Source organism: Saccharothrix sp. BKS2, assembly GCF_047689505.1.
GTDB lineage: Bacteria > Actinomycetota > Actinomycetes > Mycobacteriales > Pseudonocardiaceae > Actinosynnema > Actinosynnema lopnurensis.
The window spans coordinates 228,729-286,399 of the sequence record NZ_JAUQOL010000013.1; the positions used below are offsets into that span (position 1 = coordinate 228,729).

The 57,671-nt window shown below is 73.5% G+C and carries 42 protein-coding genes and 2 pseudogenes (2 of these 44 cut by a window edge); 22 read left to right on the forward strand and 22 right to left on the reverse strand.

The features are described from left to right. A protein-coding gene (locus Q5530_RS27400) for an EF-hand domain-containing protein (protein ID WP_415365677.1) crosses the window boundary here: on the reverse strand, positions 1-261 show its beginning. The gene continues 297 nt to the left of window position 1, outside the view; the window shows 261 of its 558 coding nt (coding positions 1-261); the start codon lies at positions 259-261; its stop codon lies off the left edge, out of view. A 166-nt stretch (positions 262-427) separates the two neighbouring features. On the opposite strand from Q5530_RS27400, the gene Q5530_RS27405 reads away from it, so the two are divergent. From Q5530_RS27405 to Q5530_RS27440, 8 genes are all read left to right on the forward strand, one after another. Further along, positions 428-1,072, forward strand: coding sequence for a class I SAM-dependent DNA methyltransferase (locus tag Q5530_RS27405; protein WP_415365679.1), 645 nt, complete (start codon positions 428-430; stop codon positions 1,070-1,072). Between the two features lie 219 nt (positions 1,073-1,291). Beyond that, positions 1,292-2,182 carry a S8 family serine peptidase gene (locus tag Q5530_RS27410; protein WP_415365680.1) on the forward strand — a complete coding sequence of 297 codons (891 nt, stop codon included), beginning with the start codon at positions 1,292-1,294 and terminating at the stop codon, positions 2,180-2,182. Positions 2,183-2,500: 318 nt separating this feature from the next. Then, positions 2,501-3,094, forward strand: coding sequence for a substrate-binding domain-containing protein (locus Q5530_RS27415; RefSeq protein WP_415365681.1), 594 nt, complete (start codon positions 2,501-2,503; stop codon positions 3,092-3,094). 112 nt (positions 3,095-3,206) lie between these two features. Continuing rightward, positions 3,207-4,235 carry a LacI family DNA-binding transcriptional regulator gene (locus tag Q5530_RS27420; protein WP_415365682.1) on the forward strand — a complete coding sequence of 343 codons (1,029 nt, stop codon included), beginning with the start codon at positions 3,207-3,209 and terminating at the stop codon, positions 4,233-4,235. 130 nt (positions 4,236-4,365) lie between these two features. Continuing rightward, a complete protein-coding gene (locus tag Q5530_RS27425; protein ID WP_415365683.1) occupies positions 4,366-5,619 on the forward strand; it encodes an extracellular solute-binding protein in 1,254 nt (417 codons plus the stop codon). Between the two features lie 71 nt (positions 5,620-5,690). Further along, positions 5,691-6,626 (forward strand): carbohydrate ABC transporter permease, encoded by a 936-nt coding sequence (locus Q5530_RS27430; protein ID WP_415365684.1) that lies wholly within the window; start codon positions 5,691-5,693, stop codon positions 6,624-6,626. A gap of 1 nt (position 6,627) precedes the next feature. Further along, entirely contained in the window at positions 6,628-7,539 is a 912-nt protein-coding gene (locus Q5530_RS27435) for a carbohydrate ABC transporter permease (protein ID WP_415365685.1), read from the forward strand. A gap of 65 nt (positions 7,540-7,604) precedes the next feature. Beyond that, positions 7,605-9,047, forward strand: coding sequence for a glycoside hydrolase family 32 protein (locus tag Q5530_RS27440; protein WP_415365686.1), 1,443 nt, complete (start codon positions 7,605-7,607; stop codon positions 9,045-9,047). A gap of 58 nt (positions 9,048-9,105) precedes the next feature. Here the strand turns inward: Q5530_RS27440 and Q5530_RS27445 are convergent, their stop codons facing one another. Next, a complete protein-coding gene (locus Q5530_RS27445; protein ID WP_415365688.1) occupies positions 9,106-10,140 on the reverse strand; it encodes a LacI family DNA-binding transcriptional regulator in 1,035 nt (344 codons plus the stop codon). A 138-nt stretch (positions 10,141-10,278) separates the two neighbouring features. Continuing rightward, positions 10,279-13,602 (reverse strand): GH32 C-terminal domain-containing protein, encoded by a 3,324-nt coding sequence (locus Q5530_RS27450; protein WP_415365689.1) that lies wholly within the window; start codon positions 13,600-13,602, stop codon positions 10,279-10,281. 508 nt (positions 13,603-14,110) lie between these two features. Between Q5530_RS27450 and Q5530_RS27455 the strand changes: the two genes are divergently transcribed. From Q5530_RS27455 to Q5530_RS27465, 3 genes and pseudogenes are all read left to right on the forward strand, one after another. Further along, positions 14,111-16,606: a GH32 C-terminal domain-containing protein gene (locus Q5530_RS27455; protein ID WP_415365690.1), complete on the forward strand. Its 2,496-nt coding sequence runs from the start codon at positions 14,111-14,113 to the stop codon at positions 16,604-16,606. 61 nt (positions 16,607-16,667) lie between these two features. Then, positions 16,668-17,606 carry a carbohydrate kinase family protein gene (locus Q5530_RS27460; protein WP_415365691.1) on the forward strand — a complete coding sequence of 313 codons (939 nt, stop codon included), beginning with the start codon at positions 16,668-16,670 and terminating at the stop codon, positions 17,604-17,606. 35 nt (positions 17,607-17,641) lie between these two features. Beyond that, a pseudogene (locus Q5530_RS27465) lies at positions 17,642-18,228 on the forward strand (helix-turn-helix domain-containing protein). 223 nt (positions 18,229-18,451) lie between these two features. Here the strand turns inward: Q5530_RS27465 and Q5530_RS27470 are convergent. The 3 genes from Q5530_RS27470 to Q5530_RS27480 form a co-directional block, all read right to left on the reverse strand. After that, entirely contained in the window at positions 18,452-19,600 is a 1,149-nt protein-coding gene (locus Q5530_RS27470; RefSeq protein WP_415365729.1) for an IS701 family transposase, read from the reverse strand. Positions 19,601-19,676: 76 nt separating this feature from the next. Next, positions 19,677-20,717 carry an IS630 family transposase gene (locus Q5530_RS27475; protein WP_415365692.1) on the reverse strand — a complete coding sequence of 347 codons (1,041 nt, stop codon included), beginning with the start codon at positions 20,715-20,717 and terminating at the stop codon, positions 19,677-19,679. A 65-nt stretch (positions 20,718-20,782) separates the two neighbouring features. Beyond that, positions 20,783-21,745, reverse strand: coding sequence for a threonine ammonia-lyase (locus Q5530_RS27480; protein WP_415365693.1), 963 nt, complete (start codon positions 21,743-21,745; stop codon positions 20,783-20,785). 60 nt (positions 21,746-21,805) lie between these two features. Between Q5530_RS27480 and Q5530_RS27485 the strand changes: the two genes are divergently transcribed. From Q5530_RS27485 to Q5530_RS27520, 8 genes and pseudogenes are all read left to right on the forward strand, one after another. Next, positions 21,806-22,006, forward strand: coding sequence for a hypothetical protein (locus tag Q5530_RS27485; RefSeq protein ID WP_415365695.1), 201 nt, complete (start codon positions 21,806-21,808; stop codon positions 22,004-22,006). 223 nt (positions 22,007-22,229) lie between these two features. Continuing rightward, positions 22,230-22,961, forward strand: a complete 732-nt coding sequence (locus tag Q5530_RS27490) for an SDR family NAD(P)-dependent oxidoreductase (RefSeq protein WP_415365697.1) — start codon at positions 22,230-22,232, stop codon at positions 22,959-22,961. 782 nt (positions 22,962-23,743) lie between these two features. Beyond that, a complete protein-coding gene (locus Q5530_RS27495; protein WP_415365699.1) occupies positions 23,744-25,579 on the forward strand; it encodes an AMP-binding protein in 1,836 nt (611 codons plus the stop codon). After that, positions 25,576-26,136 (forward strand): TIGR00730 family Rossman fold protein, encoded by a 561-nt coding sequence (locus Q5530_RS27500; protein ID WP_415365700.1) that lies wholly within the window; start codon positions 25,576-25,578, stop codon positions 26,134-26,136. Before Q5530_RS27495 ends, Q5530_RS27500 begins: the two co-directional genes overlap by 4 nt. Then, positions 26,133-27,395, forward strand: a complete 1,263-nt coding sequence (locus tag Q5530_RS27505) for a cytochrome P450 (protein ID WP_415365701.1) — start codon at positions 26,133-26,135, stop codon at positions 27,393-27,395. Before Q5530_RS27500 ends, Q5530_RS27505 begins: the two co-directional genes overlap by 4 nt. A 41-nt stretch (positions 27,396-27,436) precedes the next feature. Next, positions 27,437-32,773 (forward strand): annotated as a pseudogene (locus Q5530_RS27510) (type I polyketide synthase); the annotation flags it as partial. Further along, positions 32,770-35,220, forward strand: a complete 2,451-nt coding sequence (locus tag Q5530_RS27515; RefSeq protein WP_415365702.1) for a type I polyketide synthase — start codon at positions 32,770-32,772, stop codon at positions 35,218-35,220. The pseudogene Q5530_RS27510 and the gene Q5530_RS27515, both read left to right, overlap by 4 nt. A gap of 329 nt (positions 35,221-35,549) precedes the next feature. Then, a complete protein-coding gene (locus Q5530_RS27520) occupies positions 35,550-36,932 on the forward strand; it encodes a tryptophanase (protein ID WP_415365703.1) in 1,383 nt (460 codons plus the stop codon). Positions 36,933-36,981: 49 nt separating this feature from the next. On the opposite strand, the gene Q5530_RS27525 is transcribed toward Q5530_RS27520, so the two are convergent. From Q5530_RS27525 to Q5530_RS27555, 7 genes are all read right to left on the reverse strand, one after another. Beyond that, on the reverse strand, positions 36,982-39,180 hold the full coding sequence (locus Q5530_RS27525) for an SDR family NAD(P)-dependent oxidoreductase (protein WP_415365704.1): 2,199 nt from the start codon (positions 39,178-39,180) through the stop codon (positions 36,982-36,984). A gap of 23 nt (positions 39,181-39,203) precedes the next feature. Then, the gene (locus Q5530_RS27530) at positions 39,204-40,229 is read right to left on the reverse strand and encodes a zinc-binding dehydrogenase (protein ID WP_415365705.1); all 1,026 of its coding nucleotides are present in this window, start codon (positions 40,227-40,229) and stop codon (positions 39,204-39,206) included. A 40-nt stretch (positions 40,230-40,269) separates the two neighbouring features. Then, the gene (locus Q5530_RS27535) at positions 40,270-40,950 is read right to left on the reverse strand and encodes an O-methyltransferase (RefSeq protein WP_415365706.1); all 681 of its coding nucleotides are present in this window, start codon (positions 40,948-40,950) and stop codon (positions 40,270-40,272) included. Further along, positions 40,947-41,747: an L-tyrosine 3-hydroxylase gene (locus Q5530_RS27540; protein ID WP_415365707.1), complete on the reverse strand. Its 801-nt coding sequence runs from the start codon at positions 41,745-41,747 to the stop codon at positions 40,947-40,949. Before Q5530_RS27540 ends, Q5530_RS27535 begins: the two co-directional genes overlap by 4 nt. Continuing rightward, on the reverse strand, positions 41,744-43,288 hold the full coding sequence (locus Q5530_RS27545) for an HAL/PAL/TAL family ammonia-lyase (protein ID WP_415365708.1): 1,545 nt from the start codon (positions 43,286-43,288) through the stop codon (positions 41,744-41,746). Before Q5530_RS27545 ends, Q5530_RS27540 begins: the two co-directional genes overlap by 4 nt. A 271-nt stretch (positions 43,289-43,559) precedes the next feature. After that, positions 43,560-43,910 (reverse strand): hypothetical protein, encoded by a 351-nt coding sequence (locus tag Q5530_RS27550; protein ID WP_415365709.1) that lies wholly within the window; start codon positions 43,908-43,910, stop codon positions 43,560-43,562. 194 nt (positions 43,911-44,104) lie between these two features. Continuing rightward, the gene (locus Q5530_RS27555) at positions 44,105-44,575 is read right to left on the reverse strand and encodes a VOC family protein (protein WP_415365710.1); all 471 of its coding nucleotides are present in this window, start codon (positions 44,573-44,575) and stop codon (positions 44,105-44,107) included. Between the two features lie 422 nt (positions 44,576-44,997). On the opposite strand from Q5530_RS27555, the gene Q5530_RS27560 reads away from it, so the two are divergent. Beyond that, positions 44,998-45,486 carry a methyltransferase domain-containing protein gene (locus Q5530_RS27560; RefSeq protein WP_415365711.1) on the forward strand — a complete coding sequence of 163 codons (489 nt, stop codon included), beginning with the start codon at positions 44,998-45,000 and terminating at the stop codon, positions 45,484-45,486. On the opposite strand, the gene Q5530_RS27565 is transcribed toward Q5530_RS27560, so the two are convergent. From Q5530_RS27565 to Q5530_RS27590, 6 genes are all read right to left on the reverse strand, one after another. Then, entirely contained in the window at positions 45,476-48,949 is a 3,474-nt protein-coding gene (locus Q5530_RS27565) for a BTAD domain-containing putative transcriptional regulator (RefSeq protein ID WP_415365712.1), read from the reverse strand. The two genes, Q5530_RS27560 and Q5530_RS27565, sit on opposite strands and share 11 nt — an antisense overlap. A 117-nt stretch (positions 48,950-49,066) precedes the next feature. Continuing rightward, positions 49,067-49,912, reverse strand: a complete 846-nt coding sequence (locus tag Q5530_RS27570) for a sugar phosphate isomerase/epimerase family protein (protein WP_415365713.1) — start codon at positions 49,910-49,912, stop codon at positions 49,067-49,069. Further along, positions 49,905-50,996: an NAD-dependent epimerase/dehydratase family protein gene (locus tag Q5530_RS27575; protein WP_415365714.1), complete on the reverse strand. Its 1,092-nt coding sequence runs from the start codon at positions 50,994-50,996 to the stop codon at positions 49,905-49,907. The genes Q5530_RS27570 and Q5530_RS27575 overlap by 8 nt, the downstream gene beginning before the upstream one ends. Before the next feature lie 287 nt (positions 50,997-51,283). Further along, positions 51,284-51,412 (reverse strand): hypothetical protein, encoded by a 129-nt coding sequence (locus Q5530_RS27580; RefSeq protein WP_415365716.1) that lies wholly within the window; start codon positions 51,410-51,412, stop codon positions 51,284-51,286. A gap of 579 nt (positions 51,413-51,991) precedes the next feature. Continuing rightward, positions 51,992-52,171, reverse strand: coding sequence for a hypothetical protein (locus Q5530_RS27585; protein WP_415365717.1), 180 nt, complete (start codon positions 52,169-52,171; stop codon positions 51,992-51,994). 27 nt (positions 52,172-52,198) lie between these two features. After that, on the reverse strand, positions 52,199-52,807 hold the full coding sequence (locus Q5530_RS27590; protein ID WP_415365718.1) for a helix-turn-helix transcriptional regulator: 609 nt from the start codon (positions 52,805-52,807) through the stop codon (positions 52,199-52,201). Between the two features lie 166 nt (positions 52,808-52,973). Between Q5530_RS27590 and Q5530_RS27595 the strand changes: the two genes are divergently transcribed. Beyond that, a complete protein-coding gene (locus tag Q5530_RS27595; protein WP_415365719.1) occupies positions 52,974-53,939 on the forward strand; it encodes a sensor histidine kinase in 966 nt (321 codons plus the stop codon). Here Q5530_RS27595 and Q5530_RS27600 read toward each other — a convergent pair. From Q5530_RS27600 to Q5530_RS27610, 3 genes are read right to left on the reverse strand one after another with little or no spacing between them, the layout of a single operon-like run. After that, entirely contained in the window at positions 53,917-55,908 is a 1,992-nt protein-coding gene (locus Q5530_RS27600) for a hypothetical protein (protein ID WP_415365720.1), read from the reverse strand. The genes Q5530_RS27595 and Q5530_RS27600 overlap by 23 nt on opposite strands. Positions 55,909-55,913: 5 nt before the next feature. Further along, complete coding sequence (locus tag Q5530_RS27605) at positions 55,914-56,579, reverse strand: response regulator transcription factor (RefSeq protein ID WP_415365721.1); 666 nt, start codon at positions 56,577-56,579, stop codon at positions 55,914-55,916. Then, the gene (locus tag Q5530_RS27610; RefSeq protein ID WP_415365722.1) at positions 56,570-57,103 is read right to left on the reverse strand and encodes a histidine kinase; all 534 of its coding nucleotides are present in this window, start codon (positions 57,101-57,103) and stop codon (positions 56,570-56,572) included. Before Q5530_RS27610 ends, Q5530_RS27605 begins: the two co-directional genes overlap by 10 nt. A gap of 136 nt (positions 57,104-57,239) precedes the next feature. Between Q5530_RS27610 and Q5530_RS27615 the strand changes: the two genes are divergently transcribed. Further along, a protein-coding gene (locus Q5530_RS27615) for an Hsp70 family protein (RefSeq protein WP_415365723.1) crosses the window boundary here: on the forward strand, positions 57,240-57,671 show its 5' end (the start). 1,410 nt of this gene lie beyond the right edge of the window; 432 of the gene's 1,842 nt are visible here — the first part of the coding sequence; its start codon is at positions 57,240-57,242; its stop codon lies beyond the right edge, outside the window.

Sequence of the window (57,671 nt, forward strand, 5' to 3'; positions counted from 1 at the left end):
GCCGGTGGAGGTGAGGAACTGCTCGCGCGAGATGGTCGTGCCACCGCCGGGGACGTGCGGCAGGTGCAGGTCGTGCCAGATCCTCAGGTAGGCGTCGACGATGCGCTGCTCCTGCGGCGACCCGGGCGCGTGCCCGAGGGCCTCGGCCGCCCGCTTGCCCATCAGGACGTGGTCCTGCTCGCCGAGGAACCCGTCCCCGTCGACGTCCAGGTGGTCGAAGCCGTGGTTGATCTTGGCCTTGAGCAGGTCGGTGAGAGGCACGAACCCTCCGTACGCGGTCGGTGACGCGGGCGGCACACAGGATGGTGGCGCCGGGGAGGGGCGGGCAAGGGCTGGGCGGGGATACCGCACGACCGGACCGCCGGTGTCCACCATCGGGGGATGGACGGGCCGCCGAACCGCGGTCGGCGCCGGCCCGTGGACTACCGTGCCGCTCGTGGACGACTGGCTGGCCGACACCCGCACCTCGTACGACACGGTCGCGGTCGCCTACGCCGACCAGGTGCGCGGGGCCATCGCCGAGCGCCGGTACCTCCGGACGGCCCTGGCGTTGTTCGCCGAGGACGTTCGGGAGGCCGGCGGCGGACCGGTGGCCGACGTCGGCTGCGGTTCCGGGGAGGTCACCGCCCACCTGGGCGGACTCGGGCTCGACGCCTTCGGGATCGACCTCTCCCCCGGCATGGTCGACGTGGCCCGGCGAGCCCACCCCGGCCTGCGGTTCGAGGTGGGCTCGATGACGGAGCTGGACCTGCCCGCCGCCTCGGTGGCCGGGCTGGTGGCCTGGCAGTCGCTGATCCACGTGCCCGACGACCTGGTGCCGACCGTGTTCGGGCACTTCCACCGGGCGCTGCGGCCGGGCGGCCCGCTGCACCTGCTGTTCCACGTCGGCGACGAGACCCGGCTGAAGACCGCGGGTTACGGCGGCCACCCGATGAAGGTCCACGTCCACCGCCGCCGGCCCGAGCGGGTGGCGACCTGGCTGCGCGAGGCCGGTTTCGAGGTGGAGGCCCAGTTGCTGCTCGACCCGGAGGGGGAAGCCCCGCAGGCGTTCCTCTTCGCGCGCCGCGGGTGATGGCGGACCCGTCGACCCGAGGACTGTCCCGCCCGGCGGGACGCGTTTTTCCTTTCCCCCCACCAGTGTGACGCCGGTTCCTTGACACCTCCCCCGGAAGTGCGGTTCGCTCGGCTTCGCGAAACGATCAGCCAGGGGGGGCGACGACGTGGAGCCGGCTTCCGCGGTGCCGGACGTGACCCGCGCGTCGCGGCCCGGTGCGCGACCGGTGACGCGCGGATGATCACGGTCCTGGCGGCGGTCGCGTTCTGGGTCGGGCAGCTGGGCCTGGAGCGGGCGTGGGCGCACACGGACGGGTCCGGCGTGACCGTGGCCGTGCTGGACACCGGGGTGGACCCCGACCACGCCGACCTCGCCGGGGTGGTGCTGCCCGGGGCGGAGTTCCCCGACCTCGGTTCCGGGGCCCGGGACGCCTCGGGGCACGGCACGTCCGTCGCCGCGCTGATCGCGGGGCGGTCGGGGGTGGCCCCCGGCGCGCGGGTGCTGCCGGTGAAGGTGACCGGGGGCAGCGCGGACGCCACCGAGGCGCTGAAGTGGGCGGTCGACCGCGGGGCGCGGGTGGTGAACCTGTCGCTCGGCGGCGGGGCCGGGTCGTTCGACGAGGGCCTGCGGTACGCCGCCGAGCACGACGTGGTCGTGGTGGTCGCGGCGGGCAACACCGGGACGGACGCCGGGGTCACGGCGTTGGCGCGCGGCGAGCACGTGGTGGCCGTGTCCGCAGTGGACCGCGAGGGGCGGTTCCGGGAGGACGTGAGCGTGTCCGGGCCGGAGGTCGTGCTGGCCGCGCCCGGTGTGGACGTGCCCACCTCGCGCGGCGAGCGCAGCGGCACCAGCTACGCGGCGGCCCTGGTGTCCGGGGCGGTGGCGCTGGTGCGGGCGGAGCACCCGGACCTGGACGCCGTCGAGGTGGTGGAGCTGCTGACGTCCACCGCGCGGGACGCCGGGCCGCCGGGCCGCGACCCGGAGTACGGGTTCGGCGTGGTCGACCCGGCGCGGGCGCTGGAGGAGGGTCCGCCACGGGGCGGCGGGGTGTGGTGGTGGTCGGCGGTGGCGCTGGTGCCGCTGGGGGTGTGGGCGGGCCGGCGTGCCCGTGGGCGCGGCACCCGGTGATCCCGCGGATCACCCGGAGTTCTCCCGGAACGAGCCGGTCGGGCTGCCCTCGGCGTCCGGGTCCGCCTACCGGGTCAGGGTTCACCACCTGTGAGGGGGAGATCCTGGAACCAGGCGTCCACCGACACGCAGGAGCCATCATGACCGCCTCGTCCAGCTCGCTCCGCCTCCGCACCCTCGATGGCCTGCACCTCCAGGGCACCCTGGTGCTGCCCGAAGCCCCGGCTGAGCACGCCGTCGTCCTGGTGCACAGCGGCGGCGTGACGCGAGGAGGGCGGCTTCTTCACGCGCCTGGCGGCCGGTCTGGCTGACACAGGCGTGGCGTCACTGCGCTACGACCTCCGCGGGCACGGTGAGAGCGACGGTCGTCCCGAGGAGTCTTCACTGGCGGCCGGTCACGGTCATCGGCGCATCGCCTTCCTCGGCGACCGCCAGACGCTGTGGACCAGCCAGGAGCGCTACACCGGCTACGTCGAAGGGCTCGCCCACACCGGCCTGACCCTGCGCGCGGAACTCGTCCGCACCGACCTGCACGGCCCCGACGCCGCCGAAGCCGCCACCGCCGCCCTGCTCGACCTCGACGAGCCGCCGACCGCGCTGTTCACCGCGCAGAACCTGGTCACCGTCGGCGCGATGCGCGCCCTGCGCGACCGCGACCTGCACCGCTCGGTCGCGCTCATCGGCTTCGACGACTTCCCCCTGGCCGACATGCTCGAACCCGGCGTCACCGTCCTGCGCCAGGACGTCCCCGCCCTCGGCCGCAAGGCCGCGGAACTGATCTTCGCCCGCATCGGCGGCGACCAGTCGCCGCCGACGCACGCCGTCGTCCCGGCCACCCTCGTGGCGCGCGGTTCGGGCGAGCTCCCACCGACGCACGACCGGACCGGCGCCGTCGCGCAGCGGGCGCGGTGACGCCGAGTTCGCAGCCCCTGTCGGACACGGGTGCGTAACAGGTCGTTGACAGCCGCTTCATCCTGATGAATCCTTCACCGCACCAAGTGCCCAAACGATTTGGCAGGTTGCGGTGAAGCGCATCGGGATCAAGGACGTGGCGGCAGCGGCCGGTGTTTCCGCGACCACGGTCTCCCACATCCTCAACGAGGTCGAGGGCAAGCGGATCAACCCCGAAACCCGGGCCACCGTGATCCGGGTGGCCCGTGATCTGGGGTATCGCCCGAACAGCCTGGCGCGGGGGCTGCGGACCAGCCGCACCTACACGGTGGGCTTCATCGGCGACGAGATCGCCACGACCCCCCACGCGGGACAGATCATCCAGGGCGCCCAGGACGCGGGCACCGAGCGGGGGCTGCTGCTGCTCATGCTCAACACCGGCGGCGACCCGGAGCTGGAGCGCAAGGCGATCACCCTGCTGGTGCAGCACGGCGTCGACGGCATCCTCTACGCGTCGATGTACCACCGGGTCGTGCAGGTGCCGCCCCCACTGCGGTCGGTGCCGACGATCCTGGTGGACGCGAGCGCGCAGGACTCCGCGGTGCCCTCGGTCGTGCCCGACGAGGAGCAGGGCGGTTTGACGGCAACCCGGGAGCTCCTCGCGCACGGTCATCGCCGGATCGGGTTCGTCACCAACACCGACGACATCCCCGCCTCGCGGGGCAGGCTCGCCGGGTACCGGGCCGCGCTGGCCGAGGGGGGCATCGGGTTCGACCCCGCGCTGGTCGTCGCCGACCGCTCGGACGCGCCCGGCGGCCACCGCGCGGCCCGCGCCCTGCTCGCGTCCGCGAACAGGCCCACGGCGCTGTTCTGCTTCAACGACCGCATGGCGATGGGCGCCTACCGCGCGGCGGCCGAACTCGGTCTCGCGATCCCGGCGGACGTGTCCGTGATCGGCTTCGACAACCAGGAGTTGATCAGCGAGAACCTCCACCCCGCCCTGAGCACCGTCGCCCTGCCCCACTACGGGATGGGGGCACGGGCGATAGAGCTCCTGCAAGCCCTCATCGACACGCCCGACACCGCCGGCCCCGCGCTCCAGGAGGTACTGCACTGCCCCCTGGTGGCCAGGGATTCGATCGCCCCGCCGCCCCGGTCTTGACCACCGGGACAGCGGGGTGACCACGAGTGGGCGACCGTTCGCACCGGCCGCCCGACGAGAACCGACCCAGCACGATGGAGGAACCATGAACGCGCGGACCAGACGTCTCGTCGCGGCGAGTCTAGCGGCCGTGACCACGGCGGCCGCACTCACCGGCTGCGGCACCGGAGGTGGTGGATCGGGCGCCGGGGACGGCGTGCTGAAGCTGTGGACCCACAACGCGGGCAACGCCGCCGAGTACGACGTCGTCGAGAAGGTGGTCAACGACTTCAACGCGAGCCAGACGACGTACGAGGTCGAGATCGAGGCGTTCCCCCAGGGCTCCTACAACGACGCGGTCGTCGCCTCCTCCTCGTCGAAGAAGCTGCCCTGCATCCTCGACGTGGACGGCCCCAACGTGCCCAACTGGGCCTGGGGCGGGTACCTGGCCCCGTTGGAGCTCTCGGGCGGCGAGGTCCCCCTGGACGACCAGCTGCCCAGCACCGTGGGCAAGTACCGGGACAAGGTCTACGCCTTCGGCTTCTACGACGTGGCGCTGACGATGTTCGCCCGCAAGTCGGTGCTCGACGAACACGGCATCCGCATCCCGACCCCCGAGCAGCCGTGGACCCGGGCGGAGTTCGCCTCGGCGCTGGCCGCCCTCAAGGCGGGCGGCAAGTTCGAGTACCCGCTGGAGATGGGCACCGGGGGCAGCGGCGAGTGGTGGCCCTACGCCTATTCGCCGCAGTTGCAGAGCTTCGGCGGCGACCTGGTCGACCGTTCCTCCTACAGGACCGCCGAGGGCGCGCTCAACGGCCCCGAGGCGCTGGACTGGGCGAAGTGGTTCCGCTCCCTGGTCACCGACGGGTACATGGCGCAGAAGTCGGGCTCCAGCCCCAACGACGACTTCCTCAACGGCAAGTCCGCCATCCAGTGGGACGGCAGCTGGGACGCGGCCAAGAACGTCGAGAAGCTGGGAGACGACCTGCTGATCCTGCCGCCGGTGGACTTCGGCAACGGGCCGAAGATCGGCGGCGCCTCCTGGCAGTGGGCCATGAGCGCCACCTGCGCGCAGCCGGGGGGTGCACGCGCATTCCTGGAGTTCACCCGCAAGACGGAGTACTTCCTGGAGTTCGCCAAGGCGACCGGCACCATCCCCGCCACCGACGCCGCCGCGGCGCAGATCCCCGGCTACGAGCCCGGTGGCCGGTACGAAACCCTCGTCCGGTCCGCCCGCGACCTCGCGGTGGTGCGTCCCGTGACGCCCGCCTACCCCTACATCGCGTCGGTGTTCGAGAAGACCGCCAAGGACGTCGTCGCGGGCGCCGAGCCGAAACCCGCCCTGGACGAGGCGGTCAAGCAGATCGACGCCAACCTCAAGCTGAACAACTTCTACGCCGACTGACGGCTCCACCTCGCCCGCCTGGTGGAGACCGACCGTCTCCACCGGGCGCGCCCGTTCCGCCCGGAGGTCTCGTGACCGCCGCTGTTCCCCTCCGCGCGCGCCTGCGACGCGCCCGCGGCAGCACGCTCGGCGCCGCCCGCCGCAGGGAGGGCATCACCGCCCTCGGCATGGCCGGCCCCGCGGTCCTGCTGCTGCTCGTCTTCTTCGTCATCCCGGTCTGCCTGGCCTTCGCCCTGGCCTTCACCAGCGCCCGCCTGATCTCACCGACCCCGGCCCGGTTCGTGGGTCTGCGCAACTTCGCGATGCTCCTGGAGGACCCGGTCTTCCTCCGCTCACTGCTCAACACGTTCACCTTCGCGGCCGTCGTGGTGCCCGTCCAGGCGGGGCTCGCCCTCGGCCTGGCCCTGCTGGTCAACGGCCGGTTCCGGGGCACGAACTTCTTCCGCACCGTCTACTTCATCCCGGTGGTCACCTCCATGGTGGTGGTGTCCATCGTGTGGACGTTCCTCTACCGGCAGGACGGCCTGCTCAACCGGATCATCGAGGGGGTCACGTTCGGCCTGGTCCAGGGACCGGACTGGCTCAACGACCCGTCCACGTCGCTGGCCGCGATCGTGTTCATGTCCGTCTGGCAGGGCGCGGGCTTCCACATGATCATCTGGTTGTCCGGCCTCCAGACCATCCCGGCCGACCTGTACGAGGCCGCGTCCATCGACGGCGTGGGCCGGTGGTCGCGGTTCCGGTTCGTGACCTGGCCAGGGCTGCGAGCGACCCGCACCTTCGTGCTGATCACCATCACCATCTCGGCGTTCAGCCTGTTCACGCAGGTCAACGTGATGACCCAAGGAGGGCCGCTGGACTCGACCACCACGGTGGTCTACCAGGCCGTGCGCAGCGGCTACCAGCAGCAGCAGACCGCGTACGCCTCGGCGATCTCCCTGGTGTTCTTCGTGCTGGTGCTGATCGTCTCGCTCGTCCAGCGCTACCTGACCAGGGAGAAGGACTGACATGACGCCCAGGTCCCCCCGATCGCCTGCCACCTCCGCTCCCCCGACGGCGGCGCGGAGGCTCACCGGTCACGCCCTGCGGCTCGTGCTCGCGCTGTTCTTCGCGTTCCCCGTGGTGTTCATGCTGGTCTCGTCGTTCAAGCCGGACCAGCAGATCTTCGGCGACCTCGGCAGCCCCCGGGCGTTCCTGCCGGTCGGCAGCCTGTCGCTGGAGAACTACACCGCCGTGTTCGACCGCGTGCCGGCGGTCCGGTTCCTGCTCAACTCCCTCGGCGTCTCCGCGATCACGATCCTCTTGGGCCTCCTGGTCAACAGCCTGGCGGCCTTCGCCCTGTCCAGGATGCGCTGGCCCGGTCGCAAGCTCCTGCTCACGGTCATCATCGCCACCCTGATCGTGCCGTTCGAGACCTTCGCGCTGCCGATGGTGTGGTGGGTGAACAAGCTGCCCTGGCTGGAGTTGAACGGGTTCAGCCTCACCCTCACCGAAGGGTGGCTGGACACCTACCGGGTGCAGGTCCTGCCCTTCGTCGCGAACGCGTTCTCGATCTTCCTGTTCCACCAGTACTTCCAGAGCATCCCCAAGGAGCTCGACGAGGCCGCGCTGATCGACGGCGCGGGGTGGTTCGGCATCTACCGGCGGATCGTCATGCCGCTGTCCGGCCCGGCCATCGCGACCGTGGCGATCCTGACCTTCCTGCCCGCGTGGAACTCCTACCTGTGGCCGCTCATGGTCGTGCAGGACGAGGAACTGCGCCCGGTCATGGTCGGCATCCAGTACTTCTTCCAGCTCAACGTCTCCTGGGGGCAGATCATGGCGTACTCGTCGATGATCACCGTTCCCGTGCTCGCGCTGTTCCTCGCCTTCCAGCGGTCGTTCATCAACAGCATCGCCTCCAGCGGCGTCAAGGGCTGACGAGCCGCTCCTCCTCCGCCGCGCCCGGCGACTCCGGCGCGGCCCTTCAGACCGAAGGACTCCTTTTGTCGACCCCACCTGCCGACACCCACCTGCCCGCGATCCACCTCAGGCCCCCGCGCAACTGGATCAACGACCCCAACGGGCTGACCCACCACGACGGCTACTACCACGTGTTCTTCCAGTACAACCCGAACGGGCCCGACCACACCGGCGTCCACTGGGGCCACCACCGCAGCGCGGACCTGCTCACCTGGGAGGAACTGCCGGTGGCGCTGGCACCCACCCCCGGTGGCGACGACGCGGACGGCTGCTTCTCCGGCAACGCGGTCTCCGACGGCGACCGGGTGCTGGCGTTCTACTCCGCCTACCGCACCGACCGCTGGTGGCAGCCGATCGCGGCGGCGGAGTCCCGCGACGGCGGCCTGACCTGGCACAAGCAGCCCACCCTGGTGATCCCGACTCCTCCCGAGGGCACGTCGATGTACCGCGACCCCTACGTCTGGCGCCACGGCGACCGGTGGCGGATGCTCGTCGGCGCGAGCGTCACCGGCGAGCGCGGCGCGGCCCTGCTGTACGAGTCAGCCGACCTCGCCGACTGGCGCTACCTCGGGCCGTTCTTCGCCGACGGTCCGGGCCTCACGCCCGCGGCGGAGGGCTGGACCGGGTGGGAGTGCCCCCAGTACGCCGCCTTCGGCGACCGCGGGATCCTCGTCGTCAGCCTGTGGGACGCGGTGGCGGGCCCCCGCAGCACGCGCGTCTACGTGGGCGGTGAGCACGCGGACCGGTTCGTTCCCACCGGCCATCAGCCCTTGGACCACGGCCCGGACCTGTACGCCCCCGCCCTGCTGCACGCGCCCGACGGCCGCTGGCTGCTGTGGGGCTGGTCCTGGGAGGCCCGCGACCGGGAGTGGACCCGCGAGGCGGGCTGGGCGGGCATCCTCACCGTGCCGCGGGAGGTCTCGCTCACCGAGGACGGGCGGGTGCGCCAGCAGCCCGCCGCCGAGGTCCTCGGCTACCGCGGACGCAAGGTCGTGCACGCCACCGGCTGGTCCCGCAGCGACGACCTCGGCGTGGTCGGCCCCGCCTTCGACCTCACCGCCCGGCTCCGCTCCCGATCGGGGTCACCGTGCGGCGTGCGCTTGGAGACCGCGGACGACGAGCACCTCGACATCGTCGTCGACCCGGTCGCGGGCGAGCTGGTCGTGGACCGCGACCACGCCTCGCTGGACCCCCGCGCGCTGAAGGGGCGCTACCGGGTCCCGCTGGGCGGGCCGCGGGCGCCGGACGGCTCGGTGGACTTCAGGGTGATCGTGGACGGCTCGATCGTCGAGGTGTTCCTCGGCAGCGGCGAGGTCCTGACGCTGCGCTGCTACCCGACCGGCCCCGCCCCGTGGCGACTGCGGACCACCGGCGGTCCGGACCACGTCGTCGACGTCTGGGAGTTGACCGCCGGCGGGCAGCGGACCGCCGTGGGCGAGGACGAACTGCACACCCGCGCGAGCTGATCGCGCTCATCGCGCGGGGCCCGTCGGGACGCTGCGTCCCGACGGGCCCCCGCACCGCTCAGGGACGCGGCGCGGCCACCGATCCGCGTTCGCGCAGGGGCATCGCCACCCTGTGCACCCCGGAGAGCTGCGCCCCCTCGTCCAGCACCAGCTCCACCGCACGGCGCCCCATCCCGTGGTGCGGCAGGGCCAGGGTGGTCAACGCGGGGTGCAGCCACGAGGCGATGTCCTGGTCGTCGAAGGAGATGACCGAGACGTCCCCCGGGATCGACAGGCCCGCCTCGGCGAGCGCCTGGTACGCCCCGAACGACACGCGGTCGGTCGAGCACACCAGCGCCCGCAGCGGGACGCCCGCGGCGAGCAGTGCCCGGACTTCGCGGTACCCGTCCTCCGCGTTCCACCCGCACTCCACCACCCCGTCGAGCATCACGCGTTCCGCCCGCAGGGTCTCCTGGAGGCCGCGCATGCGCTCGTTGCCCGCGAAGATGCCCTCCGGGGTGGCGGGCACGGCCTGGTGGCCGCCGATGGCCCAGATGCCCGAGCGGTGGCCGGCGCCGAGCAGCACGCGGCCCGCCGTCCGACCCGCCTCGATCTCGTCGGGCACGACCGACGGCGCGTCGAACCCCGGGGCCAGGCAGTTGAGCAGCACGACCCGTCGTCCGTGCAGCTCCTTGGGCGGCACGACGTAGCGGGTGAACATGGTCGCCAGGATCACGGCGTCCGCCTGCCGGTCGAGCAGCACGTTGACCACCGCGGACTCCGAGGCAGCCGCCCCGTTCGTCTCGGTGATGATCAGCGAGTGGTCGCGCTCCGCCGCCGCCTCCAGCGCGCCCCGGACCACGTCGCCGGCGAACGGCGTGGTGGTGATGCCGTCAGAGACGAAGCCGATGGTCCTGGTGCTCCTGGTGCGCAGGCTGCGGGCCGTCGCGTTGGGGCGGTAGCCCAGCGCCTCGGCCGCCGCCCGGACCCTGGCGCGGGCGGCCTCGGAGATCCGCACGCCCTCCCGCCCGGACAGCACGAACGACGCCGTCGTCGGCGACACGCCCGCGCTGCGGGCGACATCGGCCATGGTCACCCGTCGTCCACTCGTCATCGTCACCCCTCGTCCACTCCCGGGAGACCGCGGCACCGGGCACACCGGGCACCGCGGTCTCGCGTCGCGACAACAGTACGGTCCGCGCACGGGTCCGGCACCGCGCGGCGGTGCGCCACGCGGTGCCGGACGGGTGCGTCACCCGGTGATGGTGCCCATGCGCCAGACCGTCATGGACTCGACCACCGCCCCGTCGCCGAACAGCCTCAACCCGAGGGAGTCGTCGCGGTGGGTGTACGCCCGCGTCGTGATCGACTTGTGCGAGTTGGCGAAGGCTTCGACCGAGGACCGGTCGACGAAGACGTCGAGCGTGAGCTTGCCGCCCTCCAGCGCGAGCGGTCCGCTGTGCACGCCGAGGTCGGCATCGACGTTGGACCGGTTGCCCGCGCGGGTGCGGTCCACGCCGAACTGGCCGCTGCCGGTGTCGTGGAACAGCCGGGTGCGCTCCTCCTCGCCGGGGCTGCGCAGCACGTCCAGGCCGAAGCGCTGGGCGGTGCCCGGCTTCACGGTCAGCCGGACGTGCAGCATGTCGCCCTTGATCGCCGCCAACCGGTTGTTGACGTCGCCGATGCCCGTGGGGGTCTTCACCTCCAGCAGCGGCGCCCCGGTGTGCAGGGCGGCCACCTCGCGGACCGGGTTGATCGCCAGGTCGCCGTCGGGGCGCACGCCCAGCTCGACCGGCAGGCCCGCGTTGTGCGCCCACCCGGCGTCGAAGTGCGCCTGTTCGGTGCGGCGGTCCTGGGTGATGCTGAACAGCAGGGACCGGCCGTCCGGGCCCACCGTGCCGCTGGGGCCGGTGAAGTGCTCGCCGTAGTCGAACAGCTTCGGCGTGGTGGTGTCGGGGGTCCAGCGGCGGGTGTTCGCGTCCCAGGTGCCGACCCAGTAGAAGGTGTTCTTGCTGCTGTGCGGGCTCGCGCTGGTGAACGCCGGGTTGACCAGGAACGCGTGCTTCTGCCTGCCGGCGGCGTCCTTGCCGAGCGGCAGGAGCACCGGCAGCTCCCACACCTGGCCGGTCTTGGGGTGGGCGCCGACGTCACCGGTCATGAGCGGGCCGGCGTAGGTCCAGTCGGTGAGGTTGGTGGAGGTGTAGAGCAGCGCGGTGCCGCCGACGTCGGCTCCGCCGGTGCTCTGCACGCCCGATCCGACCAGCTGGAACCAGGTGTTGCCCTCCTGCCACACGTACGGGTCGCGGAACTCGCCGAAGCGGACCTTGCGGCCGGCGCCGACGTCGAGGTCGGCCCGCTGCTCGGTGACCAGGCGCGGTTCCATCCGCCACTCGACGAGGTCGGGGTCGTCCGGGTCGACCGGCCGGGCGATGCCGGTGGCCTGGTTGGGGCGCTTGGAGTCGTCGCCCGCGGTGATGAACAGGACCGGGTCGCCGTTCTGGTCGAGGGTCGCGCCGCCGGACCACACGCCGTCCGGGGCGACGCTGCCCGCGGTGGGTGCCAGGGCGACCGGCAGGTCGCGCCAGTGCACGAGGTCCTTGCTGACCGCGTGGCCCCAGCTGATGTTGTGCCAGTACGGGCCGTGCACGTTGTGCTGGTAGAACAGGTGGTACTGGCCGTTGGCGAAGATCGGCGAGTGCGGCTCGTTCATCCAGTGGTTGGGCGCGGTGAAGTGGTAGCCGGGGCGGTACTTGTCCCCGTCGTAGCGTGAGCGGTCCTGCACGATGTCGGCGGCCGGGATGGTCCCGCCTGCGAAGGTCGCGAGAGCCGCGGCGTGGTCGGCGGCGACCTCGGCCGGGGTCAGCGCCCGGCGCTGGAGCTCCACCTCGTCGACGAGGCCGCTGAACATGTTCACCGCGAAGGTGCCGTTGATGATGACCGGCTGGTTGTGCTTGCCGATCAGCAGCGGCACACCGGACTGCTGGAACCTGGCACCGGTCGGGATCGCGGTCTCGGCCACCTGCGCGCCGTTGAGGTAGAGCCGCATCCGGCCCTGGGCCGGGTCGAACGTGGCCACCAGGTGGGCCCACGCGTTGGTGCGCAGCGCGGCCGACGCCGGAGCGGTCACCTCGCGCCAGGCATCACCCGTGCCGATGCCGAACTTCCAGGTGCCGTGCCGTCCCACCCCGAGGGAGAAGCCCCGGTTCGCGGTCTGCTCCTGCTGGTTGACGATCGCGGAGACCTTGCCCTCGTCGCCCCACTCGAAGCCCTGCGGGGCGACCCACGCCTCGACGGTCAGGGCGTTCTGGTCCAGCTGCACCGCACCGGCGGGGCGGCTGACCCAGGTCGAGTAGCCGTCGAACAGCAGCGCCTTGGACAGCACGCCCTTGCCGTCGTTCGCGGGCTGCCACAGCGGGTCGCTCTTGGGCTTGTAGACGGGCTGGTTGAACACGTAGCTGATCGGGTCTGCCTGGCCGCTGACCCGTTCGACGGTCGAGGCGCCGGAGCCCTCGCGGAAGTCCCAGTGGGCGGCGGTGGCGCCGACGGGCTGGTCGAGCCCGATGCGGAGGTCGTCGAAGTTCAGGTGGCCGAAACCCGCGGTGGACTGGTCGACCAGCTTGACGCGCAGCTGCTGGCCGAGGCGGTCGCGAACGTCCCAGGTGACCCTGCGGTACGCCTCGCCGTCGGTGCCGGTCGCCTTGTGCAGGACCGTGCCGTCGGCCGTGGTCAGCGCCGCGTACAGGTTGGCCTCGTCCCGGCCGCCGCCGACCAGCACGCTGACCACGCCGGTGCCCGTCACGGTGAACGGGTCGGAGGTGAGCGTGCCGGTGGCCGCGTCACCACCGCTCTTGAACCCCCACAGGTGGTAGGTGCCCTGCTGGTTGAAGCAGCAACCCCAGCCCCAACCCGTGTCGGTGGTCAGCGCGTTCGTGAACGCCTGCCCCTGCGCCGTCCACCCGGACAGGTTCCCGGACTCGAACCCCGCGTTGGTGACGCCGCTGCTCGCGGGTCGGTCGAGCCCGACGCGGACGTCGTCGAGGTTGATGTGACCCCAACCGCCGGTGGCCTGGTCGACCAGCTTGATCCGCAGCTGCTGGCCCAGGCGGTCGCGAACGTCCCACGTGACCCTGCGGTACGCCTCGTCGTCCGTGCCGGTCGCCTTGTGCAGGATGGTGCCGTCGGCCGTGGTCAGCGCCGCGTAGAGGCTGTTCTCGTTGCGGCCACCGCTGATCAGGAGGCTGACCACTCCGGTGCCGGACAGGGTGAACGGGTCGGAGGTGAGCGTGCCGGTGGCCGCGTCACCACCGCTCTTGAACCCCCACAGGTGGTGGGTGCCCTGCTGGTTGAAGCAGCACCCCCAGCCCCAACCGGGGTCCGAGGACACGGCGTTCGCGAACGCCTGCCCCTGTGCCGTCCACCCGCTCAGGCTGCCCGACTCGAAGCCGGGGTTGGCCAGGGCGCCGGGATCGGCGGTGGCCTGGGTCGCCAGTGGTGGACCGAGCGATGCGGCCGCCATCAGGGCGACCAGCAGAAGCCCGGCGCGACGCACCAGGCCCCTGGTGGCATGACGTGCCATGTGATGCCTCCTCGACGTTGAGGTGATAAATCGAAACATCGTGGGCGCTGATGCTGCGGGCAGGTGTGCTAGGTAAACAAGGTGGTAACGAGGCAACTTTATCGTTTTGTTACACCAGGATGTCTCTTGTTCACACTGGTAATTCGATTTACCATCGTGCTGAGTCGCCGCCTTCACCGGTCGCAACGGGCCTACCGCGAGCCACGGTCGTGCCCACCCGTCCCTCTCCCAAGACCGCATGCCGTCGCGACCACGACCGGTACGGCGGACCGTCGAACCAGGAGCTGCCCGATGAGCCGGACGCACGACCGCGGTGATCACCGATGAAGCGGGTGCGCTGCCGCTGCGCGCGGCGACAGCGGACAGCGAAGACGACCCAGCCCCACGACGCCCGGGACGCGGAACACGTCCCGCCTGCCCAACCTCACGCCCACCCGGGCTCCACGGCCCGCTCCACCGCACCGCTCCCCCGAGAAGAAACGCAGGGCAGCCCATGACAAGACGCTTGATGACAGCCGTGCTGACCGTGGCGGCGCTCGTCGCCTCCACGAGCCCCGCCCTGGCGGCTCCGGCAACCGAGCCCCACCGGCCGCAGTTCCACTTCACCCCGGAGCGGAACTGGATGAACGACCCGAACGGCCTCGTCCACCACGAGGGCGAGTACCACCTCTTCTACCAGCACAACCCCAACGGCAACTCGTGGGGCGACATCTCGTGGGGTCACGCGATCAGCCGCGACCTCGTGCACTGGCAGGAACTGCCCGTCGCGATCAGCCACGACGAGGACGAGATGGTGTTCTCCGGCAGCGCCGTCGTCGACCACGCCAACACCTCCGGCTTCGGCACCCGCGACGAGCCGGCGATGGTGGCCGTCTACACCAGCGCCCCCAAGACCGGCGGGAAGCAGGCCCAGTCGCTGGCCTACAGCACCGACCGCGGTCGCACGTGGACCAAGTACGCGGGCAACCCCGTGCTGGACATCGGTTCCGCCGAGTTCCGCGACCCGAAGGTGCAGTGGTACGCGCCCACCAAGAGCTGGCTGATGGCCGTTGCCCTGTCCGCCGAGCGCAAGATCCGCTTCTACTCCTCCAAGGACCTCAAGTCGTGGACGGAGCTCAGCGACTTCGGCCCGGCAGGAGCGGTCGGCGGCGTGTGGGAGTGCCCGGACCTGTTCCCGCTCCGGGTCGACGGAGACCCCCGCAGGACCAAGTGGGTGCTGGTGGTCAGCATCAACCCCGGCGGCATCGCGGGCGGCTCGGCCGCGCAGTACTTCATCGGCGACTTCGACGGCACCCGTTTCACCCCTGACGACGACGGCGGCTACACCCCACCCGCCGGTGTGGCGGTCGAGGACTTCGAGTCCGACTACGGCGACTGGATCACCACCGGCAGCGCCTTCGGCACCGCACCGGCCACCGGCCCGCTGGATGGGCAACTCCCCGTGGGCGGCATCGAGGGAACCGGCTACGCCAGCAGCTTCCACGGCGGCGACGGCTCGACCGGCACCCTCACCTCCCCTCCATTCACCGTCGACAAGCGCTACCTCAACTTCAAGGTCGGCGGCGGCCGGCACCCGCACGACCCGGAGGCGGTGCCCGGCGACGCACCACCTCCGACGGGCGAGGTCCTGGTCGACTTCGAGGGCGGCACCTACGGCACCTGGACCGCCACCGGCGAGGCGTTCGGCACCGCACCCGCGACCGGCGCCCTGCCCGGCCAACTGCCGGTGTCGGGCTGGCAGGGCAGCGGCCTGGTCAACACCTTCCTCCGCGGTGACGCCACCACCGGCACGCTCACCTCACCCGAGTTCACCCTCACCGCGCCCTACGTGAACTTCCTCGTCGGCGGGGGCAACCACCCCTCCGACTCCGAAGCGCCCACCGCCGTGCGGCTGATCGTGGACGGGCAGGTCGTGCGCAGTGCCACCGGCAAGGATTCCGAGGCGCTCAACTGGGCCTCCTGGGACGTGCGCGACCTGACCGGCCGCAAGGCGCGCTTCGAGGTCGTGGACCAGAACACCGGTGGCTGGGGCCACATCCTGGTCGACCAGGTGATGTTCGCCGACGCACCGGCCAAGCCGCGCTCCACCGAGACCTCCGTCAACCTCGTCGTGGACGGCGAGGTCGTGCGGACGACCACCGGGGCGGACAGCGAAACCCTGGACTGGGCTTCCTTCGACCTGCGCGAGCACCTCGGCAAGCAGGCGCGGATCTCCGTGGTCGACATGAACACCGCGGGCTGGGGCCACGTGATGGTCGACCGGTTCGCGCTCGCCGACGCACCCGCGAGGTCCACCGTGGAGCGGGCGGACTGGGTCGACCACGGCAAGGACTACTACGCGCCCGTGTCGTGGGAGAACGCCCCGGACGGCAAGCGCTACGCGATCGGCTGGATGAACAACTGGCAGTACGCCGGCGCTGTCCCGACCTCGCCGTGGCGCAGTGCGCAGAGCGTCCCCAGGCAGGTGGGGCTGCGCACCACCGGCGGCGAGATCAGGCTGGTCCAGGAACCGGTCCGCGCCCTCGACCGCCTGCACCGAGGGGCGCCGTTCCTCCTGCACGGCAGCACCGTCCGCGAAGGCACGCGGTCACTCGGCAGGCGTGCCGAGGACCAGGCGCTGGACATCGAGGCGACCTTCTCCCTCCGCGACGCCGAGCGCTTCGGCCTCAAGGTGCTCAGCGGCCCCGGCCAGGGGACGCTGATCGGCTACGACACCACCACCGGAGAGCTGTACGTGGACCGCACCCGATCCGGGCGCACCGACTTCAGCCCCGAGTTCCCCGCCGTGCAGCGCGCGCCGCTGGCCGCGGTGAACGGGAAGGTGACGCTGCGCGCCCTGGTGGACCGGTCGTCGGTCGAGGTCTTCGGCGGCGCGGGTCACGCCGTGATCACCAGCCAGGTCTTCCCCGACCCGACCAGCGACGGGGTGGAGGTCTTCGCCGAAGGCGGGGAGGCCCGGATCGACCGCCTCACCATCCACGACATGGGCACCTACCGACGCTGACCGCCCGCGGTGGCGGGAGCCCGCGCGGGCTCCCGCCACCGCTCCGACAAGGGAACACGACATGATCATCGTTGGTGGCGAGGCCCTCATCGACCTCGTACCGGACCACGCCGGCGGCTACCGCCCCCTCCCCGGCGGCAGCCCCGCCAACACCGCGGTCGGCCTCGGCCGGCTCGGCACGCCGACCGCGCTGCTGGCACGCCTGGCCGACGACCACCTGGGCACAGTGCTGCGGGCCCACCTGGAGACCTCCAACGTCGACCTGCGTCACACCGCCGAGTCGACCGCCCCGACCACACTCGCAGTCGTGGACGTCGACCAGGACGGCGCGGCCGACTACTCCTTCTACATCGACGGCTGCGCCGACGGCGGTTGGCAGGTGACCGACCTCCCGACCGACCTTCCACCCCACGCGGCACTGCACGTGGGCGGCTCCTTCGCCCTCGCCGTCGAACCGATGGCCACGGCGTTCGAAACCCTGCTGTCCCGCGAACACCCCCACCGCGTCATCACCCTCGACCCCAACATCCGCCCGGTGCTCATCCACGACGACACCACCGTGCGCGCCCGGCTGCGGCGCTGGCTCGGCATGGCCGACATCGTCAAGGTCAGCGCCGACGACCTGGAGTGGATCGCACCGAACCGCCCACCCGCCGACGTCGTGGCCGAGTGGCACCAACAAGGACCCGTCCTCGTCGTCGTCACCCGCGGCGCGGACGGCGTCCACGCCTCCGGTCCCACCGGTGACGTCGACCTGCCCGCCCTGCCCGTCGACATCGTCGACACGGTCGGCGCCGGGGACGCCTTCATGGCCGGCCTGCTGGCCGCCCTAGACCGCAACGACCTGCTCACCCGGACCAACCTGGTCACCCTGACCCACGCCGAACTCGCCCACGCCCTCACGTACGCCCAACGCGTCGCGGCCATCACCTGCACCCGTCCCGGCGCCGACTCCCCGTGGTTCGACGAACTGCTTCCCATCGGAACCAACCTCCCATAACGAAGCACACCCCAACACGCTCAACGCAACACAGGATCTCGGCGTCCCGGTCGGAGTGGATCGCATCGTTCACGGGTTTGCAGCCAGGGCAGTTCTGCAAGTTGGTGTGGGTGGTGGCCGAGTGCGGTGGTGACGCGATCGCGGACGGGCGTCCTGGTCGGCAGTGGCGCCTGGACTTGGCCGACCGGGTGTTGTTGGTGGCCACCTACTGGCGTACCAACCTCACGATGCGGCAGCTCGGGCCGCTGTTCGGGGTCTCGCACGCCGTGGCGCACCGGGTCGTCGACACCGTCGGCCCGCTGCTCGCCCTGGCCCCGGTGAGGCGCCGCCGCGTCGACCAGGTCGCGATCGTGGACGGCACCCTGTGCCCACCCGCGACCACCGTCTGGCCGCACGGTCGAAGAACTACCGGTACTCCAGCAAACCCCGCGACGGCACCGTGTTGGCCGACTGGCAGGAAGAGCTCAACACCGCCCACCGGTCGATCCGTGCCCGCGCCGAATACGCCTTGGCCCGCATGAAGAACTGGACGATCCTGCGCGACTACCGCCGCGCCGCCCATACCTTGCGCGACACCGCCTCCGGCATCGCCCGCCTCCACAACCTCGCCCTCACCGGCTGACCGAGAAGTACTCGAAGCCGCCAACCACAAGATCGGTTACGTGACAGACTTTAGTACGACAACGACAGGTCGTGATGTCCGCGTCTCCGGTGATGGCTGATTCGAGCGCGGGCTTGGCTTGTTCGCCGCCAGGTCGACCAGCGCAGGGCGTGGTCAACACTGTGGGCGAGGCGGTCGGCGAGACGGTTCCATAATCGGCGGACCTCGTTGACGGACAACGGGATCAGCGAGTGGTCGATGCCGGACGTGGAGCCCCCTTTTTGGCGATCTCGCGAGTGATCACAAGGAAGGCCAGGGCAGTCATGGACAGTGTGATGTGCCGGTACCACGCCTGGTAGCCGCGGACCTGGTAGTGGTCCAGCCCGGTCTCGTTCTTCGCGGTCTGGAAGCACTCCTCGACCGCCCACCGCGCTCCCGCGATCCCCACCAGGCGCCGCAGGGTGGTGTCGGCCGGGCCGAAGCAGATGTAGTAGGCGATGTCGGACGGATCGGAGACGCTCCGCCTGGCCAACAGCCAGTGACCCCAACCCGGCCTGCGCAGCGGACGGATGTCGACCGCGGCCCAGTACGCCATCCGCGGCCCCTTCGAACCCGCACCGGCCGCGAGCCGTTCCCACGCCGTGTCGGACAGCTCGGCGATCAAGCGGTGGACACGAACCTCGAGCAACCCGGACGACACCGCCATCGCGTTCTTCTGCACCGCCACCACGTGCGGGATGTCCAGGTTCTCCAGCCACAGGCGGAACATCGTGTCGTTGCCGTAGGCCTCGTCCGCGGTGACCCACCCGAACGGCACCCCGGCCTGCACCGCCCGCTCGATCATCCGCCGGGCGGGCGTCTGCTTGGCCGCGAACCCGACCCCGTCCCCGATCCCCGCCTCCCGACAGCGTTCCCTGTCGTCGGTCCAGTCCTTCGGCAGATACAGCTCCCGGTCGATCAACGCCCGCCCGTGCGGCGAGGAATAGGCCAGGAACACCCCGATCTGCGAGTTCTCGATCCGCCCCGCCGTCCCGGAATACTGACGACCCATCCCGGCGGATTTGGTGCCCTTCTTCAGAAAACCCGTCTCGTCCACGATCAGCACGCCGTCGGAGGCATCGCCGATGGCCTCCACCACCGCCGCCCGCACGTCGTCACGCAGCCCGTCGGTGTCCCAGGCGTAGAAGTTCAGCAGACGCTGCATGCCCTCCGGCCCGGCGTCACCGGCCGCCTCCGCCAACGTCCAACCGTTCTTACGCTCCACCTCGGACAGCAAACCCCGGACATACCACCGCATCCGGCGCCGCGACTCCACCCGAGGAAACCGACCCGCGAACCGACCCAGAAACGCATCGAACCCCGCCGACCAACCCGCCACCAACTCCAACAACACAGAGATCAACTACCAGATCCCAGCCTCGATAATAACCTGTCGTTGTCGTAATATTGAGACGAAAGTATTCGGTTGCCTACATGTCGGCGTAGCGGACGTGCGGTGCCCGGAAGTAGCCGCGGACGAGGTGCGGCTGGTGCTGGCGGCGGCGCAGGAAGCGTCGGGTCTCGTGGGCGAGGCGGTCGACGTTGTGGGCCCGTGAGGCGTTGACGTTGCGTTTCAGGTCGGCGCCCCGCAGCTCGTCGGGGTTCAACTCGGGGCTGTAGCCGGGCATCAGGTGCAGCTCGACCCGGTCGGCGTTGTCCTCGAGCCAGGCGCGGACGGCCTTGCTCCGGTGAACCGGGTGCCGGTCGGCGATGACGTGCACCTTCCGGTCCGCCTGGTGGGCGAGGCGGTCGAGGAAGCCGGTAAACACCGGCGCGGTGAAGCGTTCGGTGAACACGGTGAACCACAACGCGCCACGCGAGGCGACCGCGGACATGACATTGACCCGCAGCCGTTTCCCGGTCACCCGCACGACCGGCGTGCGCCCCTTCGGCGCCCAGGACCGGCCGGGCGGGGCGGCATCCGAACGCAGTCCGCACTGGTCGACCCACGCGATCGCCGCACCCTCGGCCTTCGCCCTGACCTCGATCGCCGGATACGCCTTGTCAAGCCAAGCGCGCACCGCGGCGGGCTGCTGCTCGTAGGCCCGTCGAGCCGGGCGTTGCGGGGTGAAGCCGTGGCGGCGCAGCCACAGGCCCACGCCCTGCTCGGTCATGTCGACCCCGACGACCAGGCGGATCAGCTCCACCACCGCCTGGCGGGTCCACAGCGGCCCGCCGATCAACAACTCCTCCGGGGTGTAGTCGGCCATCGCCGCGAACAACGTGCCCCGGTCCTCCGCGTCGATCAGTTCGGCGGGGCCGGGACGTCCTTTGCGGGTCGCCAGGCCGTCACGACCCTCCTGCCGGTAGGCCCGCCACCAGGTACCCACCGACCGCACCGAGACCCCGAACACCTCCGCCGCCTGCCGATAGCCCTCGACCTGCCCGGACTCCAGCGCCGCGACCACCCGCAACCGTAGGACCTCCTGCTCCGCAGGAGACAACCGGTGCGCACCCTCGACCTCAACCACCCGCCCAGCCTACAGGCAACCGATCACTTTCGATTCAATAACTACCCGGCATTGGGTCAAGTCCCTTACCGGTGGACCCAACGCTCGTGGGCGTGCGGGTCGACGTTGCCGCCGCAGATGACGGTGACGACGTGGCGGCCGAGGAAGCGGTCGCGGTCCTCCAGCACGGCGGCGACGCCGAGCGCGGCCGAGGGCTCGACGACCAGGCCGGTGTGCTCCAGGAGCAACCGGATGCCCGCGATGATCGACGACTCCCGGACGAGGACCGCGTCGTCGACCACCGCGAGGAGGTCGTCCAGGACCTCGGGGATGGGGTGCCGCCCGGTGACACCGTCGGCGATGGTGGCGGCCGACTCGGTGGTCACGACGCGGCGCTCGTGCCAGGAGCGGGTCATCGCCGGCGCGCCCGCGGGCTGCACGCAGATCACCTCGACGCCGGGGGCCAGGCTCTTGAGCGCGTAGCCGATCCCGGTGGCCATCGCACCGCCGCCCAGGGCGATCAGGATGGTGTCGAAACCAAGCCGTGCGCGCGCCAGTTCCAGTCCGATCGTCGCGGCGCCCTCGCAGGTCTCGATGTCCAGGCTGTCCTCCAGTAGCCGGACGCCGCGCTCCCGCGCGATGCCCGCCGCCCGCTCGCGGGCCGTTTCGATGTCGCCGTCCACCAGCTCCAGCTCCGCTCCCAGCGCTCGGATGCGGTCGAGCTTGGCGACGGACGCCCGCCGCGATGCCACGACCGTCACGTCGAGACCACGCCGTTGACCCGACCAGGCGAGCGCCTGACCGAGGTTCCCGGCGCTGGCACACACCACGGCGGCTCGCCCCTGCTCGACCAGCAGGCTCGTCACCAACTCGGTCGCCCGCCCCTTGAAGCTGCGAACAGGGTTCGCCGTCTCCAGTTTGACGCTCACCGCGCAGCCGAGCCGGCGTCCCAGTGCCTCGCACGGGTCCAGGGGGGTGTCCAGGAAGACGGGGTCGATCACCCGGCGGGCGGCGTGAATCCGGTCGAGGTCGAGCCGCGTCCTGAGCACGTCGGGACGATACACACCGATGACGCCGGTCAAGCGGGGGCGAGGGATGGGAACTGCGACATGGGCAGCGACCCGGTACCGCGCCGCTGCGGCCCGACCTGGCGGGAGTTCCTCACCGCCCAGGCCGAGACCATCACCGCAGCAGATCTCCTCCACCTCGACACCGTGATCGACAGGCGCCTGCACGCGCCGGCGTTCCTCGAACCGGCACCTGGCGCCTGCATGTCAGCGCCCTGGCAGCGGATCGGCAGCAGGTGGTGAGCACCCGGCCCTGAACGCCAAGCCCTTGACCAGCATCGATGTCTTGTCGAACGACACAGGAGTTCCTAGGGAAAACGTTTACAGGTCTCAGGGGTCACCACCGCGGGTGTTCGGGCACGGTCCACGTCCCGTTCGGGCACCACGGGTCGTTCGCGGGACCGGTTCGCGTGCGGTTCTCGCAGACTGCGTCGCGAGCACACCGACCACACGCCCGGGAGAGCGCATGGAGTTTCGCGACAGTGTGGCCCTGGTCACCGGTGGGACGTCGGGCATCGGGCGGGAAACCGCGCGACTGCTGGCAGCGGGCGGCACCTCGGTGGTGGTTTCAGGTCGGGACGAGGCGCGCGGCGCGCAGGTGGTCGCCTCCATCCGGGACTCCGGCGGGTCGGCCCGGTTCGTCCCGGCCGACCTCGCAGACCTGGAATCGGTACGCGCCCTCGCCGAGGACGCCGGCGAGGTGGACATCCTGATCAACAACGCGGGGATCTTCCCGTACGCGCCGACCACCGCACAGGTCCCGGAGGACTTCAGCCGGCTCTTCGACCTCAACGTGCGCGCACCGTTCTACCTGACCGCCGCGCTCGTGCCGGGCATGGTGGCACGAGGCAGCGGCAGCGTGGTCAACGTGTCGACGGCGACGAGCGTCCTCGGCTTCCCCGGTTTCGGGGTGTATTCGGCGACCAAGGCAGCGCTGGAGTCGCTGACCCGGACGTGGGCCGTGGAGTTCCGCGGCACCGGTGTGCGGGTCAACTCGGTGGCCCCGGGCGCCACCGGGTCGGAGACCGTCATCGGACACGGCGAGGCTGTCGTGGCGATGCTGGCGGAGCAGATCCCGCTCGGGCGCATCGCCTCTCCCGCCGAGGTCGCCGAGGTGGTGGTGTTCCTGGCCTCCGAGAAGGCCTCCCACGTCCACGGAGCCAGGTTCGTCGTCGACGGTGGGCGCACGGTGCTCTGAGCCGCGCACGACCCGCCCCGCGTCGAGCCACGCCCGGGCCTGGGCGACGTCGTCCAGCACCACCACCGCGCTGCCCGCCGGGGGCAGCGTCGCGAGCACCACGTCCAGCCGGGCCACCACGGCGCGCAGGCACTCGGGGCTCCCACCACACCAGCTCGCGGTCGTCCGCGCCGGCCCCGACGTGGTGGCGCAGCACGGCGAGCAGCCGCTCGTCCTCGACGACCGAGGCGGGCAGGGCGAGCCCCACCCGCGCACCGAGGAGTTCGACGGGCTCGTGGGAGTCCAGCCGCTGTTCGACCAGGCGCTTGAACAGCGTCGCGTAGCCCCTGGGCAAGACGACCTCCTCCTGCTCGAACAAGCCGACGACCAACGCGTCGCCCACCCGGTCCCAGCAGATCACCCTCGCCTCCCAGCGGCGCGCACCCGGTCCTGCCCGGCCAGTGGAACACCTGCCGCGCGAGGTGCGCGGTCCACGAGGGGACGAAGGCACCTTCGGCAGTGGTCCTTGCCCGTTCGTCCGGACCGGGCACCGGCGGGTTGCCCGAACGGGTAGAGCCGCAGGCCGAAGGGTCACTCCCCTTCGGCGACGGAACCCGTCCGGCGGCCCCGATCACCTACCTTCGTGGCTGCCACCAGCGCAATCGGCTCCACGCACCGTCTGCCGAACGGAGCAGCGGAGTGGTTCCGGCGCCTGCGGCCGGGGTGCTCCCCCGGAGGGCCGCGACCTCGCCGACGACCACCACGCCCCATCCCGGTCCTGTTCAGGAGGCTGATCGCCGATCATGAGCGACTACGTCCGGAAAGTCCTGTCCGACCTGGGGGTGGACCCGGCGGCGCTGCGCGACGACGCTCGACTGCGCGGCGACCTCGGCCTGGACTCCACCGAGATGACGCAGCTGGAGATCGAGCTGAACGAGCGGTTCGGCGTGCGGGTCGACCTGTGGGGCGAGGAGGACTACGAGCTGTCCCGACTGGCCGACGCGGTGCTCGGGGACCAGGCGCACCCCGTTCGCTACCGCCGGCACGGGTGGTGGCGGCCGGAGTTCCTGGACGAGCTGGCGCTGGGCGGCCACCCCGGTGACCGGGTGGCGCTCGTCGCCGGCGAACGGTCACTGACCAGGGCCGAGCTGGACGCGGCGGTGTCCGGCTGCGCGGCGCGGTTGGCGGGCCTCGGGATCGCGCCGGGTGAGCCCGTGCTGGTCCAGCTGCCCAACCAGGTGCAGTACGTCGTGCTGGTGCTCGGGCTCGTCAGGCTCGGCGCGCGCCCAGTCCTGGCCCTGCCCGCGCTGCGCGAGCACGAGCTCGACCCGGTGCTGGAGGCGGTGCGACCGGTGGCGCTGGCGGTGCCGGCGCGGCAACGCCGGTTCGACCACCTCGCGCTGGCGGAGGGGTTGAAGGACCGGCACCCGTGCGTGCGACGCCTGCTGGTCTCCGGCGGGGTCGACCCCGAACGCGGCCACGTCGACCTCGACGCCTTGGTCGACGGGCCGCCGGCCCCGTTCACCCCGGACCGCCCCACCCCGTCGGACACCGGCCTTTTCCTGCTCTCCAGCGGCACCACCGGCGCCCCCAAGCCCATCCCGCGCACCCACGAGGCGTTCGGGCACGTCATCCGCACCTCTGCGGAGGTGTCGGGGCTGACCCCCGACTCGGTCTACCTCGCGGCCATGCCCGCGACCCACAGCTTCGTCTTCGGCCACCCCGGCATCCTCGGCGCGCTGGCGCGCGGCGGGCGCGTCGTGCTGCACGAGCCGCACGACCCCGCCGCCACGCTGGCCCTGATCGAGCGCGAACGCGTCACGCACTGCGCGCTGACCCCCTCCCTCGCCCAGCAGTGGCTGACCGCCGCCCGCTCCCGCCGGCACGACCTGTCCGACCTGGAGGTGCTCCAGGTCGGCGGGGCCCGGCTGGACGAGGACACCGCGGCCCGGCTCGCCGAGGTGTTCGACTGCCGGGTGCAGCAGGTCTACGGCATGAGCGAGGGACTGCTGAACTTCACCCGGCTCGACGACCCGACCGACGTCGTCCTCGGCACCCAGGGCAGGCCCTCCTCCCCCGGTGACGAGACCCTCGTGGTGGACGAGGAGGGCCTGCCGGTCCCCGACGGGGAGGTCGGCGAGCTGGTCACCAGGGGGCCGAGCGTGATCACCGCCTACCACGGCGGCGCCGCACCCGAGTCCTTCACCGAGGACGGCCACTACCGCACCGGCGACCTGGTGTACCGCCACCCCTCCGGCAACTTCGTGGTCGCGGGGCGCCTCAAGGACGTGATCAACCGCGGTGGCGAGAAGATCCCGGCCGACGAGCTGGAGGCGCTCGTGCGCCGGCACCCCGGCGTGCGCGCGGCGGCGGCGGTCTCGATGCCCCACCGCGTGCTGGGCGAGGCGGTGTGCCTGTACGTCGTCGGTCACGACGGCGGTGCGCCGGGGCTGCGCGAGGTCCGCCGCTTCCTGGAGGACAGCGGGCTGGCCCGGTTCAAGCTCCCCGAACGACTCGTCGAGGTGCCGGAACTGCCGGTGAAGGGGGTCGGCAAGGTCGACAAGGTCCGGTTGCGCGCGGACATCGCGGACCGGTTGGCGGCGGAGTCGGCCGGGGCCGGTCGGGGGACGGCCTCGTGACCGCGCCGGCGGTGTGCGTGTTCTGCAGCGCGTCCGAGGACATCCCGGCGCCCCACGTCGACCTCGCCGGACGCACCGGCGCCGCGATCGCCGCGCGCGGCTGGACCCTGGTCTCCGGCGGTGAGCGGGTGTCCATGATGGGCGCGGTCGCACGCGGGGCGCGCGCTCGCGGGGGCACGACGGTCGGCGTCGTCCCCCGTTGCCTGACCGACCGGACCGACCCGGACTGCGACGAACTGGTCCTCACCGACTCCATGGCCGAACGCAAGTCGGCCATGATCGACCGGTCCGACGCCCTGCTGGCCCTCCCCGGCGGCCTGGGCACCTGCGACGAGCTGTTCGAAGCGTGGACCACGCGGATGCTGGGGCTCCACGCCAAGCCCGTCGTCGTGCTCGACCCGGACGGGCACTTCACCGAGCTGCTGCGGTGGGTCGACAGCGCGGTCCGCAGCGGCTTCATCGGCGAGCGCTCCCGCGACGCCCTGGTGGTCGCGCGGGACGTGGACAGCGCGTTGGACGCGTGCCTGCCGCGAGCACGACGGCCGGTGCGGTCGTGACGACCGGCGCGACGACCGCGCCGGGGGCGGTCCCCCCGGCGCGCGACCTGGGCGAGCGGGACGAGGCGTTCATCGCGGACCCCTTCCCGTGCTACGGGGCGCTGAGGGCGAGCGGACCCGTGCACCGGGTGCGGCTGGCCGACGGGCGCGCGGTCTGGCTCGTCGTCGGCCACGACGAGGCGCGGGCCGCCCTGGTGGACCCCCGGTTGAGCCGGGAGTGGGTCAACGCCTCCCCCGACTACGCGGGTCCGGTGGGACCGGCCGGACCGGGCCGCTCCGCGATCGGCAAGCACCTGCTCATCGCCGACCCACCGGACAGCGCGCGGCTGCGCGGGGTCGTGCTCAAGGCGTTCAGCCGTTCCCGGGTCGAGGCGCTGGTGCCCCGCATCCGCCGCGCGACGGACGAGGTCCTGGGCTCCTTCGAGCACGACGGCCACGCCGACCTGGTGGCGGACTTCGCCGAACCGCTCGTCGGCGAGGTGGTCGGCGGGCTGGTCGGCGTCCCGCTCCTGGAACGGGACGCGATAGCACGCTGGACGCACGAGCTGGCCCATCCCGAGGACGTGGAACAGGAGGTCAGGGCGGCTGCCGCGCTGACCGCGTGGGTCGAGCGGTTCGCCGAGCACAAGCGCCGCCACCCCGGCGACGACCTGGCGAGCCTGTTCGCCGGGCTCGCGCGCGACGCCCCCGACGCGCTGGTCCGGGACGAGGTGCCCGCCATGGTCTTCCTCGTGCTGATCGCCGGCTACCGCACGTCGGTGCACTTCCTCACCAACTCCCTGCTCGCGCTGCTGCACCACCCCGAGCAGCTCGCCGACCTGCGTGCCGACTGGACGCTGCTGGGCAACGCCCTGGAGGAGGCGGCGCGCTACGACGGGCCGGCCAACACCACCACCGTCCGGTTCACCCTCGCGCCCGTCGAACTGGGCGGCGTGAGCATCCCCGGCGACGGGCAGCCGGTGTGCATCGCGCTGTCCGCCGCCAACCGCGACCCGTCGCGCTTCCCCGACCCGGACCGGTTCGACATCCACCGCAACACCGGGGCGCACCTCGGGTTCGGCCGCGGCGGCCGGTACTGCGCGGGGGCTCCCCTGGCCCGGGCGCTGGGGGCGATCGCCGTGCGGTCGCTCCTGGAGCGCTTCCCCGACCTGCACGTGGAGCCCGACGCGACTGCCGACCGGCATCCCGGGCTGCTCTTCCGCGGGCTGCGGCGCCTGCCGGTGGGGTTCACCCCCCGGGCGCGGCCCCGAACACTCTGACACCACCAGGAAGGCGACACGTGGACGACCACCGGTCACCCCTCACCGACGACCCCATCGCCATCGTGGGCATGGCCTGCCGACTGCCGGGTGACGTCACCGCGCCGGAGGACCTGTGGCAGGTCCTCCTCGACGGCGCCGACGTGCTCTCCGAATTCCCCGCGGACCGCGGCTGGGACCCCGACCTGTACGACCCGGACCCGACCAGGGTCGGCAAGGTCTACCTGAAGCGCAGCGGTTTCCTGCACGACGCGGCGGAGTTCGACGCCGGGTTCTTCGGCATCTCCCCGCGCGAGGCGCGGGCGATCGACCCGCAGCAGCGGGTGATGCTGGAGATCGCCTGGGAGGCGGTCGAACGGGCGGGCATCGACCCGCGATCGCTGCGGGGCAGCCGGACGGGCGTCTACGCGGGTGTGACCAACACCGACTACGGCGTGCGCTGGATGACCGGCGCGCCGAGCCTGCCCGAGTTCGAGGGGTACCTCGTGCTGGGCAGCTCCAACAGCGCCGCATCCGGCCGGGTGTCCTACGCGCTGGGCCTGGTGGGGCCGGCGGTGTCGGTGGACACGGCGTGCTCCTCGTCGCTGGTGGCGCTGCACCTGGCGAGCCAGGCGCTGCGCCGGGGCGAGTGCGACCTGGCGCTCGCCGGCGGGGTCACCGTGCACACCACGCCGGGCGTGTTCCAGGACTTCAGCAGGCAGCGCGGGCTGACCACCGAGGGCAGGGTCAGGTCGTTCGCCGCCGGGGCGGACGGCACCGCCTTCGGCGACGGCGCGGGCGTGCTGGTGGTGGAGCGGTTGTCCGACGCCCGCCGCAACGGGCACCCGGTGCTGGCGCTCGTGCGCGGCTCCGCGGTCAACCAGGACGGCACGAGCGACCAGCTGTCCGCCCCCAGCGGCGCCGCGCAGGAGGAGATGATCCGCCAGGCGCTCGCGGACGCCGGGCTGCGCTCCGGCGACGTGGACGCGGTGGAGGGGCACGGCACCGCGACCAGGCTGGGCGATGTCAGCGAGGCCCGGGCGATCCTCGCCACCTACGGGCAGGACCGACCGGCCGACCGGCCGCTGTGGCTGGGCTCGGTGAAGTCCAACATCAGCCACACGGTGGCCGCCGCCGGGGTCGCCGGCGTGATCAAGGCGGTGCTGGCCATGCGGCACGGCGTGCTGCCGCGGACCCTGCACGTGGACGAGCCGACCGCGCTGGTGGACTGGGGCAGCGGCGCGGTCCGGCTGCTGACCGAACCGCGCGAGTGGCCCGACACCGGGCGGCCCCGCCGCATCGGCGTGTCCTCCTTCGGCATCAGCGGCACCAACGCCCACGTCATCCTCGAACAGGCGCCCCCCGCGCCGGTCGAGCCGGGCACCGGCGGGACGTCGCCCGTTCCCGCGGTCACCGTGCCCTGCCTGCTCTCCGGCCGGTCGGAGGCGGCCTTGCGGGACCAGGCGCGGGCCCTGCACGCGCACGTCCTCGACCACCCCGAAGCACGGGTGGCCGACATCGGCTTCTCGCTGGCGACGACCCGCAGCGCCTTCGAGCACCGCGCCGTGGTCCTCGCGGCCGACCGGGACGCGCTGCTGGCGGGACTGGCGGCGGTGGCCGCCGGGGAACCCGCCGGCACCGTGCTGCGCGGCACCGGCGGGCACGGCCGCCCGGTGTTCGTCTTCCCCGGCCAGGGCACCCAGTGGGTCGGCATGGCGGCGGAGCTGCTGGACACCTCCCCCGTGTTCGCCGAGCATGTCCGCCGCTGCGACGAGGCCCTCGCCCCGCACCAGGACTGGTCGGTGGCCGACGTGCTGCGCGTCGCCCCCGGCGCACCGCCGCTCAGCCGCACGGACGTCCTCCAGGCGGCGGTGTTCGCGGTGCTGGTGTCGCTGGCCGAGCTGTGGCGCGCGTACGGCGTGGAGCCCGCCGCCGTGGTGGGCCACTCCGTCGGCGAGGTCGCCGCCGCCCACGCCGTGGGCGCGCTGTCGCTGGAGGACGCCGCGCGGGTGGTCGCCGTGCGCGGCCAGGCGATGACCTCGCTCATGGGCCGCGGGGACACCATCGCCGTGGCCCTGCCCGCGCAGGAGCTGGCGTCCCGCCTGGAGCACTGGGGCGGCCGGCTGTCGATCGCCGCCGTCAACGGCCCCGGCAGCGCGGTGGTCTCCGGTGAGCACGAGGCGCTGGAGGAGCTGCACGCGCGGTGCGCGGCGGACGGTGTCCGGGTCCGCAGGTTGAACCTCGGCCTCGCCGTGCACTCCGCCCAGGTCGAGGAGATCCGGGAACGGCTGCTGCGCGACCTGGCGGCGGTCGCCCCGCGCCCGGCCCGGGTGCCGTTCCACTCCTCCGTCACCGGCGGCGTCGTCGACACCACCTGCCTGGACGCCGACTACTGGTACCGCAACGCCCGGCAGGCGGTGCGGTTCGACGACGCCACGCGCAGCCTGCTGGCCGACGGTCACCGGCTGTTCCTCGAACCCAGCCCGCACCCGGTGCTGACCCTGGGCGTGCAGGAGACCGCCCAGGAGGCGCGAGTGGCGGTGGCGGCGGTGGGCACGCTGCGCACCAACCGCGGCGGGCCGGAACAGGTGGTCCGCGCGATCGGCGACGCCGTCGCCCACGGCGTCGAGGTGGACTGGTGGGCCGTGTTCGCCGGCACCGGGGCACGCCGGGTGGACCTGCCGACGTACCGGTTCCAGCGGCAGCGCTACTGGCTGGACCTGCACCGCGGTGGTGACGCGGCCTCGCTCGGGCTCGACCGGGCCGACCACCCGCTGCTGGGCACGGTGGTGGAGGTGGCGGACACCGGCGGGCTGCTGCTCACCGGCAGGTTCTCCCGCGCCACCCACCCGTGGCTGGCGGAGCACGTGGTGCTCGGCGTGCCGCTCGTGCCGGGCACCGCGTTCGCCGAGCTGGCCCTGCACGCCGCGCGGCTGAGCGGCTACGACGTGGTGGAGGAGCTGACCCTGCACGCCCCGCTGGTCGTCCCGGAGCGCGGGGAGGTCAGGCTCCAGGTGGCCGTGGGACCACCCGACGAGGCGGGGCACCGGATCCTCGGCATCCACTCGCGCGCGACCGGCGGAACGGGCGGCTGGGAGCGGCACGCGACCGGCGCGCTCGCTCCCGCGCAGGTGCTGCCCGATCCCGCGCGGGAGTGGCCGCCGTCGGCGGCCGACGCGCTCGACACCACCGACCTCTACGACCGGCTTGCGGCGCGCGGCTACGACTACGGCCCGGCCTTCCGGTGCGTGCGGGCGGCGTGGCGGCGCGGTGACGAGGTGTTCGTCGAACTGGCCCTGGACGACGACCGCGGCGCCGAGGGCCACGTCCTGCACCCGGCGCTGCTCGACGCCGCCGGGCACGTGCCCACCCTGCTCTTCCTGGAAGGGGGCGGCGACGGGGTGCTGGCCCCGTTCGCCTGGCAGCGGGTGGCGGTGCACTCCGCCGGGACGTCGGAACTGCGGGTGCGGACCAGGCTGACCGGTGCGGGAACGACCTCTTCGACGATCAGCGACGCCGACGGGCGGCCGGTGGCCTCGATCGGGGGCGTCGTGTCGCGGCCGGTCGACCCCGGCCGCCTGGCCCGGCTCGTCGACGGCACCGCCGACTCGCTGTTCCGGTCGACGTGGACGGCGTTGCCGCGGCGGGTCCCCCCGCCCGCCCCGCCGGCGCGCACCGCGGTGCTGGGCGTGGACGAACTGGGGCTGTGCGCCGGTCTGGCCGCCGCGGGCTGGGCCGTGGTCCGCTACGACGACGACGCGGCGCTGCGCGCGGGCCTCGACGGCGGCGACCCCGTCCCGGACGCGGTGTTCCTCACCGGGCTGGTGCAGCCGACCCGCACGCCGGTCGAGCACGTGGCCACCGAGGTGCGGGCGGTCCTGGGCGGGGTGCTGGACGTGCTCCGGTCCTGGCTCGCCGACAGCCGCCTCGCCGGCTCCCGACTGGTCGTGCTCACCCGCGGCGCGGTGCCGGACGGTCGCGACGGCGTCACCGACCTGGTCCGCGCGCCGCTGTGGGGCCTGGTGCGCAGCGCGCAGACGGAGAACCCCGGCCGGTTCGCGCTGCTCGACGTCGACCACACCGCGTCCGGCGACGCGCTCGCCGCGGCACTGGGCGAGGAGGAGCCGCAACTCCTGCTGCGCGAGCACGACCTGCTCGTGCCCCGACTGGCTCACGCGCTGCCAGCGCCGCCGCGCGACACGCCCGTGATCGTCCCGGAGCGCACGGTGCTGGTCACCGGTGGCACGGGTGTGCTGGGGGCGCAGGTGGCGAGGCGCCTGGTGACCGCCCACGGGGCGCGGCACCTGGTGCTGGTCGGCCGGCGGGGGCCCGACGCCCCCGGCGCCGCCGAGCTGGCCGCCGAGCTGGAGGGGCTGGGCGCGCAGGTGACCGTCCTGGCCTGCGACGTCGCCGACCGCGCGGACCTGGCCCGCGTGCTGGCCCGCGTCCCGGCCGAGCACCCGCTCGGCGCCGTGGTGCACACCGCGGGCGTCCTGGACGACGGCGTGCTGGGCGCGCTGACGCCCGAACGGCTCGACCGGGTGCTGCGCCCGAAGGTCGACGCCGCCCTCGCCCTGCACGAGGCCACGGCGGAGCTGGACCTGACCGCCTTCGTGCTGTTCTCCTCCGTCAGCTCCCTGGTCGGCAGCGCCGGGCAGGCCAACTACGCGGCGGCGAACGCGTTCCTGGAAGCGCTGGCCGACCGGCGGCGCGCGCTGGGCATGCCGGCCGGCGCCTTGTCGTGGGGCCTGTGGGGTGGCGACGGCGGCATGGCGTCCGGTCTCGCCGAGGTGGACCTCGCGCGGATCAGGCACAGCGGGATGCTGCCGCTGACCCACGACCGGGGCATGGCGCTGTTCGACGCCGCGCTGGAGCGCGACGACGCGGTCCTCGTCCCCGCCCACCTGGACCTGGCGGCCCTGCGGGCGAGGGGCGCGGACCTGCCCGACCTGTTCCGGGACCTGGTCCCGGCTCCGGCGCGGAGCGCGGCCCCCGCGCCGAAGGCGGACGTCCACGACCTGCGGCGGCGGCTGGCGGACCTGCCCGAGGCCCGGCGCGAGCAGGCGCTGGTGGACCTGGTGCGCTCGCACGTCGCCGTCGTGCTGGCGCACAGCACCCCGGAGGCGGTCGACGTGGACCGGCCGTTCACCGAGATCGGCTTCGACTCGCTGATCGCGATCGAGCTGCGCAACCGGCTCAACGCCGCCACCGGCCTGGACCTGTCGGCCACTGCGGCGTTCGAGCACTCCACCACCACCGCCCTCGCGCTGCACCTGGTCGACCTGCTGCCCGGGGCGGGCGGCGACGGCGGCGGCGCGGACGACATCGAGCACATGGACGCCGAGGCGCTGGTGCGGCTCGCACTGGCCGGCACCGGGAACGCGGGAGAACGACGATGAGCACCTCGACGGATCGGCTCGTCGAAGCACTGCGCGCCGCGCTGGTGGAGAACGAGCGCCTGAGGGCGGAGCGCGCGACGCCCGCCGAGGACCCGGCGGACCCGATCGCACTGGTGGGCGCGGGCTGCCGCTACCCGGGCGGCGCGGACTCCCCCGAGGCGCTGTGGCGGCTGGTGGCCGCCGGCGACGACGCCATCACCGGGTTGCCCGCCGACCGCGGCTGGGAGCGCTGGTGCGGCCCCTCGACGGACCTGGCCGCGTCGCTGGAGGCCACCGGCGGTGGCTTCCTCCACGACGCCGCCGACTTCGACGCCGGGTTCTTCGGCGTGTCCCCGGACGAGGCCCTGGCGGTGGACCCGCAGCAGCGCCTGCTGCTGGAGGTCGCCTGGGAAGCGGTCGAGCACAGCGGGATCGACCCCCGGTCGCTGCGCGGCAGCCGCACGGGGACCTACCTGGGCGTGATGCACCACGACTACCTCACGCACTTCCTGACCACGCCCGGCTACGAGGACCGGTCGGCGGGCCACCTGTTCGGCGGGAACACCGGCAGCGTCGCGTCCGGCCGGGTCGCCTACGCGCTGGGCCTGGAGGGCCCCGCGGTGTCGGTGGACACGGCCTGCTCGTCGGCGCTGGTGGCGGTGCACCTGGCGAGCCAGGCGCTGCGCCGGGGCGAGTGCGACCTGGCGCTGGCGGGTGGCGTGGCGGTGATGGCGACGCCCTTCCTGTACCGGGAGATGAACAGCGCCGGCCACGTGGCCCCGGACGGGCGCAGCAAGTCGTTCGCGCGGGCGGCGGACGGGCCGTCGCTGGGCGAGGGCGCCGGGGTGCTGGTGCTGGAGCGGCTGTCCGACGCGCGGCGCCACGGGCACCCGGTGCTGGCGATCGTGCGGGGGTCCGCCGTCAACCAGGACGGGCCCCGCCACGGGTTGCACACGCCGACCGCCCCCGCGCGGCAGCGGGTGATCCAGGAGGCGCTGGCCTCGGCCGGTCTGCGACCGTCCGACGTGGACGCCGTGGAGGGCAGCGGCACGGGCAGCAGGCTGGACGACCCGTTCGAGGTGCAGGCGCTGCTGCGCACCTACGGGCAGGACCGCGCCGGCGACGAGCCGCTGTGGCTGGGCTCGGTCAAGTCGAACATCGGGCACGCGCAGGCCGGCGGCGGCGCGGCGGGGATCATCAAGGTCGCGATGGCCATGCGGCACGGGCTGCTGCCGCGCACGCTGCACGTGGACGAGCCGACCCCGCTGGTGGACTGGGACAGCGGTTCGGTCCGGCTGCTGACCGAAGCGCGCGAGTGGCCGCGAGGCGGACGACCGCGCCGGGCCGCGGTCTCGGCCTTCGGCATCAGCCACACCAACGCGCACGTCGTCCTGGAGGAGCCGCCGGCCGAGGAGGTCGCGCCGCGGGGCGGCGGCGAGCGGGACGGGAGTGAGCGGGACGGCGCGGTGGCGTGGCCGGTGTCGGGGCGGTCGGAACGGGCCCTGCGGGCGCAGGCCGCGCGGCTGCTCGCCCACGTCACGGCGCACCCCGACCTGGACGTCGTGGACATCGGCTTCTCGCTGGCCACCACGCGGAGCGCGTTCGAGCACCGCGCCGTGGTGCTGGGGCGTGACCGCGACGAACTCGTGCGGGGCCTGGGGGCACTGGCCGGTGGGAGGACCGACCCGGCCGTGGTGCTGGGCACGTCACCGGTCGCCGGGCAGCGGGTCCGCGTGGCGGTGCTGCTGCCCGGCGAGCGGACGTCCCCACCGGTCGGGGTCGACGCGCTGCGGGACTCGCTGCCGGGTTTCGGCCGGGTGCTCGACGAGGTGCGCGCCGGTGCCCCGGTCGACGCGGCGTCGTTCGCGTTCGCGCTGGGCGTCGCCCTGTTCCGCGAACTGGAGCGGTACGGCGTGAGCGCGGCCTTCCTGGCCGGGCGCCGCACCGGGGAGTTGGCGGCGGCCCACCTCGCGGGGGCGCTGTCCGTCGAGGACGCAGCGTCCCTGCTCGCGGCCTCCCGGAGCGGCGAGGCGGCGGACGAGACGGCGGCGTTCGAGCGGGTGACGTCGGCCGTGCGGCCCGGGTCGTTCCGGGTGCCGGTGGTGTCCGCCGTCGACGGCGAGCCGCTCACCGCGGAGGCGTTGCGGTCCCCCGCGCACTGGGCGGCCCTGTTCCGCGGCACGACCGCCGACCTGCCGCGCCGGCTCGACGAACTCGGCGCCACCACCCACGTCGTGCTGGGGCAGGGCGGTGCGCCCTCGCGGGACGGCGTGGCGACCGCACCGGTGACGGGCGTGGAGTGGGGCGCGGGCGTGTCGCCCCTGACCGCGCCGGCCCACCTCCACGTCAGCGGGGTGCGGGTGGACTGGCGGGCCGCCTTCGGCGGCAGCGGGGCTCGACGGGTGGCCCTGCCCACCTACGCGTTCCAGCGCGAGCGCTACTGGCCCGACCCCCTCCCCCGTCCGTGACCGGTCGCGACCCGCGGCACGGCGTCCCCGTCCGGCGCGCGGGGCAACGACAATGGGGAAATCGGCCCCTTTGAGGCAACGACCTTTTCCCGAAAAGCCCCGCGCGACAACTCCGGAACGACCCCTGGAAATGCTTTTCCGGTGAAGCCTGGACATGGCCGGAGTACATGACGTAGCTTTCCAGGCGGGCCTGACGGAAAATCGACGCCGGAGCACGAACCGGCACCTCCCGGCCCATTTCAAAAAACCGGCGAATCGCGCGGGGGTTCATCCGAGCGCGTTTTCGACGCTGGACACCCCTGCTCGTCCGCGCACACGTGGAGACCGTCATGTCGTTGATGGAGCCGTACCGGATCAAGGTCGTCGAGCCCATCCCGATCACCACCCGCCCCGAGCGCGAGCGCGCGATGGCCGCGGCTGGTTACAACCCGTTCAACCTGCGGGCCGACCAGGTCACCATCGACCTGCTCACCGACTCCGGCACCGGCTCGATCTCCGCCGACCAGCAGGCGGCCGGGATGCGGGGCGACGAGTCGTACGCGGGTGGGCGCTCGTTCTACCGCTTCCACGAGGCGGTCTCCGACCTCACCTCCTACCCGCACATCTTCCCCGCCCACCAGGGCAGGGCCGCCGAGCGCATCCTGTTCGCCGCGCTGCTGCGCCCCGGCCAGGTGTCCGTCGGCAACACCCACTTCGACACCACCCGCGCCAACGTGGAGCTGCTGGGCTGCGAGGCGCGCGACCTGCCCTGCCCCGAGGCGCGGAACCTCGACAGCGACTTCCCGTTCAAGGGCGACATCGACCTGGCGGAGCTGGAGCGGGCGCTGGCCGACCCGGGCAGCGACGTCGGCGTGGTGGTCATGACGATCACCAACAACGGCGGTGGCGGTCAGCCGGTGTCGATGGGGAACATGCGCGCGGCCGGGGAGATCTGCCGGCGCCACGGCGTGCCGTTCTTCCTGGACGCCGCCCGCTTCGCCGAGAACGCCTGGCTGGTGACGCAGCGCGAGCCCGGCTACGCCGACAAGACGCCCCTGGAGGTGGCCCGCGAGGCGTTCGCGCTGGCCGACGGGTGCGCGGCGAGCCTGAAGAAGGACGGCATCGTCCACATGGGCGGCATCATCGCCATGCGGGACCCCGAGCTGGCCCGGCGCTGCGAGCAGCTGCTCATCGCGGGCGAGGGGTTCCCCACCTACGGCGGGCTGTCGGGCCGCGAGCTGGAGATGCTCGCCCAGGGGCTCCGGGAGGTCGTGGAACCGGACTACCTGCGCTCGCGGGCCGCGGCCACGGCGAACCTCGCCCGGATGGTCACCGAGGCGGGCGTGGACATCGTGCAGCCCGCGGGCGTCCACGCCCTCTACCTCAACGCGGGTCGGCTGCTGCCCGGCATCCCGCCGCACCGCTTCCCGGGCCACGCGCTGGCCACGGAGCTGTACCTGGCCGGTGGCGTCCGGTGCGTCGAGCTGGGTTCGCTGTTCCTCGGCGACGTCGACGCCGGCGGACGGCTGGTCACCCCCGCGCCGTTCGAGCTGGTCCGCCTGGCGATCCCCCGGCGGGTCTACACCCAGAGCCACTTCGAGTACGTCGCCGAGGTCGTCGCCGAGGTCGCGAAGAACCCCGAGCGGATGCCCGGCTACCGCCTGGTGGAGTCACCCGCGGTCCTGCGGCACTTCAAGTGCCGCCTCGAACCGGTCCCCCCGGGCACGCCGTAGCCGGCCGGGGCCGCGGCGATCCGCCGCGGCCCCGGGGGCGTGGCCCGCGCTACAGGTCGTCGACGGTGACGTAGCGGCCGGAGAGGTGGTCGGCGGCGCCGGTGGCGATGCGGACGAGGGCGGCGGTCGCGTCGGGAACGGCGGTGAAGCCGCCACCGTCGCGGGCGCGCAGGGCGAAGTCGAGGATGCCGTCGGCGTGCGGGTCGCCGACGTGACCGCGGTCGAGGTGGGCGCGGGTCATGCCGGTGTCGAGCAAGCCGGGGTCGAAGGCGACCGCGGTGACACCGGTGCCGCGCAGCTCGCCGTCGAGGTTGGCGGTCAGCGCGATGAGCGCGGCCTTGGACACGGCGTACGCGCTGGCGTGGGGCCAGCGCAGTTTGCCGGCCCGGCTGACGACGTTGACGACCCGACCGCCCCACCTGCCGATCATGCCGGGGAGGACGGCGCGGGCAGCGGTGTCCGCACCGCGCAGGTTGACCTCGAAGGTGCGCCACCAGGAGTCGGGGTCGGTGGTCCAGGTGGGTCCGATCGGGCCGGGGACACCGGCGTTGTTGACCAGCACGTCGACGGCGCCGAGCGCGGCGGCGGTGAGGGTGGCGGGGTGGGTCACGTCCGCCACGGCGCACTCGATCGTGCCGGGCAGGCCGACGCCGAGTTCGACGGTCCCGTCGAGTCCGGCGCGGTCGCGCCCCACGACGAGCACGGTGGCGCCCGCCGCGGCCAGGGCCACGGCGAACTCGCGCCCGAGGCCGCGTCCCCCACCGGTGACCAGCACCCGTGGCGCCGGGGGGCGGAGGGGTTTGCCGGTGGCGGAGCGCGGGATCGACCTGACCCGCTCGATCAGGCGGACGCGCTTCTGCGGGGCGAGCTTCGCGGCGACGTGCGCGGTGATCCCGCTCAGCGGCACGGCGCCGTCCACCACGACGTAGGCCTTGGGCAGCTCGCCCGCGACCGGGTCCGGCACGCCCACCACGACGGCGTCGGTGACGTGGGGGTGGTCGAGCAGGGCGTTCTCGAGTTCGGCGGGCGAGACCTGGTAGCCCTTGTACTTGATCAGTGATTTGAGGCGGCCGACGATGCGGAGGTGGCCGCCGGCGTCGAGGAGGGCGAGGTCGCCGGTGCGGAACCAGCCGTCGGTGTCGCGCAGCGGGACGCCGTCGAGGTAGCGCGGGGCGACCTGCGGCCCGCGCAACCACAGTTCGCCGGGCACGGCGTCGCGGCCAGTGGCCGGGTCGACGAACCGGGCCTCGGTGCCGGGCAGCACCACGCCGACGGTGCCGACGGTGCCGGCGGGGACGGGGTGGTGGTCGGGGGTGAAGGACACGCAGCCGGCCTCGGTCATCCCGAAGCCCTGCACGACCGGCAGGCCGAAGCGCGCCTCGAACGCGGTGGCGGCGGCGGTGGGCAGCGGTGCGCCGCCGGAGACGACCAGGCGCAGGGCGCTCGGCACGACGCGGGTGGTGAGCGCGCCGAGTTCGCCGACGACGCTGGGGACCAGGTAGGCGATGGCGGTGCGGGTGTCGTGCAGCAGGGCGGCGAACGCGGCGGTGTCGAACCTGGTCGGGCCGATGACGAGGGTGCCGCCGGCGCGCAGGGTGGCGTTCATGGCCATCTGCATGCCGTAGACGTGGCGCAGCGGTCCGCAGCAGGTGACCACCTCCCCGTCGCCGATGCGGTGCACCTGCCCGATCTGCGCCAGGCCGGCCGCCAGGTTGTGGTGGGTGACCACGACCTTCTTCGGCACGCCCTGCGTCCCGCTGGAGGACATGAGCACGGCGGCCCGGTCACCGCCCCGGACCGGACCGGGGGGCGCGGTGGCACGGCCGGCGGACTCGCCGGGGACGACGGTGGGCAGCGGCGGCGCCGCCCACAGCGCCTCCTCGGCGACGATCGCGACGGCACGGCACCGCGCCAGGTCCGCGATCCACTCGTCCTGCTTGTCGCGCGGGTCCAGCGGCAGCACCACGCCACCGGCGGCGAGCACGCCGTGGTAGGCGAGGACGAACTCGGCGCTGTTCTCGGTCAGGACGGCGACCACGTCGTCCTCGGTCACGCCGATGTCGCGCAGGTGCGCGGCCAGGTCCGCCACGCCGGCGGCCAGGGCGGCGTACGTCCACCTCCTCGGACCGCCGCGGGAGTGGTCCACGAGCGCGACCCGTTCACCGAGCCCGGACCGGCTCGTGAGCACGTGCTCCGCCAATCCGACCTCACCCGGGTCGGGGAACGAGCCCGCCTGCTCTGCAGCCATCGGAACGCCTCTCACTGGTGCGGTCAGGGCCGGACGAGGACCTTGGTGGCGGTGCGAGCGGCCATCGCCCGGTAACCGAGGGCAATGTCGTCGAGGGTCACCACGTGGTCGAACACCGGGGACGGGTCGATCCGGCCGGACAGCACGTCGTCCACCAGGCCCGGCAGGTACGAGCGGGCCGGCGCGAGCCCACCGGTGACGGTGATGTTGCGCAGGAAGCACGCCATCATGTCCACCCCGCCGTGCGGGCCGCCGACCAGCGCGACCGACCCGCCGTCGGCGCACACCGCCATCGCGGTGTCCAGCGCCGACTGCTCCCCCACGGCGTCGACCACCAGATCGGCCCCCACCCCGCCGGTGGCGTCCAGCAGCGCGGCGTGCGCCTCGTCACCGCGCGCGGTGACGACATCGGTCGCGCCGAACGACTCGCCCACCTCCAGCCGGTTGGCGTGCCGCCCGAGCAGGAAGATCCGCTCGGCCCCGGCGCGCCGGGCGGCCAGCACCGAGCACAGGCCCACCGCGCCGTCCCCGACCACGGCCACGGTGGCGCCGGCCGGCAGCGCGGCCGAGGCGAGGGCGTGCGCGCCGGTGGCCATCACGTCGGCCAGCGCGAGGATGCCGGGCAGGCGCTCGTCGCCGGGATCGGCGGCCACCGGGACGAGGGTCGCGTCGGCGAACGGCACGCGCACGGCCTCGGCCTGCCCGCCCCCGGTGTCGACGCCGAACATGCCGCCGGAGCGGCACGAGCTGGGCACACCCCGGGTGCACGCCGCGCACGCGCCGTCGGAGAACTGGAACGGCGACACGACCAGGTCACCGGCGCGCAGCCCCCGCACGTCGGCGCCGGTGTCCTCCACCACCCCGACGAACTCGTGCCCGCAGCGCGGCCCGCGCACCGGACCGGGGTGACCGGCCAGGCCGCGCAGGTCCGTGCCGCAGATCCCGGCGGCCACGACCCGCACGACGGCGTCGGTCGGTCGTTCGATCACGGGGTCGGGCACCGTCTCGACCCTCAGGTCGCCGGGCGCGTGCAGGATGGCGGCTCTCACAGCTGTCTCCTCGGGGGGCGGAGCTTCTCGCGGGCGGTGGTCAGGACTTCTTGCGGGCGATCGTCAGGCCGTCCGCGATCGTCAGCAGCACCGACTCGACGCGGTTGTCGGCCTTCACGTGGGCGTTGAAGTCGCGGATCGCCTTGGCGTTGCCGATGGCGTCGGGCGACGCGGCCTCACCGGCGTAGAGGACGTTGTCGACCAGGATCAGGCCGCCGGGGCGCACCCGCGGCACCAGCAGCTCCCAGTACTCGATGTACCCGGCCTTGTCCGCGTCGATGAACACCAGGTCGACGACCGGGTCCAGGGGCAGGCCGCGGAGCGTGTCCGCCGCCGGTCCCAGCTCCACCTGCACGCGGTCCGCCACCCCGGCGGCCTCCCACGCCCGGCGGGCGATCGCGGTCCACTCGTCGGAGACGTCGCAGGTGATCACCCTGCCGCCCGGTCCGACGCCGGTGGCCAGCGCGAGCGTGGAGTAGCCGGTGAACGTGCCGACCTCGACCGCGGTCCGCGCGCCCGCGGTCCTGGCCAGCAGGGTCAGCAGCGCGCCCTGCTCGGGCGGGACCTGCATCTCGGAGACGCCGCCGAGCGCGAGCGTCTGCTCGACCAGGGCGCGCTGCACCTCCGACAGCGGCGGCGCCTGGTCACGGACGTAGGCGAGCACGTCCTCGGTGAGCGGTACCGCCTTCCGGGCGTCCGCGGTGGTCGGTGAAGCGCTCATGGGGCGACCTTCCTGGTGGTGGAGGCGACCAGCCGGTCCAGCCTGGCCGGCAGCTCGGCCTGGAGCCTGTTCACGTCGTCGTTGTCGTAGCGCACGGGATCGGGTCGGTCGGCCAGGTCGTCGAGGACCAGCCGCACCCGGCCGGCGAGCTGGTCGGCGAACTCGTCCCGGCACACCTCGGCGCGGTCGACGCCGAAGAACTCGTCGAACCGGTCGCGGTCGGTGTCGACCGTGCGGGTCGGGTCCATCCCGGACTCCCGCAGCAGTGACTTCCCCTGCGGCACCAGGCGCTTGGCCACGGTCATGTGCACGAGCCGGTTGACCTTGAGCGCCCGCTTCACCCGTTCGCCCGCGAACGGCCGGAAGCGGCCGAGCAGCTCGGAGACCTGCTCGTAGTCGCGCGCCCAGGTGCCGCTGAACGCCGGGTGCCGCGCCTTCATCCTGGCCCGGATGACCGTCGCGTAGGTCTGCGGCGAGCAGCTGCCGGAGTAGAGCAGCAGCGCGGAGTAGGCGTCGTAGAGGTCCGCCACCACGTCACCGGCTCCCGGCTGGTGCGGGGTTTCGGGCAGGTGGTCGCACAGCAGCCGCCACACGCAGACCGCGACGTGGTGGCCCAGCATCCACCGGTACCAGCCCAGCGCGTCCGGGTCCGCCGCGGCGTCGATGGGCGGGAGCGGCGGGGAGGGCCGGCACGGGGTCGCGCAGTCGGTGAAGCCGGCGTCGGGCATCGGCAGGCGCAGCGCCGGCAGGTCGGTGGCGGGGGCCGCCGGTCCGGGCGCGTCCGCGACGGCGGTCACGACAGGTCCGCCGGGAACGCCGCCCCCTGGACGAGGCCGGGCAGGTGCCGCTCGACGAAGCGGTCCAGCGCGTCGGCGGCGGCGCGGATGTCGGCGTCCAGCGGCCGGTCCCGCTCGATCGGCTCGACCACCTCCGCCAGCGCCTCGACCAGCTCGGCGCAGCGCGGGGCGGTCGCCCCGCCGGGACGCAGGTGCGCGGCCTGGCGCAGGGCGACCCCGAGGCAGCCGTGCAGCAAGCGCAGCGACCGGGCCTGGTCCAGGGCGGTCAGCGCGGCCTGCGTGCCGAACGGCACCACGTCCTGGTTGTGCAGGTTGGTGGGGATGCTCTGCACGCTCGCCGGGACGCACGCGCGGCGCATCGCCACGACCACCGAGGTGGCCACCACCTGCAACCCCTGCACCCCGTGCTGCTCACCGGCCTTCGGCGACAGCATCGCGGGCAACCCGGCGTTGCGGTGCGGGTCGACGAGGAGGTCGAGCTGGCGCTCGGCCAGGTTGCCGGTCTGGGTGGCCGTCATGGACAGCACGTCCGCGGCGAACGCGGAGGGCTGGCCGAAGAAGTTGCCGCCGTGCGCGACCAGGTCCTCCTCGGCGAAGAACAGCGGGTTGTCGCTCACGCCGGCCAGGTCGCGGCGCACGACCCGCTCGGCCCACTCCACGCCCGAGCGGGCCGCACCCAGCAACTGCGGCACGCACCGCACGCTGTAGGGCTCCTGCAACGCCCGCAGACCCGTCGGCGCGGTGCCCTCCAACCAGTGGGACAACCGCTCCCCCACCGCCACCGTCTCCGGGTGCCCGAACGCGGCCAGCAGCGACGGCGACAGGAAGGCGGGGGCCGCGCCCAGCAGGTCGGTGAGCAGGGCGCTCATCGCGATGGCCACCTCGTGCGAGCGGCGCAGCGAGGCGACCGCGAGCCCGGCCGCCGCCGTGGTCACCGACGTGCCGTTGACCAGCGACAGCGCGTCCCGGCCGCCGAGCGCCAGCGGTGCGAGCCCGGCTTTCGCGAGCGCTTCGCGGGCGGGCATCCGCACCCCGTCCACGTAGGCGTGCCCGACCCCGCGCAACGCCTGCACCACGTGCGCCAAGGGCACCAGGTCGCCACTCGCCCCCACCGACCCGAGCGACGGCACGGCGGGGGTGAACGAGGTCGCCAGCATGTCGCACAACGCCCGCAGCGTCGCCGGCGAGACACCGGACCGCCCGCGGGAGAGCGACCAGGCGCGGACGAGCACGGTGGCCCGGACCACGTCGACCGGGAGGTCCGGTCCCTGCCCGGCGGTCAGGTGCTGGAGCACGTTGTCGCACTGGTCCTCGGCGTCCGCACGGCCGCCGAAGACGACCAGCGGTCCGAACCCGGTCGTGGAGCCGTAGACCGACCGGTCCTCGGTGAGGCACTTCTCGACGAAGTCGTGCCCGGCCGCCACCCCGAGGGTGGTCTCGTCGGACATCCGGATCGACACGGGCCTCGCCGCCCGTTCGATCGCGGTCGGCGTGAGGGGTTCACGGGAAAAGGTGAATTCGACGACCGACGCCGTGACCATGGTGGGTTCCTTGTCCGGAAATCCTGACAACGTCCTGCGCAACGGGCCGACCGGACCGGCGAACCGGTCGAATCGGTTGTGCGAAGATTAATGTCAGCCAGTGAATGGAGGACAAACGCGCGTCCAACCGAAAAGTAGCACGCGGGAACGCGCGGAAGAAGTGTTCGGATCACCGTTCAAGGGGGTGGTGCCCGTTCGTCCCGGCGCACTGCCTCTTCGGTAAGGCGCCCGCGCGGGAGTCGTGCCGATTTCCGCGCACCACACCGAACCGTCACGGTTCGTCGGGCGAATTCCGCTTCTTGGCCTTCTGGAACGCCAGGATGTACTTGGGCAGTTCGTCCAGCGCACGCCGCAGCCCGCCGTCGGCGACCTGCTCGTCGAACACCGCGTCCACCACCGCCTGCTCCAGTCCGGCGTCCACGCGGCGCAGTTCGGGCAACGAGGTGCCGCGCAGCAGGTCGGCGACGCGCAGCCGCCCGGTGACCTCTTCCAGCGCCCACTCCAGCCCCGCGATGACCCGGTCGGCCTCGGCGGGTTCGAGCACGAGCCTGCCGTCGGTCGCGAGTTGCAGGAACAGGTCGCCGGCGAAGGCCACCCGGTCGTGGTGCGAATCAGGAGCCACAGCTGCCTACCTCCAGGACTGGTCCACTTCAAGCACATCGCCTGCCCGGTGCCACCGCACCTGAGCGGGCAGGATCATGCCTGCCTGGACCAGGTGTCCTGCCCCGCACGTCCACCCGACGCGGGAGCCGGCCGCGCACCGCGCACGCGGTCACGGCCGGTGGCGGTCGATCGGCGCACCGCCCCGCCGGGTGGTCACTTGTTGAGCGAGGTCCCCTCGGCCTGCACCAGTTCGATGGCGACGCCGTCGGGGTCGCTGAGGAACACGATCCTGGTCGTGCCCAACCCCGGCACCTCGATCGTGGCCGGCGCGGAGTGGAACTCCACGCCCTTGGCCGTCAGTTCCTCGTAGCAGGCGTCGATGTCCTCGACGTTCAGCGAGAGCGTGAACAGGCCGCCGACGTCCAGCGGGCGGCGCGTCCCGTCGTAGGGCCGGACCTCGGGCGCGTGGACCTGGACGAGTTCGATCATGCCCAGGGGGTCCTTCCGCAGCATCACGTTGTGCACCCGGACACCCGGCGCGCGGAGCGCGGCCTCCATGCCCGGACCGTCGAGGCGGAGGTCCATCACGACTTCCCACCCGAGGAGGTCGCGGTAGAAGAAGAGCGAGCGCTCCATGTCGGAAACGCGGATCGCCACGTGATCCACACCGCTCGTCACTGCCATCAGGGCCTCCCGATCACCGACATCACCTGTGGCTGCACAGCACCAGCGGGAACGGACGACGTCAACGTCCCGCCCGACCGCCGTGCGCGAACGGGAAGCGCGGTGCGGACGAACAGGCGGGGCCCTCCGCTCGCGAACCCCGACACCGGGTCACCCGCGCGGACCGGAGCGCGCGGTCGTGTTCAGGCACATCCCGGTGCCCGAACACGCAGCCCTCCCGGTCCACCACTTCTCCCCCGCCGAGCCGGGCACTGCACTGGTCCGGCAGGAGAAGATCGGATGAACGGCAGGTTGCGATGCCCCACGCGAGCCCCGCTCCGCAGGAACGCGCCCTCAGGTCGGGCTTACCGGACCGGGCGGGCTTTCGCCCCTCGTACCCGATCCAGGCCGTCCACTGGGGCCTGAGCGGAGCGGCCGGCCGCGTGGTCGACCTCGTCACGGGAACCGGGGAGCTGACCGAGCGGCTGGCCGCCGCGGCGCCGGGGGTCGTCGCGGTGGAGCCGGACCCGGACCGGCGGGCCGAGTTGGCGCGGCGGCTGCCCCTGATCACCGTGGTGGACGGGACGGCGACCGCCGTGCCGCTGCCCGACACCTCGGTGGACGCCGTGTTCGTCGGGCAGGCGCCGCACGGGTGGGACTTCGAGGTCGCGCTGGACGAGGCCGCCCGCGTGTTGCGGCCCTCGGGGGCGCTGGTCGCGCTGTGGAACCACCACGAGGCGGTCCCCGCACCCGGCGGCCCGGCGCCGGGGCGCCGGCGCTGGTGGGACGCCGACGGGCCACTGCCGGCGCACCGGCGCTTCACCCCGTTCGAGCGCAGGCGCTTCACCACCCCGCGGGTGCGGCTCGCCGTCGCGGGCGACGCGTCCGGGCGGCCGGTGGTGACGACCGCGGTCCGGGCGTTCACGCTCTGAGCCGCAGCCCACCCGTCCGCGCGGCGGCACGTCGCACGTCCCAGTGCGCCCCCATCCCCCGGTAGAGGTCCGTCGCCTCGCGCAGGGCGGTCGACGCCTCCTCCGCGCGCCCCGCGCGGAGGAGCAGGGTGGCGTGGTCCTCCGCAGCCTGCGCGTGTTCGAACACGCGCCCGACCGCGCGGTACCGGGCGACGACCTCGGCCATCCCGTCGACGTCCCCGTCGAGCAGGGCCCGGCACCTGCGCGCCGCGACGGCCGCCCGCGCGGGCCTGGTCTCCCGCGCCGCCTCGGCTTCGCACGCCGCCGCGGCGGCGCGGGCGGTCGCCTCGTCACCGCGGTCCAGCGCCAACCGGACGAGGTCGGGCAGCCACTGGTGGCGCAGCATCATCTGCGCGTACCGGGCGTCCAGGATCGTGCCGAGCAGGGTCATGGCCTCGGCGACGTCCCCGCGCCGCGCGCACGCCATCGCGCGCGCGGCCACCAGGAAGTCGCAGTTCTCGCGGTCGGCGGCATTGGCCAGCGGCAGCGTCGTCCCGGCTCGCAGGTGCCGCTCCAGCGCCTCGTCGTCGTCGCGGTGCGCGGCGATGAGCGCCCCCACGCCGTGCAGCAGCAGCACCGGCCCGCCCTCGCGCAGCCCGAACCCGGTGAACGCGGGGTCGTCGAGCACCTCGCCCAACCGCGCCACCGCGTCGTCCCACCGCCCGAGCCAGAAGTCGTGCACCGCGCTCGCCACCCGCACCCCCGCCGCGGGCGCGCCCCGTCCCGCGATCTCGGCGGCCAGGCGCAGGTCCGCCGTGGCGTCGTCGAGCCGGTCGAGGCACTGCAACGTGAACGAGCGGTTGTCCAGCAGCACCAGCCGGAGGTCTGACAGGTCCAGGTCGGCGCCGACGACGTCCAGCGCCCGGTCCAGGTGGGCGACCCCGGCGGAGTAGTCGCGCCGCACCGCGTCGACCTGCCAGAGCACCTCCAGCGCCTGGCCGATCGAGAACGGGTCGCCGGACGCCTCGCCCAGCGCGACGGCGTCGCGGGCGGTGTCCGCCGCGCGTTCCACCTCGCCGATCCCCGCCCGCTGCACCAGGGCGACCAGCGACACCAGCCGCGCCCGCCACACCGGTGGCAGGGCCGGGTCCGCCAGGGCGTCGGCCAGGATCACCAGCGCCTCCTCCGCGCGCGACGCCCGGTACGGCACGTACGCCAGCACCCACCGGGTCTGCGCGGCCAGGTCCGGGTCGTGCAGGAGCGGCAGCGCGCGCCGCGCGCAGGACTCGGCCTCGACGTCCCGGCCGATGCGGAACAGCACGCCGGCCAGTCGCGCCGTGAGCACCGCGCCGCGCCCGCGGTCGCCGAAGTCGAGGTCCGGGTCGACCTCGCGGCGCAGCAGCTCGACGGCGACCAGCGGGGCCCGGAGGGTCAGCGGCGAGGCCGCCTCGACCAGCCAGTCGCCCACCCAGCCGGCGGAGCCCCCACCGGCGAGGAGCTGCGCGGCCACGTGCTCCACCGGCGCGCCGGATTCCGCCAGCGCCTTCGCGGCCTGCTGGTGCAGCGCGACCCGCAGCGCCAGCGGCGTGCCCTCGTAGAGCGCCTGCCTGATCACCGGGTGGCGGAACGCCAACCGCTGCCCCGCGGCGCGCAGCACGCCCGCCGTGATCGCCTCGTCCAGCGGCGCGGCCAGGTCGGCGACCGGTCCGCCCAGCACGGCGGCCAGGTCGTCCACGGCGAACTCGCCCCCGATCAGGGCCGCCCAGCGCAGCACGTCACGGGTCGCGTCGGTCAGGTAGTGCAGCCGTCCGGCGACCGCCGAGACCAGGGACCGCGGCACCCGGTCGAACGACCCGGGGAGCACGTCGGCGGTGTCCTGCCCGAGCCGGACGACCTCGTCGCGCACCAGCGCGTCGGCGATCTCGCGCACGTACAGCGGGTTGCCGGCGGCGCGTTCGGCGACCCGGCGCAGCCCGGGGCCGGGCCGCGCGCCGACCAGCCGGGCGATCATCCCCGCCACGGCGTGCTCGTCCAGCGGCGCCAGCTCCACCAGCGCGCCACCCGAGGTCCCGATGTCGCGCCGCAGCCGGTCCACGTCCTCCCGGTGCGGCAGCGGCCGGGCGGCGGCGACCAGCAGCAACGGCAGTCGTGCGGTCAGCGCGCAGAGCCGGTGCCAGAGCAGGACGCTGGCCTCGTCCGCCCACTGCACGTCGTCCAGGGCGAGCACGAGCGGACCGTCCTCGCACAGGTCGGCGACCAGGGAGACCAGGTCGTCGATCGCGCCGGCGACCGGGTCCCCGGCCACCGGGACCGACCGGTCCGGCCGGTTGCCCCGCAGCGCCTTCCAGATCGCCGCCCGCCGTGGTTCCGCCGAGCGCACCGTGACGTCCAGGCAGTCCAACGCCGCACCGAGCGGGAACCGGCTGTCCATCTCCTCGGCCGCGGCGTGGGCGATCCGGCAGCCGAGTTCCCCGGCGCGCGCCAGGGTGGCGGTGACGAGTGCCGATTTGCCGATCCCCATCTCACCCTCGACCCACAGGCTCCCCCCGTGGCCGCTCGCGAGCCGCCGGACGAGGTCTTCGACCACCGCCAGTTCCGCCGAGCGCCCCGCGAGCGCCGGCGAGGCGAAGCGCGTCGCGGTGGGGGCACGGGTGTCCAGGGCGACGGCGGTGGGGGTCGCGGGGCCGGGGGCGACCGCGGGGCGGCGGGGCGCGGCGGTGTCGGCGAGCACCTCGTCCCGCAGCCGGCGCAGGCCGGGGCCGGGTTCGATGCCCTGTTCGTCGAGCAGGAGCCGGTGGATGTCGTGGTAGACGCCCAGGGCCTCGGCGTCGCGGCCGGCGGCCCGCAGCACCCGCATCAGCAGCTCGCGCGGGCGCTCGCGCAGCGGGTGCTCCGCGACCAGCGCCGCGAGTTCGTCGGCCAGCCCGGCGTGGTGGCCGACCGCGAGCCCGGCCTCCGCGCGCAGCTCGGTGGTGGCGGCGCGCAGTTCCCCCAACCGCGACCGCCTGGCCACCACCAGCGGACCGGACAAGCCGGACATCGCCTCACCGCGCCACAGGTCCAGCGCCGCGGTCGCGGTGCGCAGCGCCCCGCCCGCGTCGGCCGCCGCGAACAGGCTCCGCGCCAGTTCCGCCAGCCCGGTGAACTCCACGGCGTCCACGGCGGCCGGGTCGACGCGCAGGCGGTAACCGGAGCCGGTCGAGGTCAGCAGCCGCCAGGGCGCGCCCCGACCGCGCCCCGGCTCCAGCGCCCTGCGCAACGCCGAGACGTGGGTGTGCAGGTTGCCCACGGCGTTCGCCGGCGGGGCCTCGCCCCACACCCCGCTGACCAGCTCGTCACGCGGGACCACCGCGTCGGGGCGACAGGCGAGCACCGCGAACACCGTGCGCGGCCGGGACGAGCCGAGGTCCACGGCGCGCTGCCCCACCCACGCCCGCACCGGGCCGAGCAGCTCGACGCGCACCGCGTCCTCCGGATCGGTCATGCCCCGCCACCTCCCGGCCTCGCCCACCGAGAGGAGGACGGTAGCGGAAAGCCCGCCCCGGGACGAGCCGCCGCGGGAGGGCGCCGCCGGCTTCGACGGCGCCGACACGCGCCCCGGTCACTCGATCAGCTTGTCGCCCAGGGTCTTGCGCAGGAATTCGAGGCTGCGCTCGGCCTCGTCGACCCGGCCGCACTCCACGCTGAGGAAGATCTCGCGGTCCAGGGGCTCCAGGACCTCGAACACCCGCTCCCAGTCGACCATGCCCTCGCCGATCGCGCAGCCCACCGGGGTACCGGTGACCAGGCCGCGCTCGTCGGCGCTGTGCTGCTCGCTGATGTCCTTGGCGTGCATGTGGACCACGCGGTCCTTCACCCGGTCCAGACCCTCGTACAGGTCCTCCAGCGCGGCCAGGTAGAAGTTGCCCGTGTCGAAGTTGACGTTGATCCACGGCGAGGGCGCGAGGTCCGCGATGGCCAGCAGCCCCTTGGAGGTGCAGCTGAACGTGCCGTGCGGCTCGATGCACACGTTCACCTCGTGCCGCTCGGCGACGAAGCGCGCCTTGGTCAGGGTGTAGCGCATCATCTCGTGGGCGAACGCGTCGTCCATCCACTCCGGCTTGATCATGTCGTCGGTGTTGACGAACTTCGCACCGCAGGCGTCGGCGAACACGATCGCCCTGGTCAGCCTCGGCACCGCGGCTTCCGGCTTCATCAGCGGGCTGTGGCCGCTGATGCCGGACACGCGGACACCCGCCCGGTCGCAGATCTCCTTCATCAGCAACGGGTCCTCCTCCATGGAGAAGGAGTGGAAGAAGTCGACCTCGCTGAGCAGGTCCCACCCGGTGTGGACCATCGGCTCCACGTACCGGTAGCCCAGCTCGGCCGCCTTCTCGACGCCCCACCGGAACCCCTTGGCGGCGTCCTTGATGTACTCCATGTTCAGCGTGGCGCGGTACTTAGCCATGGATGAGCACCTTCTCTTCCCGGAGGGCGTCCACCGAGGACCAGTGGGCGTGCATCGACTTGAGCGTGTCGTCCAGTCCGTGCTCGGGCTGCCAACCCGGGTAGTGCCGCCGGAACCGCCGGGTATCGGTGATCCAGCACTTGGCGTCGGCGAAGCGGGCTTCGGGCGCGTAGCGCACCGGGATCTCGCGGCCCACCAGCTCCGCGCACTTGGCGACGGCCTCCAGCACCGAGCAGCTGCGCTCCCGACCGCCTCCGGCGTGGTAGACCGCGCCGGGCCGGGGGTCGAGGTGGAAGTGCCAGAACATGCGGACCAGGTCCCGCGCGTCGATGTTGTCGCGCACCTGCTTGCCGCCGTGCCCGATGATCGTGTACTCGCCGCCGCCGACCGCCGTGCGCACCAGGTGGGACAGGAATCCGTGCAGCTGCACGCCCGCGTGGCGGGGACCGGTGATGCAGCTGCACCGGAACACGCCGACCTTCATCCCCAGGTGCCTGCCGTACTCCTGGGCCGCCAGGTCCGCGGACAGCTTGGAGACCCCGAAGAAGGTCCGGTCCGTGCCGTCGAGGGGCATCGACTCGTCGATCCCGTGCCGGTGGTAGGGGTGGTCCGGGTGGAAGTCCCACCGGGTGTCCAGCTCCACCAGGGGCAGCGAGTTGGGGATGTCGCCGTAGACCTTGTTGGTCGACGTGTAGACGACGGTGGCGTCGAAGCAGTGCCGCCGTGCCGCTTCCAGCACGTTCATCGTGCCGACCGCGTTGATCGCGAAGTCGTCCAGGGTCCGCTCGGTGGCCCAGTCGTGGCTGGGCTGCCCCGCGGTGTGGATGATCAGCTTGATGTCGGAGCCGTACGTGCGCAGCACGGCGTCGACCGCCGCGGCGTCGCGGATGTCCGCGGTGTGGTGGCGGTAGTTCGGGATGACGGCCATCTCGGCCGCGTTGCCGCTGACATCGCCGTCCGGTCCGAACAGCGCGCGCCTCATGCCGTTGTCGATACCGACGACCAGGTCGAACTGCGGTGCGAGCATCCGCACCGCTTCCGTTCCTACGAGTCCGGCCGAGCCGGTGATCACCAAGATGTCCACGGTGCCTGACATCCCCTCGTTTTTCGAGCGCGGTCGAGCCGCACGGCGGGAGCGGGGTGGGGGTCGCCATCGACCGGCGGCGGGGCAGCGGCGATGACGGGTGTGGTCGGCGTTCCGGCGGATGGCTTCTCCGGTACGCCCGATCGGATGACCTGCGTGACCAGGATCAGCAACCGGACGCGGAGGTCGCAACGACTGCGGGGAGAAGTGCGCGAGGACCCCCTACGCCTGCCCGAATGGGCTACCGGACCGCAGGTGGGGTGCCACCGGTCCCGGGGCCCCGCCGGTCAGCCGACCCGGTCCACCGGGCCGGCCGCCCGGTCCGCTCGCAGGAGGTCGACGGCCTCCGCCCACCGCGCGGTCAGGTCGGCCGGGTCGGGCGCCCCCTCGGGCGCGAGGACGGACAGCGTCGCCACGTCGCCGTAGCCGACCAGCAGGGCGAAGTCGGGTCGGGCGCGAACCGCCCGAGCCCGGTGAAAGCCCCGGCCGTGAAATCGGCCGGGGTACCCGGCACGGTGTCGGCGTACATGGAGACGCCTCCTCTCACCCTCGGGGAGAGGGTCGGCACCGCGCACCGCAACGGTCACGCACGAACCGTCGACCGTGCGCGATGATCAAGCGGGCTTGCCCGGACGAGCAGGCGCCTGAAGGTGAGGGAGCCGCCGCGAGGTCCGGTCCCGCCGCCTGCCGGTGGCCGGCACCGCGACGATCGCGAGAACCCGGCTCCGCGCCGTCGAGGACGCGCGGGCCGCCCGGCCGGCGGGCGGCGTGTCAGCCGAGGAGCGCCAGGAGCCGCGGGAACCGCGTGCCGAGTCCCCGGCGTGCGACGTCCGGGATGTGAACGGCCGCGTGCCCGGCGGTGACCCGGGCCTCGGGTCACCGCCGGGCACTGTCGGGGCGCCGGAGGGGCACCGCGTCACGGGTGCGCGCGAGGGGTCCCGCGTTCCCGACGCGGTGCGGCGCCCTGGCTCGGGGTCGTCCGCGCGGCGAGCGGCTCAGGCCGCGTCCGAGCTGGGGAACGGGGCGTCGATCACGCCGTGGTCGGACATGCGCCACTCGTCGGCGCTCCACGTGTCCTGGGCGGAGATCGGGAGGACGCCCCGCACCGCCTCGTGCCGCCGGCGGCGGGGCGCGGTGTGGGCGGTGCTGTCGACGGCGGGCCGGCTGGCGGTCACGGTTCCTCCACGTGAAGTCGGTCAGGGTCAGATGAGGCCGGAGCGGACCGCGTACGCCACCGCGTGCGGTCGGTTGCGCAGGTTGAAACGCGTGGTCACGCCGTAGATGACGTTCTTCACGGTGCGCTCGGAGTAGGACAGCTTGACGGCGATCTCCGCGGTGTCCAGCCCCTCGGCCATCATCCGCAGCACCTCTTCCTCGCGTCGGGTCAGGCGGCTGCGCGGGGCGCCGCCGGTCTGCTCCAGCAGCTGGCACTGGAGCCGCTCGACGTCCTTGATCAGCGCGCCGACCAGGTTCGGCGGCATGAGCCCGCCGCCGGCCGCCGCCGTCATCACGCTGTGCCGCAGGCGGTCGGCGGAGGCCGCCGACCTGGGCAGGACCGCCACCACCCGGCACTCGACGGCCGTGACCAGCTCCGACTCGTCCAGGTCCCCCACCAGCACCACCGGCGTTCCGACATCGGTCGCGGCCCGGCGCATCCCGGCCACCACGTCGGCGGTGAGCCGGTCCACCGCCACCACGGCCACCTCGGCGTGGTGCCGCTGCTCGGCCGGCAGCAGCACCACGTCGGGGACGAGTTCGAGGTGGGCGACCAGTCCGGCCATGCTCAGCGGGTCCACTGCCTGGAGAGCCACTTTCACCCTGTGCATGCCGCCTCCGAAGACTCCGGGTTTGTTCTGCCGGAAGTGTGCGGGCCGGTCACCACATGCCGTCTGAAGCCGATCTACAGACCCTCTTCAGAACCTGTGGGACGCGGTGCGCCGGGTGAACACCAGCAGGTCACGGGGTACGGTCGGGGGTGTGTGGTCCCGGGGGCGCGAAAAGCAGGCCATCGAGGCGCTGGTGGCGCACCTGGAGCACGGCGCCGTGGACCCCGCGCGGCTGGCCGGGGTGATCGGGGCCGCCGTGGGCGCGGCCGGCTGCGCGGTGACCGTGGACGGGGAGCGGTTCGCGTGGGGCGCCGGCGGCGGCGCCTGGTGGGGTGCGACCGTCGAGCACGGCGGCGAGGTCCAGGGCGAGCTGGCGCTCACCCCGGAACCCGCGGGGCCGTTGTCGGAACTGGTGGCGGCGCTGGGCCCGGTGCTGGCCGCGGCGCGCTCGGCGAGGCAGGTCGAGCGCTCCTCCCGCGAGGCGGACGCGGCGGCCCGCGAGCTGGCCGACGGCCGGTGGCGCGCGGCGGCCGAGATGGACCTGCGACGACGCGACCTGGAGCGCAACCTGCACGACGGCGTGCAGCACCACCTGGTGGTGCTGCGCATGTCCGTGGCGCTGATCGAGCACGCCCTGGCCACCGGCGCGGACGACACCGCGCGGCAGCGGCTGGACGAGCTGGGGGCCAGGCTCGACGCCACCGAGCGGCTGATGATCAGCACGGCGTCGGGCATCCTGCCGGTCGCCCTGGTCACCGACGGTCTGGCCGCGGCGCTGCGGGCGGAGCTGGCGCAGCACGAGGACGTCGCGCTCGACCTCGACGACGCCCTGCCCCGGCACCCGGAGGCGGTGGAGTCGGCGGTCTACTTCATCTGCCTGGAGGCCGTGAACAACAGCCGCAAGCACGCCCCCGGCTCGTCGATCACCGTGGCGGTGCGCGACACCGCGGAGGGCCTGTGGTTCGAGACGCGCGACGACGGTCCCGGCTTCGGCGAGCTGCCGGAGCACGCGGGCCTGCACAACCTGGTGACGCGGGCGGCGGCGGTCGGCGGCACCCTCCGCATCCGCTCCGCGCCCGGCGCGGGCACGGCCGTCACCGGCCTGGTGCCGCGCTGATCAGGCCCTCGCAGGTCCGCACCACCACCTCGCACACCTCGCGCACCCGGCCGGAGACCTCGCCCAGCACCCGCCAGCGCCCCGCGGCCGACCGGGCGGCCGACCGGACCTCGTCGTCCGAGGCGTCGGCGGCCAGCCCGAGGCGCACCCTCGGCTCGACGCCGTGCAACCCCATCAGCCGCTCCCCCTCGGCACGGACCCCCGGGGGCAGGGACGGATCGCGCTCGATGTCGTCGAGGGTGTCCAGCTCGACGATCTCGTGCGCGTGGACGCGGACGCGGTCGACCTCGCGCAGCAGCGGTCCCGACGCCATGCGGGTGATCGACACGAGCGCGCGGCGGGCCGCGATCAGGTCGGCCCGCGCCACCAGCCTGCGGGTCAGCAGGTCCGCCAGTGCGACCAACCCGCTCACCTGCGCCAACTCCTCGGCCACACCGCCCGGCCCGTCGGCGACGCGCGCGGCGTCGGCGGCCACCCGCAGGTCGTCACCGGAAAGCCCGCCCACCGCCTCGGGCGGGACGCGTCGCAGCGCGCGGTAGCCGTCCTCACCGGCGGTCGCCGCGAACAGCGCGAGCGCCGGGCGCACGGGGGCCTCGACCACGTCCACGCGGTGCGCCGCGGCCCGCAGGAGCAGCCGGAACTCCGGGGGCGGCGCGGTCAGGCACAGCACCGCGTCGGCCGACCACACCTCGGTCAAGGCGGTCGCCATGGCCTGGTCCACCGGTCCGGGCGCCTCGGTGACGGTGAGCCCGCGCAGCGACGCGGGTCGACCGGCGGTCAGCGCGCCCGCCACCTCCGCGCTGCCCGGCCCCACCACGACCAGCCGCGGCGGCTGCCCGAGCCGGTCGGCGAGGGCCTCCCAGGGCGCGCGGTCGGCCGCCGCGTGCCAGCCCTGCTCGACCAGGTGGCGCACCCGGTCGAGCAGGCTGGACTCGGGCTCGGCGGTCGTCCCGACCGGGCCGATCCGCTCGGGCAGGCGCACCCGCACCTCGGCGACGCCGTCGGTGACCGCGCAGTCCAGCGCGCCGCCGAGCACCGCCAGGCGCGCGGCGTCGTCGGCCAGGTCCGCGCGCAGCCGGTCGACCGGCCACGGCCACCCGGGCGCGGTCACCTCGACCCGCAGCACGCCGTCGCGGTGCGCGAAGACCACCCCGACGGGTGTCGCGTTGTCGGAGGTCGCCACCAGGTTCAACACCGCGGCGCACGCGTGGTAGAGGCCGGATTCGACCTCCCACCCCACCCGGCGGCCCAGGTCGCCGCTGAAGCGCACCGGTCGGCGCAGCACGGCGGCCAACTCCTCCAGCGCCGCCCGGGGCCCCCGTTCGGGCAGCATCGCCGGGTGCACGCCGCGCACCACGGTGCGGAAGGCGTCGATCAGCTCGTCGAGCGCGTCCCGCAGGTCCTCCACCGCGCGGGTCTCCTCCGGCGAGCCGAACGCGTCGCGCAGCCGCGCGGCCCGTGCGCGCACGTCGTCGAACCCGCGCCCGGCCACGGTGGTGATCGAGCCGACCAGTCGCCGCTGCTCCAGGTCCCGCACCCGCGCCTGCCCGGTCCGCGCGGCGCGCAGGTCGGCGGACAGCCGGGCGGCGCGGGTGGCGGCCCGGTCCCGGTCGGCGCGCAGCCGGTCCAGCCGGGCCGCCACGCCCAGCCACGCGGCGGTCTCGCGCCACACCGCCCGGTCGCGCTCGTCCAACCTGGACGCGCTGACCAGCACGCCGCCCCCGCCGGAGACCGGTTCGACCCCCGACATGCCGGGCAGCGCCGCGACGGCGGCGAGGTCTTCGCCGAGCACCCGCCCCGGTGGCAGCGGCGGCCAGGACGCGATGACCGCACCGCTGGGCTCCACGTACACCGCGGTGCCGTCGACGACCTCGGCCAGGTTGCGGACCAGGGCCGGCACCAGCAGCGCGGCGGGCGTGCGCGCGGCGAGCCGGTGCGGGGCGCGGTCGGCCCGACGCCGGGGGAGCACGGCGGCTACCCGTCGATCCGGCGCGCGCGCAGGTACGCCAGCACCGCGAGCACGCGGCGGTGGTGCACCGACGGGTCGCCGGGCAGGTCGAGCTTGGAGAAGATCGCGGCGATGTGCTTCTCGACGGCCTTCGCGGACACGAACAGCTCCTTGGCGATGGCGTTGTTGGTGCGGCCCTCCGCCATCAGCCGCAGCACGTCCTGCTCGCGCTCGGTCAGCGTGTCCAGCGCGCCGCCGTCCCGACCGGCCGGTGTCTGCACCAGCCGCTTCGCCAGCACCGGCTCGATGACGATCTCGCCGGCGGCGATGCGCTCCAGGGTGTCGCCCAGCACGCGCACCCCCGCCACCCGCTCCTTGAGCCGGTAGCCGATGTTCTCGGTGCCGATCTCCAGCACGCGCATCAGGTAGTGCGTCTCGGCGTAGTGGGACAGCAGCAGGAGGCCCACCTCGGGCTTGAGCGCGCGGATGCGCTCGGCGGTGGACAACCCGCCGTCGGGTTCGGGTGGCATCCGGATGTCCAGCACGGCCACGTCCACCGGCTCGGTGGACACCAGCGCGAGCAGCTTGTCGCCGTCGCCCACGCAGCCGACGACCTCGTGGCCCGCCGCTTCCAGCAGCAGCACCAATCCCTCGCGGAACAACGCGCCGTCCTCGGCGATGGCTACGCGCACCGGAGCACCGCCCAGTGGTGCCGGGGACCCCCGTCGGGGTGCTCGTCGCTGACGTGGACGCGGACCAGGTGCCGGCCACCGCGCACCCGCACGGCCACCGACGTCTCGGGCCGCAGCGTGCGCAGGTGGTCGGTCAGCAGCAGGCACACCCGGGAACCGGTCGCGGCGTCGATGCCGGCGGGCGGCACGTCCAGCGCGAGCGCCAGGCCGCGCCGCTCGGCCACCGCGCGCAGGGCCGGCTCCAGGCCCGCGCTGGTGAGCACCGACGGGTACAGGGCGTCGCCCACGTCGCGCAGTTCGTCGAGCACGAGCCGGACCGTGCCCTGGGCGGCGGCGACCCGCTCACGTGCCCGCGGGTCGGTCACCGCCACCGCGATCAGGCCCAGCTCCAGCGCGAGCGCCGACACGCGCAGCGCCGGGCCGTCGTGCAGGACCCGCTCGAACTCGCGCCGCAGGTCGGCGTCACAGCCCGGGGGTCGAAGCCTGCGGGTCCGCCCGAGCAGCCCGCGCACCAGTCCGATCACGATGACCAGCGTGGGGGCGCGAAGGAGAACGGGCAAGGTGGACGACCCGAAGAGGCAGTAGGGATTTCCCTACCACCTCGCCGGGCGCGGCGATGCCCGAGGATCGCGGTGACGCGTCACGCAGGGAGGTTCGACGGTGGGATACGGGCTGGGTGTCGATCTGGGCACGACGTTCACGGCAGCGGCGGTGTCGGGGGACTTCGGGACCCGGGTGGTGCCGCTGGGGCGTGATGTCGTGGCGCCGTCCACGGTGTTCATCGGGGCCGACGGCACGGTGCTGACCGGCGACGCGGCGGAGGCCGCCGGCGCGGCGGACCCCCTGCGGGTGTCCCGCGGCCACAAGCGCCGGTTGGGCGACCCGACGCTGCTGGTGATCGGTGGCGTGGCGTACTCGCCCGCCGCGCTGCTGGCGGCGCAGCTGCGCGACGTGGTGGCCCTCGTGACCGCACTGCACGGCGGGCCGCCGGATGCCGTGGTGCTCACCTGCCCCGCCATCTGGGGACCCTACCGACGCGAACACTTCGACGAAGTACCCCGCCTCGCCGGACTCGACAACGTCCACATCATC

Coding starts and splice junctions, on each gene's coding strand:
- Q5530_RS27570 (WP_415365713.1), bottom strand. CDS start 49,912: ATGGCTAAGTACCGCGCCACGCTGAACATGGAGTACATCAAGGACGCC.
- Q5530_RS27515 (WP_415365702.1), top strand. CDS start 32,770: ATGAGCACCTCGACGGATCGGCTCGTCGAAGCACTGCGCGCCGCGCTG.
- Q5530_RS27545 (WP_415365708.1), bottom strand. CDS start 43,288: ATGGTCACGGCGTCGGTCGTCGAATTCACCTTTTCCCGTGAACCCCTC.
- Q5530_RS27525 (WP_415365704.1), bottom strand. CDS start 39,180: ATGGCTGCAGAGCAGGCGGGCTCGTTCCCCGACCCGGGTGAGGTCGGA.
- Q5530_RS27535 (WP_415365706.1), bottom strand. CDS start 40,950: ATGAGCGCTTCACCGACCACCGCGGACGCCCGGAAGGCGGTACCGCTC.
- Q5530_RS27450 (WP_415365689.1), bottom strand. CDS start 13,602: ATGGCACGTCATGCCACCAGGGGCCTGGTGCGTCGCGCCGGGCTTCTG.
- Q5530_RS27520 (WP_415365703.1), top strand. CDS start 35,550: ATGTCGTTGATGGAGCCGTACCGGATCAAGGTCGTCGAGCCCATCCCG.
- Q5530_RS27455 (WP_415365690.1), top strand. CDS start 14,111: ATGACAGCCGTGCTGACCGTGGCGGCGCTCGTCGCCTCCACGAGCCCC.
- Q5530_RS27410 (WP_415365680.1), top strand. CDS start 1,292: ATGATCACGGTCCTGGCGGCGGTCGCGTTCTGGGTCGGGCAGCTGGGC.
- Q5530_RS27435 (WP_415365685.1), top strand. CDS start 6,628: ATGACGCCCAGGTCCCCCCGATCGCCTGCCACCTCCGCTCCCCCGACG.
- Q5530_RS27490 (WP_415365697.1), top strand. CDS start 22,230: ATGGAGTTTCGCGACAGTGTGGCCCTGGTCACCGGTGGGACGTCGGGC.
- Q5530_RS27495 (WP_415365699.1), top strand. CDS start 23,744: ATGAGCGACTACGTCCGGAAAGTCCTGTCCGACCTGGGGGTGGACCCG.
- Q5530_RS27445 (WP_415365688.1), bottom strand. CDS start 10,140: ATGACGAGTGGACGACGGGTGACCATGGCCGATGTCGCCCGCAGCGCG.
- Q5530_RS27485 (WP_415365695.1), top strand. CDS start 21,806: ATGGGCAGCGACCCGGTACCGCGCCGCTGCGGCCCGACCTGGCGGGAG.
- Q5530_RS27565 (WP_415365712.1), bottom strand. CDS start 48,949: ATGACCGATCCGGAGGACGCGGTGCGCGTCGAGCTGCTCGGCCCGGTG.
- Q5530_RS27460 (WP_415365691.1), top strand. CDS start 16,668: ATGATCATCGTTGGTGGCGAGGCCCTCATCGACCTCGTACCGGACCAC.
- Q5530_RS27555 (WP_415365710.1), bottom strand. CDS start 44,575: ATGGCAGTGACGAGCGGTGTGGATCACGTGGCGATCCGCGTTTCCGAC.